This is a genomic window from Mesorhizobium sp. M0830, from assembly GCF_040319965.1.
Classification (GTDB): Bacteria; Pseudomonadota; Alphaproteobacteria; order Rhizobiales; family Rhizobiaceae; genus Mesorhizobium.
On sequence record NZ_JAMYOR010000021.1, the window covers coordinates 54,877 to 99,727 of the forward strand.

A 44,851-nucleotide genomic window follows, 5' to 3' on the forward strand; every position below is an offset into this window, starting at 1 on the left:
AGGCGAACTCTTGCGGATCTGGGGCAAGATCAAGACGACGGTGATCTTCGTCACGCACTCGATCGACGAGGCAATCTTCCTTGCCGACCGCGTCGTAGTGATGACGGCGCGGCCGGGCACAGTGAAAGAGATCATCGACATCGACCTGCCACGGCCGCGCGATGGCGACATCCGCGCCAGCGCTGAATTCAACACCTATCGCGCCCGCGTCTGGGATGTGCTGCGCGACGAGGTCAACAAGGCGCAGAAGGACTGGACCCTGTCGCCAGCCTTCAGTCACTGAGGAGCTGGACCCATGGCTTATCTGACCGAAAAGTTTGGCACCGCTGGAGCGCTTGATCTGTTTGCCGGAGCTGGCGAAACGGTAGCCGCCGCCAGAGTCCCCGCTATCAAGGCTCACAGCGCCAAAGTCCGGCGCAAGAAAGCGAGCCACGGCACCTTTGTCTACGGCCTGCCGCTGCTCGGCCTGTTCTTCCTGCTGTGGGAGATCGCGCCACGGCTCGGCTGGCTGAACCGCATCTTCTTTCCGCCGCTGAGCGAGGTGCTGGTCGCCTGGTGGGCCCTGCTCGCCTCGGGCGTGCTGGTCGAGCACATCGGCATCAGCCTGCAGCGCGCGGCGATCGGTTTCGCTCTCGGCGTGGTTGTCGCCATTCCGCTCGGCCTGTTGATGGGGCGCTATTCGCTGTTCGAGAAGGTCAGCGATCTCCTGGTGCAGACGCTGCGCAACACCTCGCAATTCGCGCTGCTGCCGGTGTTCATTCTTTTGCTCGGCATAGGCGAGGAATCGAAGGTCGCGATCACCTTCTATTCCTCGGTTTTCTTTCTCCTCGTCAACACGATCAGCGGCGTCAAGTCGGTCGATCCGCTGCTGATCAAGGCGGCGCGTTCGATGGGCACGTCCGATTTTGATCTGTTCCGGAAGGTCATCCTGCCGGCCAGCATACCCTCGATCGTCGCCGGCGCGCGGCTGGCGGTGAAATCCTCGCTGTTCGCCGTCATCGGCGCCGAGATGCTGGCGGCCAAATCCGGCCTCGGTTTCCTCATCCAGAACTCACAGCTGATGATGGAAACGGCCGACATGTACGCCGGCATCCTGACGCTCACCGTCATCGGGCTGACCGTCAACTACCTGCTCGTCTGGTTCGAACGTTGGGCGACCGCCTGGAAGAGCCAGTCCGAGACTTCGCTCATTTAAGCCCCTCATTCATCCAAATCAGGAAGGAATTTTCCATGTCCAGCATCTCGTTCGACGGATTTCGCCGGCTGCTCCTGAAGGGCGCCATTGCCGTCGTCATCGGCCTTGGCGGCATGCCCGCCTTTGCGCAGGACAAGCCAGATGTCATCCGCATCGGCAGCACGGCGCCCGGACACCTCAAATTCATTCTCGCCCAGCGGGACGGCTGGTGGGAGAAGGAATTCGGCAAGGACGGCATCAAGGTCGAGCTGGTGACCTTCAATGGCGGTTCAGAGGCGACGACGGCGCTGGCCACCGGCGCGATCGAGTTCACCTACACCGGCAACAATCCGGCGCTGCGCGTCGCGGCGTCCGGTGCCGACGTCAAGCTGATCGGCGTGTCGAGCTACGTGAAGGCAGGCGGCTCCTACATCATCGTCAAAGCCGACTCGCCGCTGAAGACGCTGCAGGATCTCAAGGGCAAGAAGGTCGCCTATCTCACCGGCACGGTGCGGCATTCGAATTTCAGCAAGGCGCTGAACAGTGTCGGCCTGAGCACGAATGATGTCGAAGGGTTGAACCTGCCTTTCGAGGCGTCCGGTCCGGCGCTGCTGCGCGGCGACATCGACGCCATCGTCGAGACGGATTCGACGGCGGCCAAGCTGGTCGACACCGGCGAGGCGCGCGTGCTGTTCGACACCGGCACGCATCCGGAATGGAGCGTGCCGAACGTCATCTCGGTCAACGGCGCCTTCGCGGCAAAGTACCCGGATCTGGTCAAGCGGCTGCTCAAGGTCGATATCCAGATTTCGCGCTGGGCCGACGCGCACCCCGACGCGACGATCAAGACCTTTGTCGATGCGACCAAGTCATCGGAAAAATCCGTGCGCAAGACCTATGCCGACGGCGTGTTCCACCAGGACCCGAAACTCACCGACGATGCGATCACCGCTTTGCAGGGCGAGGAAAAATTCATGGCGAGCGCCGGGTTGCTGAAGGGCTCGATCGACTACGGCAAGTGGGTCGACAAGAGCTTTGTCGATGGTGCGGCCGCGGAAGTCGCTGCCGTCCAGTAGACCGGAAAGACCGAGCGGGGCGGGCGCCTTTGGCGCGCCGCGTCGCTCGTTCGGTCCGTCAGATCTCCGGGATGTTCTCCTTGAAGATCACCTGCAGCCTCGGCTGATGCAGCTCGTAGGGCAGCCCCCTGACAGCATGGGTCAGGGTGTTGAGCGCTTCGCGGGCCTCGACGCGCGGATTCTGGTCGATGACGGCGTCGAGCGTTCCGTCGAGCAGAAGGTCCTTGGTGCCGTCCGTCACCTCATGGCCGAGGAAGACCATGGACCGGGCGCGGCCGCGCTCCTTGAGCGCGCGGGCGATGCCGGTGTTGCCAGCGCCGACATTGTAGATCGCGGCAAGGTCGGGATGCCGCTCCAGCAGGGCAGATGCCTCCGAATAGGCCTTTTCGCGGTCGTCGAGCATTTCGCGCATTTCGACGATCTGCAGATTGGGCGATTCCTCAGTCAGGATGTGGCGGAACCCCATCTCGCGTTCCTCATGGCCGCGATAGGACAGCGAGCCGGCGAACAGCGCCACCTTGCCCGGCCGTCCCGGTCCCATGAAACGGCTGAGCAGATAGCCGGCGAGCCGCCCGGCGGCGCGATTGTCGATGCCGATATACGCGACCCTGGGCACATGCAGGATGTCGGAGGCGATGGTCACCACCTTGATGTCGTTGGCCGAAAGCGAGCGGATCGCCTCGCGCACCGTCGGGTGGTCGAGCGCAATGACGCCAACGCCTTGCGTCTGTCCGCGTAAGTCCTGCAGCAGGCGGGCGAGGCCGTCCGGGTTGAACCCTTCGATGGTGGCGATGTGCACATCGAGGTCGGGCCGTAACTGCGCCTGCGCCTCGATCTGGCGGTGCAGCATCTTGATGAAGGAATTGGTGCCGGCGGGCAGCGCGAAATCGAGCCGGATGACATCGCCTTGCGAGTGCCGCGGCGGCGCCCCGTTCGGGCTTTCGGCGATATAGCCGAGGCGCTGCGCCATCTCGAGCACGATTTCTCGCGTGCGCGCCCGCACGCCGGGGCGGTTGTTGAGCACTCGGTCGACCGTGGCGGCCGAGACACCGGCTTCCCGGGCTATGTCAGTCAGGGTGGACCGCACCGTCGTTCATCTCCTGCATGCGTCAGGTCGGCTGGCGACGGCTTTCGCGCCGTCCGCGATTCTGATGGGAAATGATGTATCCGCCCTTAGCCGATGCGCAAGCCGCCGCGCTAAATCAACTCGTCCGGCAAGGCTGCGCAGAGCCGGGAGCAGGCGGTTCCCCTCAAATCGAGGCATCAAAAGAGACCTGTAGATCCCGGCTTTGCGCATTTCCTCGCCCTATTTGCAATGTTGTGATGTGTTTTGATTATTTATGATGTTGACAGGCTTCCTGTGCTGCCGTCAATATCCCTCATAGGGTCGTGGAGGAAACGTGGCCCTAAGGGAGGAGTTTCAATGTCCAATTTGATCCGCATCTCGCGGCGTCGCTTGCTGGCGTCCGGAGGAAAGGCGGCCGTGATCGTGGCCGCCACCGGCATTGCGCCGCAATTCATTCGTCCCGGCCGAGCCTATGCGGCCGACGCGCTGGCGCCGGGCATGATCGGCGGCCCGACGGGCTTCGATGGGGCCGAGCGCTATCAGTATGGCGCCGAAACGCCGGAAGGCCGCGCGATCGAGGCGGCCAAGGCGCTAAAGGGGGCCGGCAAGGCGCCGGCCAAGATCGTGCTTGGCCTGTCCGACGGCTCGATCGGCCAACTCACGCAGCCATTCCCGGCCGGCGCGCCCTCGATCAAGGACCTGTGGGAAAAGGAGACCGGCATTCCGATCGAAATCGTCGGTCTGCCGAACGGCCAGGAATTCACCAAGACGATGCAGGACATCTCCACCAAGGGTGGGGCCTACGACATCTATTCGACTGAATGGAACCGCCTCGGCGACCTCGCCGAAACCGGCGGCATCGCAAAGCTCGACGACTTCGTCGCGCAGCACAAGCCCGAGTGGGACGATCCCACGAACGGTTATGTCAACGGCGCCAAGGGCGTGTCGCTGCTCAACAAATACCGCGGCTCGAACTATGGCGTGTCGCTGGACGGCGACTTCCAGACCTGGGTCTACCGCGCCGACCTGTTCGGCGACGAAGCCGAGAAGAAGGCGTTCAAGGACAAATACGGCTACGATCTGGCCCCGCCGAAAACCTGGAAGCAGCATGGCGATATCGCCGCCTTCTTCCAGCGCCCGGACAAGGGCCTGTTCGGCTCGACCGATCTGCGCAACCAGGGCTGGGGTTACACCAATTGGTATCAGCGCTATGTCTCGATGGCCTCGCCCAACCAGTTCCTGTTTGGCGACGACGGCAAGCCGATGATCAATTCGGAACAAGGCATTGCGGCGACCAACGAATATGTCGCTTCGCTCGCGCATCATTCGCCGGATGCGATCTCCTGGGGTTGGCCCGAGCAATACGGCAACTTCGCCAAGGGCGGCGCGGCGATGACCTGCGCCTTCTCCAACCTGCCGAAATTCCTCGACAATGCCGGCAACAAGGATTCGGCTGTCACCGGCAAGATCGGCTCGATGCTGCCGCCCGGGCGCGAGATAGACGGCAAGCTGATCAGCCGTTCCGTGCTCTGGTTCTCGCTTACCGGCATGGTCTCGGCGCAGTCGAAAAACCAGGAGGCCGCCTACCTCCTGCTGCAGTGGCTGGGTTCCGCCCGAATCTACGCATGGATGAGCGCCAACCCCGGTGGTTACCTGGACCCGTTCCGGCTATCCGATTTCTCCGATCCGCTGGTGCGCCAGACCTATCATGCCTACCACATGGACGTGGTGCGCGAGACGGTGGCTCGCACCGTGCCGACCATCAACTATCCGGGCGCGACAGCCTTCCACAATGCGCTCGACGAGAACCTGATGGCGGCGCTGACCAAGGCCAAGACATCGGAGCAGGCGATGGCCGATACCGAGGCCGAGTGGAAGAAGATCGCCCGGCGCACCGGCGAGGACAAACTGCTCGAAGCCATCAAGACCAACAAGGAGGCCTGGCCGACTGTTCTCGATCCGATCGTCTGATCCGTCTCCCTTGATCACACCGAAGGAGGGGAGGAGGTTGCTTCTCCCCTCCGCCCACAACGCCACCAGCAAAGCCGCCAGATGAAGCGTTCCATTCCTTTCCTGATGTTCCGCTACGCCGCGATCTTCGCAGCCATGGCGGTGACGCTGGTGCCAATCCTGTGGATGGTATCGATGGCGTTCAAGCCGATCGCGGAATGGTCGGCGACCGGCGCCGACCTGACATGGTGGCCGAAGAACCCGACGCTCAGCAATTTCCGTTTCGTTTTCGGCGAATCGACCAACAATCTGATTGTCGCGCTCGACCACACGGCGCTGAAGCCGATCGTCTCATCGTTGCTGTCGGCGGTTTTCGGCACGGTGATCGCCATGTCGGCGGGCACTGCCGCGGCTTACGGCCTGTCGCGTTTCGGCTCCGGCCAGAACCTGCCGCTGGCCTTGATCCAGCTGCGGCTGTTTCCGCCGATGGCGGTCATGATCCCGGTGATGATCATGTGGGCCTTCCTCAACTTCACCGACAGCTGGTGGGGGTTGGCGCTGATCTACGGCATCGTCACCTTGCCCTTCGCCTTCTGGCTGATGAAGACTTTCTTCGACGACATGCCGCGCGAGATCGAGGAGGCGGCCCTTGTCGAAGGCTGTTCGCGGCTGCGCGTCTTCACCCGCATCACGCTGCCGATGATGCGCGCGCCGCTGGCGAGTGCCGCGCTCTTCGTCTTCATCCTCAACTGGTCGGACTATCTGATCGCGCTGCTTCTGACGACGCGCGAATGGGTGACCATCCCGGTCTACATGGCTTCGTTGTCGTCCTCGATGACCGGGCAGCTCTATGGCGCCAAGGCAGCGCTCGGCCTGATCGCTGCCGTGCCGCCGGTCATCATGGGCATCGCCATCCAGCGCCATCTGGTGCGCGGGCTGACATTCGGGGCGCTCAAACAATGAGCGCGGTGACTGCCATGATCTTGAAGGACGAAATGAAGACCGTCGGAGCAAGGCCGGTTTCGCACGACGAGGGCGCAAGGTTGGGTTTCCGCCTGACGCTGCCGGCGCAGATCCTGGTGCTGTTCATCTCGGCCTTCCCGCTGTTGATGCAACTGTACATCAGCGTGACCGACTGGTCGCCGTTGTCGGGCCTTGGCTGGTGGAATGCCTGGTCGCTGTGGAACAGCTTTGCCAACTACACTGACCTTGCCGCCGATGCGCGCTTCTGGAGCGCGTTGAAGCGCACGGCCATCGTCATGATCGTCTGCGTGCCGGCGGAGTTCCTGCTCGGGCTGGCGCTGGCGACGCTGTTTGCCGACGACTTTCCGGGCAAGCGCATCTTCTACTCGGTCCTGCTGATGCCGATGATGGTGGTGCCGGCGGTGGCCGGCTACATGTTCTTCATGCTGTTCCAGTCGGGCGGCCCGGTGAACGACATATTGTCGGCGCTCACCGGTTCTCCCGTCACCATCGCCTGGCTGTCGGACCCGACGCTGGCGCTGATGGCCGTCATGGTCGCCGACATCTGGCAGTGGACGCCGCTGATGTTCCTCATCCTGCTCGCCGGCCTGATCGGCGTGCCGGAGGATCAGATCAAGGCGGCGACGCTGCTCGGTGCCAATCCGTGGCAGCGCTTCGTCACCATCGTGCTGCCTAAGATGAAGACGATCATCATCATCGCACTGGCGATCAGGGTGATCGAGAACTTCAAGATTTTCGACACGCTCTACATCATGACTGGCGGTGGCCCCGGCGTCGCCACCGAGACCATCTCCGTCTACATTTACAAGCTCACCACCCAGGACCTGATCTGGGGCTATGTGGCGGCGATAGCACTCGCCATATTGATCGTGCTCTCGATCGTCGCGGTGTTCGCCATGAAGCGCATGGTGCGGGCACGCGAGGTGCCGGCATGAGCGCCATTCACCTGCAAAACCTGGTCAAGAAATTCGGCGACTTTACCGCGCTGAAGACGATGGACCTGGCAATATCAGACGGCGAGTTCATGGCGCTGCTCGGGCCGTCGGGCTGCGGCAAGTCGACGACGATGAATATGATCGCCGGCATGGAGGAACCGACCGGCGGCAAGATCCTGTTCGGCGAGCGCGACATGGCCGGCGTGCCGATGGGGCGGCGCGGCGTCGGCTTCGTGTTCCAGAATTACGCCATCTTCACCCATATGACGGTGCGCCAGAACCTCGCCTACGGGCCGAAGATGCACGGCACAGCGAAAGCCGAGATCGACCGCCGTGTTGGTGCGATCGCCGAGATGCTGCAACTGACGCCGCTGCTCGACCGCAAGGCCGACCGGCTGTCGGTAAACATCTTGCAACGGGTGGCGATCGGCCGTTCGGCGATCATGGAGCCGGCGATCTTCCTGCTCGACGAGCCGCTGTCCAATGTCGATGCTGCTTTCCGGGCGGTCATGCGCACCGAGCTGAAGCAGTTGCAGCGCCAGTTCCGCCAGACCATGGTCTACGTCACCCACGACCAGCTCGAGGCGATGACCATGGCCGACCGCATCGCGGTCATGGATCATGGCGTGCTGCAGCAGGTCGGCACGCCGCTCGAGGTCTACAACGATCCGGCCAATGTCTTCGTCGCCCGCTTCATCGGCGCGCCGGGCATGAACCTGCTCAAGGGAAGGCCGGCGGAGAGCGACCGCGGGCTGGTCGTCGATCTCGGACCGTTGGGCATCACCCCGCCGCTGCCGAGTGATCTCGCGGCGGCTATGCGCGGCGCGCGCGGCGAGGTGCTTTACGGATTCCGACCGGAACAGGCGACGCTGGTGGAGAATGGTCAGGGTCTCGCCATCCAGGTCACCTTCGTCGAGCGGATCGGGGCACGCACCATCGTTCACCTCGGGCAGGGCGAGGCTGCCGTAAAGACAGTGTTCGACAATGATGTCGGCCTGGCGATCGGCGACACCGCGATCGTCGCACCTACCGCGTCGTCGGTGCGTGTCTTCGACGCCGCCAGCGGCCTTGCGATCAAGGCAGGTTGAGATGGCCGATATCGTCTTTCGCAATGTGACCAAGCGCTACGGCGGCACACTCGCTGTCGACGACGCCTCGTTCACGGTCAACGACAACGAGTTTTTCTGCTTCTTCGGTCCACCGCTGTCGGGCAAGTCGACCATCCTGCGTCTGGTGCTCGGGCTGGAGACGCCAGACTCGGGAGAAATCCTGATCGGCGGCAAACCGGTCAACACTGTGTCGCCGGCCGAGCGAAACGTGGCGATGGTGTTCCAAAACCTGGCGCTGTTCCCGCATATGAGTGCGCTCGACAATGTCCGCTTCCCCCTGGTCGAACGCCGGGTCGCCGAGGTCGACATCAAAAGGCGGGTCGCCGACGTCGCGGCGAAGCTGCATATCGGCCATATCTTGCACAAGCCGCCGGGACAGCTTTCGGGCGGCGAACGGCAACGCGTCGCGATTGCGCGTGCGCTGGTGCGCGATCCCAACGCCTATCTGATGGACGATCCGATCTCGGCGCTCGACGCCAGGCTGCGCGAAGAGACGCGCGTCGAGCTGAAGCGCATCCAGCGCGAGCTCGGCAAGACGCTGATCTATGTCACGCACGACCAGGAAGAGGCGATGTCGGTCGCCGACCGCATCGCAATGCTGGAGGACGGCAGGATCAGGCAGATCGGTGCACCGGCCGAACTCTATGACCATCCGGCCAGCACCTATGTGGCGCGGCTGCTTGGCTCGCCGATGATGAACATCTTGAAATCGGCGCGCGGCGAGGGCGGTGTCGAAGCGGCTGAAGGCACGATCCGCATTGCCGACAAGACTGCTCCAGCCGATGCCGTCGAGATTGGGCTCAGGCCGGAAGATATCAAGGTTACAGCGTGGGCGGATGGGGGCTCGGGCCGCCCGGCGCGGGTGTTCGAGGTCGAGCCGCTTGGCGGCTACACCGTGGTGACGCTCGCTGCCGGGCAGGCGCGGCTGAAGGCATTGCTGCGCGGCCAGCCCGACATCCGGCCGGACGCGATGGTGGCGATATCCTGCGAGCCGGCCCGGGTGCATTATTTCGGACAGAGCGGGGGAGCGCTGGCACGATGACGGCGGCAGCCTGGAAAGAGTCTCGGGAGGATCAGATGGCACACAAGGGCTTCGAGCCGGACGTGAAGGTCCGCACCAAGGAATACCGGATCGGCTGCGTCGGCGCCGGCATGATCATGGCCGAGTGCCATCTCGCTGCCTACAAGGAAGCTGGTTTCCCCGTGATGGCGATCGCCTCGCGCACCCGGGCCAGTGCCGAGAAGGTGGCGACCCGCTGGGGCATCGGGACGGTGCACGATACACCGGAGCAGCTGATCGAGGATACGAGTGTCGAGATCATCGACCTTGCCTTTCCGCCCGACCAGCAGCCGGCGCTGATCCGGCACGCGCTGAAGCAGAAGCACATCAAGGCGATCCTGGCGCAGAAGCCATTGGCGTTGTCGGTTGACGAAGCGGTCAAGCTGCGCGACGAGGCGGCCAAGGCCGGCAAGATCCTCTCGGTCAACCAGAACATGCGCTACGACCAGTCGATGCGCGTCTTGAAGCAGATCATCGACAGCGGTGCGCTGGGCGACATCGTCTTCGCGCAGATCGACATGCACGCCATCCCGCATTGGCAGAGCTTCCTGGAGGACTACGACCGGCTGACGCTCGCCAATATGAGCGTGCACCATCTCGATGTGCTGCGCTTCCTGTTCGGCGACCCGGACGAAATCACCACGCTGACGCGCAAGGATCCGCGCACGAAATTCGACCATTCCGACGGCATCACCGTGTCGACGCTGCGCTTCCCTTCCGGCGTGCTCGCCGTGTCGCTGGAGGATGTCTGGTCCGGTCCGCGCCAGGATGGCTACAAGGACGACCAGCATATCAACTGGCGCGTCGACGGCACCAATGGCGTCGCCAAGGGCACCATCGGCTGGCCGACGGGAGCGGCCTCGACGCTGACCTACGCCTCGACCGAGACCACAGGCGGCGAGTGGGTCACCCCAAGCTGGGACACGATGTGGTTCCCGCATGCCTTTATCGGCGTGATGGAGCAGCTCCAGCACGCGGTGAAGACCGGCACGCCGCCGGCGCTGTCGGTCGCCGACAACGTCAAGACCATGGCGCTGGTCGAGGCGGGCTACCGCTCGATCGACGAGGGTCGCACGGTCAGGCTTTCCGAAATCTCGATAACTTCAATCAACTGAATCGCTTACAGGGAGGAATTCACACCATGATGCAGGCTGGTATTTTCACGGGCTATTTCCCGTACGGTCTCGAAGAGACGGCGAAGAAGATCCGCGGGCTCGGTTTCAACACGGTGCAGCTCGACCTTCATTTCAAGGATGTCGACCTGTCGGCCGGGCAGATCACCAGGGACAAGGCCAAGACGGTGCGCGACGTCTTCCGCGACCACAATCTGCCGGTCTGCTGCGTGTCGGGCTACACCAACATCATCCATCCCGACAAGGCCGAGCGCGACAGGCGCGTCGGCTACCTCAAGGAGATCATCCGCAATGCCCGCCATTTCGGCAGCCCCTACGTGATCTCGGAAACCGGCACCTACAACACCGAATCCGACTGGGTGCATCACCCCAAGAACAAGACCGAGGAAGGCTTCGAGGAATGCCGCAAGGTGGTCGCTGATCTTGCCCAGACAGCCTATGACCATGGCGCGGTCTTCCTGCTCGAGACCTATGTCAACAATGTCGTCGGCTCGGTCGAGGAGACGGTGAAGATGTTCGCGCAGGTCGACCATCCCGGCCTCGGCCTTCTGATGGATCCGACCAATTATTTCGAGACGCACAACATCGACAGGATGGACCAGATCCTGAACCAGGTGTTCGACACGCTGACCGACAAAATCAAGATTGCGCACGCCAAGGACGTCAAGCGTTCGGGCGGCGACAAGTCCGAAAAGCACGCCGATATCGGCGACGAGGACGCGCTGGAGAGCCACACGTTCCGTGGCGTCGGTGAGATCGAGTTGCCGGCACCCGGCCTCGGCTCGCTGAACTACGACCTCTACCTCCAGCGGCTGGCGCAAAAGCATCCGAACATCCCGGTCATCATCGAGCACCTCTCGGAAGACGACGTGCCGCGCGCCAAGAAATTCCTCGACGGGAAGTTCCGCGCCAACGGTCTGTGAGAGGTGGTTAGCGCAGCCGATTGAGGGGACGACAGTGCAGTGAATGAAGCGGCCGTGACATGGTAGAACTTTACGGCAAGACGCTTTCGCGCCGGCAGGTCTCGGAACGCTCGGGCATGCTGTCGCAATTTGCCGGCGTGCGGCTGATGACGCTTGGCGACGGGGTGGAACGCGGCATCCGCATGCTGGAGTTCCGCACCGGCTCGGGCCTGCGTTTCACCGCGTTGGTCGACCGGGCGCTCGATATCGCCGACTGCGACTACAGGGGACAGGCGATCGGCTGGCATTCGCCGAGCGGCTTTCGTCATCCCGGCCTGCACGACTATGAAGGGGAAGGGGGGCTCGCCTGGGCGCGCTCTTTTTCCGGGCTGCTCGTCACCTGCGGCCTCGATCACATATTGGGCCGGGAGGAAGTGCCGGTCGATAGCTACAATTATCCGGGCAGGAAGACCGTGGTGCATTCGCTGCACGGCCGTGTCGGCACCATTCCGGCGCGGCTAACCGGTTATGGCGAGGCCTGGGACGGCGACCGCTGCGTGCTGTGGGCCGAAGGCATCGTCCAGCAATCGGCGGTGTTCGGCGAGGACCTGCATTTGTTGCGGCGCATTGAGGCCGATGTCGGCGGCAACGAGATCCGGCTGTCGGACCGCGTCGTCAATCACGGCTTCAACCGTACGCCACACATGTATTTCTACCATGTCAATGTCAGCCACCCCTTGCTCGATGAGGGCGCGCGCTATCTGGCGCCGATCCGCGACGTCGTCTGGGCCGGCCATGATGGCGAGCGCTACGAGGCGCAGAAGGTCGGCTACCGCACCGTGCCGGCGCCGCGACTGGGTTTCAGCGAACAGGTCTGGCAGCACGACATGGCGGCGGACGGCAATGGCGAGGTGCCAGTGGCTGTTGTCAACGACCGCCTCGGACTTGGCTTCGAGGTCGTGACCCGCAAGGAGCAGCTGCCTTGCGCCTATCAATGGCAGAATTTCCAGGCCGGGCAATATGCGCTGGGTATCGAACCCTCGACGCATCATGTGCTCGGCAATCTCGCGGCGCGCGAGCGTGGCGAGATGATCTGGCTGGAGCATGGCGAAGGCCGCTCTTATGATGCGGTATTCCGGGTGATCGACGGCGCCGGCGCGATCGCTGCTGCCGAACGGAGGATCGTCTCGATCGCCAGGCAACCGCAACAGGATTATCCTGCGCCGTCGCGCAACTTTCCGAGACTGGCGGGCAGGGCATGATGCGAAACGAATGCTCCGGCTGGCGGGTCGGAAATCGGAGGTCGATGTGATGGGAAAAAAGCGCGACTACAGCCTGGTCGGCGAAAGCACACGCATCGCGATCGAGACCGGGCTGGCCTCAGCGGAGTGGTACCACACCGACGTTCCTCGCAAGGCGATGAAGGAGCTGATGCAGCGCTCGGACGGGCCGGCGATCCGCGACACGATCATCTGGATATCAGCCATACTGGGCTCCGCCGCCGGTATCATCTGGTTCTGGGGCACGTGGTGGGTGGTGCCGTTCCTGCTCGTCTATGGCGTGCTCTACGGTTCTTCCAGCGACTCGCGTTGGCACGAATGCGGCCATGGCACCGCCTTCCGCACCCGCTGGATGAACGATGTCGTCTACCAGATCGCCAGCTTCATGCTGATGCGAAATCCGGTGACCTGGCGCTGGAGCCATGCACGCCACCACACCGACACGATCATCGTCGGCCGCGATGCCGAGATCGCGGTGATGCGTCCGCCGGACCTCTTGCGCGCCGCGCTTGCCTTCACCGGCATTCTCGATTTCCGTTATTCGCTGCCTACACTGGTGCGCAATGCGTTCGGCAGCATCTCGCCCGACGAGAAGAGTTTTATCCCCGAGATGGAGCTGCGCAAGGTCGTCACCGCCGCGCGCTGGCATATCGCCATCTATGCGGCGGCGATCGCGCTGGCGCTCTTTTTGTCGTCGTTCCTGCCGCTGGTGCTGATCGGCCTGCCGCGCCTCTACGGCAGCTGGCACATGGTGCTGACCGGCCTGCTGCAGCATATCGGGCTGGCCGACAATGTCACCGACCACCGGCTGAATACGCGCACCGTCTACATGAACCCGATTAGCCGCTTCATTTACTGGAACATGAATTACCATGTCGAACATCACATGTTCCCGATGGTGCCCTATCACGCGCTGCCGAAACTGCACGAACTGATCAAGCATGACCTGCCGGAGCCCAATCCATCGATGTGGCATGCCTATCGCGAGGTCTGGCCGGTGCTGATCAAGCAGCTCCAGTACGAGGACTACTTCCTCAAGCGCGAATTGCCGCCGACGGCGCGGCCGTACCGCGAGGAGTTCCACGCGCTGACCGTTCCGGCGGCGGCGGAATAGAGTTGCAGGAGACAGAGATGGCCGATTGGGTGGAAGCGTGTGGCGTCGACGATATCGAGGAAGAGGACGTCATCCGCTTCGATCATGGCGGACGCACTTTCGCCATCTATCGCAGCCCGGATGACGAGTACTTCGCCACCGACGGCTATTGCACGCATGAGAAGGCACATTTGGCCGACGGGCTGGTGATGGACGACATCATCGAATGCCCCAAGCACAATGGCCGCTTCAACTACAAGACAGGTGTCGCCAAGGGCGCGCCGGTGTGCGTCAATCTCAAGACCTATCCAGTGCGCATCGAAGCTGGCAAGGTCATGATCGAGATCGGCTGACCTGCCGCACCAAGTAACAGAGGGAACCCCTTTCGATGAGCCGAAAAAGACCGACCGTCGCCGACCTGCGCGCCATGAAGGGCAAGCGCCAGCTGACCATGCTACGCGTGCTGACGATGGACGAGGCCGAGGCCGCCGAGCGGGCAGGGGTCGACATCGTCTCGGTGCCGCCCGAACTGGTGCTCAACCCGCAATACCGCGATGCGGCGCCCAGCCTGTTCACCATGCCCGGCGAGAATTTCTACGAGATCGGCACGGCGGACGATTTCGTGCGCTGGGCCTTCCGGCTCTACAAGGCCAGCGCCGACGCGGTCTATTGCAGCGCCGGTTACGCCACGATCAAGCGGATGGCGGACGATGCCATTCCGGTGATCGGCCATGTCGGCCTTATTCCTTCCCGCGCGACCTGGACCGGCGGCTTCAAGGCGGTCGGCAAGACGGCCGACACCGCCATCCAGATACTCGAAGCGGTAAAGCAGCTGGAGGCCGCCGGCGCCATCGGCGCCGAGATCGAGGTCGTGCCTGTCGAGGTGGCCAAGGCTATCTCGGAACGAACATCGTTGATCATGCTGTCGATGGGGGCGGGCACCGGCTGCGATGCGCAATATCTGTTCGCCGACGATATTCTCGGACAGAACCGTGGCCACATGCCTCGTCACTCCAAGGTCTATCGCAATTTCGCCGCCGAATATGACCGCTTGCAGGCCGAGCGCATCGCCGCGTTCTCGGAATATGTCGCCGACGTCAACAGCCTGGCCTATCCCGAAGACAGGCATGTCGTGCACATGGACCCGGCCGAGCTACGCCTGTTCCTGGACAAGGTCGGCCGGAGCTAAGTCCGTCTGCCAACTTCCGCTGGCGAGCGCCGCGTAGAGCATCTCGGCGTCGCTGCCGAGCATTGGCTCGAGATGGACACGCGGCTCGATCACCGTCTGGCCTCGCCTTGCGCGGCGCGACACGAAAGTTTGTTGCGCTGTGCCTGGACGCGGCTAAGCAAATGCTGTTCAAACCGCTTCCGTCATGACTGCCATTCCCGAGACCGAGACCTTACCCGAGACGGCCACCAATGCGCGGCGCGTGGCGCTGATCGTCGCCATCGCCTTCTTCATGCAACTGCTGGATTCGACGATCATCTCGACCTCGCTGCCGCAGATGGGCGCGTCGTTCGGCGTGTCGGCGGTGGCGATGAGCATTGGCATCACCGCCTATATGCTGACCATGGCGGTGTTCGTGCCGCTGTCGGGCTGGCTCGCCGACCGGTTCGGCGCGCGCAACATCTTCCTGCTGGCGATCGTCCTCTTCACACTGGCTTCGCTCGCCTGCGGCTTCTCGCAGAACCTGACTCAGTTCGTCGCCGCGCGTGTCGTGCAAGGGCTGGGCAGCGCGCTGATGACGCCGGTCGGTCGCATTCTCGTCTTGCGCAATGCATCGAAGTCCGAGCTGCTCAACGCCACCGCGCTGATCACCTGGCCTGCGCTGTTTGCGCCCGTTGTCGGACCGGTGCTCGGCGGCTTCATCACCACCTATCTGTCCTGGCACTGGAATTTCTTCATCAACATCCCGCTCGGCGTGGTCGGGCTGGCACTGGTCGCCCGCTTCATTCCGGGCGACCGCGAAGCAGACCCCAAACCGCTGGATTGGCCGGGCTTCGTGTTGACATCGGCCGGGCTCGCTTTGCTGCTCTACGGCCTCGAGCGCATCGCGCATCCCGAGGACGGTGTCCTGCCGACCGTAGCGCTGATCGCCGCCGGCATCGTCATCGGCTGGCTGGCGGTGCGGCATCTCAGGCGCGCGCCGCATCCGCTGCTCGATCTCTCCTCGTTCAAGGTGCTGACCTTCGCCATCTCGACGCTGGCCGCCGGCACCATCTTCCGGGTGGCGATCAACGCCACGCCATTCCTGTTGCCGCTGCTGTTCCAGGTCGGCTTTGGCCTCAGCCCGGTCGACGCCGGCATGATGATCCTCGCCTATTTCCTCGGCAATCTCGGCATGAAGACGGTGACGACGCCGACGCTGCGCCGCTTTGGCTTTCGTTCGGTACTGGTCGTCAACGGCGTGATCGCCTCGGCGGCGATCATAGCCTGCGCAGCGATCTCGCCGCAGACGCCGCAGTCGCTGGTCATCGTGTTGATGCTGATCGCCGGCCTGTCGCGCTCGATGCAGTTCACCGCACTCAACACACTTGCCTTCGCCGATATCGATGCGGCGCAGCGTAGCTCGGCGGCGACACTGTCCTCGATGCTGCAGCAGGTGGCGATGCTGTTCGGCGTCGCGGTGGCGGCGGCGGTCCTCAATTTGTCGCAGATCGCCAGGGACAGGCCGGCGCTCGACCTTGTGGATTTTCGAATCGCGTTCCTGGTGATCGGCCCCATTGGGCTGGTGGCGGCGTTGCGTTTTCTCGCTCTGCCGGCGGGTGCGGGCGCCGAGGTCTCCGGCCACACGCCGGGAAATTGACATCGAGTTTTTCCACCTCATGCGGAGATAAATTCCGCCTTGCGCTTTCGTGTTGAAGCGGTTCTTTCACCGGCAGCGGTGATGGTGGAACCGATTGCCAAAAATGCAGGGTTTTCCATGGATTGCGCCAGCTTCGGCAATCGATGCGTCCACTCGGTGAATATCGCTGCCAGCCCAGCTTCTGAACGCAGATTCATTTGACGAGCAGGCGCTGAGCCGATTAGCTTTCTTCCCAGGGATGGCAGCACTGCCATCGGGGCAAACGCAGATATGAAAACGATCGGCTGGCCGAATTTCAGGAGCCTGAATCAGGAGGGGATTGTCTTTGCCATCGCGGTGGTGCTGTTCGTTGCCGCGGCGATAGGCCTGCCGGGCTTCGTCGACCCCAACAATCTTGTCGCCATAGTCCGCTCGGTGTCGGTGCTCGGCATCCTCGCGCTCGGCATGGCCGTCGTCATCATCGGGCGCGGCATCGATCTGTCGGCGGTGGCGATCATGGCGATGTCGGTCGCCTGGTATCTGCAACTGCTGAATTCGGGTACGCCGGATGGGCTGGCCTTCGCCTATATTCTGGCCGGCGTGCTGGCGATCGGACTGCTCAACGGCTTTCTCGTTGCCTATGCCGATGTGCCGGCGATTTTCGTGACGCTGGCGACCGGCTCCTTCGTCTTCGGCTATGTGCGCTCGCAACTGATCACGCAGGACGCCGTGCCGGTGCCGCAGGGCCACTGGGTCGAACTGCTCGGCGGCCTGCGCTTCCTCGATATTCCGATCGAGGTGTTCATCTTCGTCGGCCTCGCGTTCCTGTTCTTCCTGTTCCTGCGCTACACCAAATGGGGCCGTTACATCTATTTCGCCGGCGACAATCCGGTGGCGGCGCGCAACATCGGCATTCCCGTGCGGCCGATGCTGGTGCTGCGCTACGTCGTCTCCGCCTTCGTCGCGCTGATCGCCGGCCTGCTGACGGCGGCCAGCCTGCACTCGATCAACACCCGCATCGTCAATTCGACGCTGCTCTACGACATCGTGCTGGTGGCGGTGATCGGCGGCATTGGCCTGTCCGGCGGGCGTGGCGGGGTGCGCAACGTGCTGGTCGGTGCGGCGCTGATCGGCATCCTGCTCAACGCCATGACCATCATCGACATTCCGCTGCTCTACCAGAACCTGATCAAGGCGGCGATCCTGCTGGGGGCGATCATCGTCGACGGCATCATCAATCCACGTGACGAGCAGACCGCTCAACAGGGCGACATTTAGGGGTACCCGGTCCGATCCATCCCGATCGGCCGGCAATGAAAATCGAAACGAGAGGATCTGACATGAAATTCATCAGGACATTGATGGCCGCCGCCACGGCACTCGCCGTCACCGCCTTCGTGGCGCCAACCTTCGCCGCCGACGATCCCGGCCCAGCGGCTTACGCGCAGGCACTCAAGGGCAAGCGTGTCATGCTGGTGCCGTTGGCGATGGGCTTCGACCTGGCGCAGGGCTGGGCGCATTATCTGAAGACCGAAGTCGAGGCCTGGGGCGGCGTGTTCGAGACGCGCGACCCGAACTGGGTGGTCGATGCCGGCGCGCAGGCGATCACCGACGCCATCTCGTCGGACACCAGGCCGGACGTGCTGATCATCCATGCACCGGACCTGAACTCCTATTCCAAGCTGATGAAGAAGGCGCAGGCCGCCGGCACCTACGTGATCCTGGTCGACAATCCCGCCAACTTTCCAGCTGACGCCTTCGTCGGCAGCGATTGGGATCGGCTTGGCCAGCTCGAGGCCGAAGCGGCGATCAAGGGCTGCGGCGAGAACTCGTCGAAGAAGATCGGCCTCGTGCAGGGCGACCAGGCGAACTCCTCCAGCCTTTACCAATATGCCGGCATCATGAAGGTTCTGGACAAGCATCCCGATTTCAAGGTGGTGGCCAAGCCCGATTCCAACTGGGATGCGACGACGTCGCGCAACGTGACGACGACGATGCTGCAGCAGAACCCGGATATCTGCTCGATCATCGACTTCTGGGATGGTGACGCCACCGGCGCGTCCGCTGCGATCCGCGACGCCAAGCTCGACGGCAAGGTGTTCCTCGTCACCACCGGCGGCGGCGAGAAGGCGGCCGATTGCGACAAGCTGCAGGACGGCACCTATGGCGCCGTGGTGATGACCGAACTTGCCCGCCAGTCCGGCGACATGAACGCCATCATCAAGTTCCTGCTGCAGAGCGGCCAACCAGCCGGCACCTCGCACACCTACATCTACACGCTGGAGAAGGCGACGACCAAGGCCGACCTCAAGCCCGACAGCTGCTGGGACCTGAAGGCGCTGCAGGCGCAAGCGGCGGCGAAATAATCCGATACTCTCCAACACCGATCAACGGGGTGGCCGGATTGCCCGCGGCCACCTCCTTCTCTTGCTGCAGTGACCTTATGTCCTTTCGCGAACGCCTCCAGTCCTGGCGCTACAATCTCGTGCCCGACCATGTCGTCGGCGAGATCCTGACCAAACGCTGGACCGACAACGCCATTCCGTTCCTGGCGCTGGTGGCGACGCTGGCAACCTTCGGCTCGATCATTCCCGGCTTCTTCAAGCTGACGGCGCTGCAGGAATCGACCCGCCAGCTCGGTGAATTCTCGATGGTGGTCACCGGCATGACCGTGGTGATGCTGGGCGGCGGCATCGACCTGTCGGTCGGCTCGATCTTCGCGCTTTCCTGCTTCTCCGCCGTTTATGTCTTCTTCATCCTCGAACAGTCGATCTGGCTGGCGATGGCCGCGTCGGTCGCCACCGGACTCGTCTTCGGCGCCATCAACGGCTATCTCGTCGGCTACCTCAGGCTGCGCGCCTTTCTCACCACGCTGGTCACCTTCATCTTCGGCCGGGCGCTGTTCGACATCCTGGTCACCACCTATGCCGCCGATGTGCAGCTCTCGACCGCCACTTCGGATGTGCTCGACTTCATCGGCGACAGCACCTTCTGGGGGCTGTCGGTTTCGGTGTGGCTGGCGATCATCCTCGCCATCGTCACCCATATCGCGTTGACGCGTTCGCGGCCGGGCTGGCACGTGCTGGCGGTCGGCGGCTCCAGGCGCTCGGCGCACAATGCCGGCATTCGCGTGCGCCGCACGGTGTTCATGACCTATGTCTTCTCTGGCTTCTGCGCCTCGATCGGCGGTTTCCTCATCGCCTGCCGCCTGAGCGGGGCAGGGCCGGGCACCGGCCTCAACCTGGAGATCATGGCGCTGACGGCGGCGGTGGTCGGCGGCGTCAGCCTCGGCGGCGGGCGTGGCTCGGTGATCAAGGGGCTGATGGGCGCGATCATCGTCTTGACCATGACCAACGGATTGATCCGGCTGGGGTATGGCACCGGCACCAACCAGATGGTGCTTGGCATCATGCTGGCGGTGGCGGTGACGATCGACATCCGCTGGCTGAAGAACCGCCACAAGGTGCTGAACGAAGTCTATGTCGCGCCGGTCTATCTCAAGATGGGCGAAACACAGTCGGCGGCGCCCGGCTCCGGCACATCCTACGAACTCGACAACAGGCTGTCGGCTGCCGACCATATCGGGCTTGGCGAGCTGGAAGGGCCGGAAGATGTCATCCTCGACCGCGACGACAATCTCTATTGCGGCACACGCCATGGCGAAATCGTCCGCTTCTTCGCGCCGGACTATGTCAAATCGGAAGTATTCGCTCACATTGGCGGCTTCCCGCTGGGGCTTGCCTTCGACAAGACAGGCAATCTGATCAGCTGCGTTGGCGCCATGGGGCTCTATTCGGTGTCGCCGGATCGGGAGGTGAAACGCCTGTCGGCGGAGACGTCGCGCTCGTGGACCTCGATCGTCGACGATGCGCGGTTGCGCGATCCCAACGACTGCGACATCGCGCCGGACGGGCGGATCTATTTCACCGATTCGACCAAGCGCTACGATGCCCACGATTGGGCGCTGGACTCGATCGAGAACCGCGCCACCGGGCGTCTGCTGGTCTACGACCCGAAGGACGGATCGACCAGGACGCTGCTCGACGGCTACCGCTACACCAATGGTGTGTGCATGGCGCATGATGGCAAGTCGCTGTTCTTCGCCGAAAGCTGGGCCTGCCGGGTGCACCGCTACTGGCTGGAAGGGCCGAAGGCCGGCACCGCCGAATGCGTCATCCGCGACATGCCGGGCTACCCCGACAACATCAACCGCGCCTCCGACGGCAATTACTGGATGGCGTGGCTCGGCATGCGCACGCCGAGCTTCGACCTGTCGCTGCGCCACCCCGATATGCGCAAGCGCATGACGCGCCGCTTGCCGCAGGATGAGTGGCTGTTCCCCAACATCAACACCGGAGGCGTGGTGAAATTCAATGAGAAGGGCGGCATCGTCGAGGCGATGGGCGACCTCTCAGGCGGCGCGCACCCGATGGTCACCTCGATGCGCGAGCACAAGGGATATCTGTTCGTCGGCGGCATCCTCAACAACCGCGTCGGCCGCTACAAGATCGCTGGCGCCGACCCGAACTGGACCAGCCCCGCTTCTTATTGGGGGGCAAGGCCATGATCCTCGATCCGGTGCTCGACCTGTTTCGCGGCAAGGCGGTGACCATTCCGCCGCTCGACGGTGCTTTTCGGCCCAATACGCGGCTGGACGATGCGCTGGCTTTTGCCGAACTGACGGAGCCGGACAATCTGCTGGTTTCTGGTGAGAGGCTGCTGGCCTCCAGCGGCAACGCTGTCTATTCGCTTGCTGCCCGAACCGAGCCCAAGGTGATCGAAACCTTCCCGTCTGCCGTCACGGCGCTGGCGCTCTCGCCATCCGGCGAACTGACCGTGGGGCTGGAAAGTGGCAAGCTGCTGATATCAGGCAAGGAGGTTCCGCTGCCGGCTGATCTCAGCTGCATCACCGCACTTGCCTATGCGGATGACGGCACGCTGTGGCTGGCCAATGGCTCGGCCGAGCATGCGCCCTCGCAATGGGCCGCCGACCTGATGAGGAAGGGGGCGTCCGGTTCGCTTTGGAAGCGGGATGCAGCAGGTGGCGGCTTCCGCAAAGTGGCCGGCGACATCGCCTTCCCCTATGGGCTCTATCCCGTCGGCAGGGATGTTCTGGTCAGTGAAAGCTGGCGCCATCAAATTGTCCGCTTCGAGGGCGCGACGGGCAATCGTTCGACGGTGTTGACTCATCTGCCAGGCTATCCCTCCCGGCTGTCGCCATCCGCCGATGGCGGCGCCTGGCTGGCTCTGTTTGCGCCGCGCAACCGGTTGATCGAATTCGTGTTGCAGGAAACGCATTACCGCCATGACATGCTCGATCAGGTGCCGCCGGCCTACTGGATCGCGCCGGCACTGGCCTCCAGCCGCAGCTTTCTCGAGCCGCTGCAATGCGGCGGCATCCGCACCATGGGCATCCACAAGCCATGGTCGCCGAGCCGCTCCTACGGGTTGGTGGTGAGGCTCGACGCGAAGATGCAGCCGCAATTCAGCCTGCACAGCCGCGCCAACGGCACGCGCCATGGCATCTGCAGCGTGGCGGAAAAGGACGGCAGCTTGTTCATCGCCTCCAGAGGCGGTGACTGCGTGCTGGCGGTCGACCTCGCGTCGGGAGGCTTCTGATGGACCCGATCGTTCGGCTGGAGAACGTCACCAAGAACTATCGCGGCGTGCCGGCGGTGAAGAATGTCAGCTTCGAACTGCGCAAGGGCGAGATCCACGCGCTGCTTGGCGAGAACGGCGCGGGAAAATCGACGCTGACCAAGATCATTGCCGGTGTGGTCGACGCCACGTCAGGCAAGATGTTCCACCATGGCCAGGAGATCGCCTACGCCTCGCCGCATGCCGCCCTGGAGGCCGGCATCGCGATGGTGTTCCAGGAGACCAGCCTGGTGCCATCGATGACGGTGGCGCAGAACCTTTATCTCGGCACCGAAAAGTTCCTCAACCGGCTGCGCGGCACTTACATCTCGGCCCAACAATTCCTGCAGTCGCTGAATTTTCCAGTCGACCCGAACGCCATGGTGGCAACGCTGGGTGCGGCCAAGCGGCAGATGGTCGAGATCGCACGGGCGGTGCACCACAATGCCGAGATCATCATCTTCGACGAGCCGACGGCGACGCTGACGCCGGAAGAGAAGCGACACTTCTTCGCGCTGATCCGCAGGCTGAAAGCGAGCGGCGTGTCGATCGTTTTCATCAGCCACGCTCTGGAAGAGGCGCTGCTGATTGCCGACCGCATCACCATCCTGCGCGATGGCGAACTGGTGATCACCGACGACACATCGGCCTTCGACCGTGACAGGATCGTCGCCGCCATGGTCGGGCGCACGCTGTCGGGGCAGATCTACCGCCAGCGCGACGAAGCCAAGCTGCGCAAGGCTGGCAAGAAGATGCTGTCGGTGCAGGACATCTCGATGAGCAATGTCGTGCGCAACAATTCGTTCTCGATCTTCGAGGGCCAGATCACCGGCGTGTTCGGGCTGATCGGCTCCGGCCGCACCGAGACCTTCAAAATCGTCTCCGGCATCTACAAGCGCGATTTCCTGCGCGGCGGCGCCATCGAACTGGACGACAAGCCGGTGCGCTATCTCGTGCCGAGCGAAGCGGTGGCCGACGGCATCGTCTACGTCACCGAGGACCGAAAGAGCGAAGGCATCTTCGAGACGATGGGCATTGCCGAGAACCTGTTCGGCGGGCTTTTGGCGGCGGGCCGCGAAAAGGCGTGGGTGATCAACGCGCAGGAGATGCGTGTGCTCTCGGCGGAATGGACGAAGACGCTGAACATCAAGGCGATCAACGACAATGCGCGTGTGGTCGAACTCTCCGGCGGCAACCAGCAGAAGGTGGTGATCGGCAAGGGGCTGGTACAGCAGCCGCGCATCGTCATCTTCGACGAGCCGACGCGCGGCGTCGATGTCGGCGCCATCGCCGAGATCCACCAGATCATCAACCGCCTGGCCGATGAGGGCCTCGCCGTCGTCGTCATCTCGTCCTATCTGCCGGAGATCATGAACCTGTCCGACCGTATTCTTGTCTGTCGCCAGGGCCGCATCGTCGAGGAGTTTTCCCCGGCGGAGGCAACGGAGGAGAAGATCATGTACGCGGCGGTTCACTAGGGTTCTGGGCGGTGCGTACGTCGACAATTGGCCAAAACCTCCATCCCTTCGTCATCCACGGGCGAAGCAAGGAGCGCAGCGACGCGGCGCAGACCCGAGGATCCTGTGTGTTGTTGCCATGCTATGGTTGAGGTGGGAAGGAGACCGAGAGGATCCTGGTCGTCCTTTCGAGGACAGGCCGTGGCATGGCTCGATCCCTTCCCACCGGTGAACCATCAACCTGAACAGTTGCACGGGGCCATGCCGCGACCTCCGAGCGCTGCTTCGGTGCAGAATTCTGCTCCGCTGCACCCTTCGACCAACGTCCCGGCATGGCAACTGTGTTCATGCGAATGCTTTTTTGTCTCGGATCCTCGGGTCTACGCGTCCGCTTCGCTCCCGCTCCGCCCGTGGATGACGAAGTTTAGGCTATTGCGCGCCAAAAAACTGAGTCACAGAAGCTGGTTAGCTGCCTTTGCTCGGAACTTAATTTAACGTTCATCGATCGAAACGAAAGGATCACGCCATGGCCACCACAAGACTTCTCAGCGATGCCGAGGTGGAGAAAGTCCCGGCGGTGAAGGCCGTGTTCGACGATATCCGCGCGACGCGCAAATCCGATTTCGTCAACAATTTCTGGCGTGGGCTGGCCAATGATCCGCCGGCGTTGAAGCGGATCTGGGAACAGCTGAAGGTGGTGATGGTCGCCGACAGCGCCATCGATCCGCTGACCAAGGAAATGATCTACATCGCGGTGTCGACCGCCAATGGCTGCTCCTACTGCGTCCACTCGCACACGGCGGCAGCTCGCGCCAAGGGCATGACCGACGCGCAGCATGGCGAACTGGTGTCGATCATCGGGCTCGCCGGCCAGACCAACCATCTGGTGACGGCGATGCAGATCCCGGTCGATCCGCAGTTCGAGGTAAGGTAGGCGCGGCTTACCTCATCTTCTCACCTGTGGGGGGGGCGGGAAGCGCGGGCGTCTTACACCGGCCGGTAAACTTTCTCCGCCGTGTTCCAGAAAATATCCGCTTCCGCAGCCGCGCCATGCTTGGCGATCGCATTGCGATGCGCCTTGATCAGTTCGGCGTGGCTGGTCCACAGCTTCTCGATCGGGAAGTTCGAGCCGAACATCAGATGGTCAGCGCCCAGGATCTCGATCGCGTGGTCGACGATATAGGCGATCAGCGCCGGGTCGTTGCGGTTGACGAAGGTGCCGAGGCCGGAGAGCTTGGCGTAGAGATTGGGTGCGGCCGACAGCGTGCGCAGGCCGCTCTTCCAGGCTTCGATGGTTTCCGGCTCCATGCCGGTCAGCATGCCGGCATGGGTGAGGATGAAATTCGTTTCGGGGTTCTCGCCGACCAGCGTCAGGCCGTCCTTCATCTGGGCAGGGAAGAGCTGCAGGTCGAAGGACAAGCCATAATCCTTCAGCCGCGCGACATTCGCCCGCACCTTGCGATCGATGACCTGGTCCGCCGAAGCTGCAAAGCGGAACGCTGGCGTTTCGTGCCAGTGCAATTGCATGCGTACGCCGCGCAGCAGCGGATATTTTTTCAAGCGATCGATCTGGGGCCTGATGTCGTCGACAGTCATGTCGGTGTAGCCGACGATGGCATGCGGCCAGCCGGTCTCGTCAGCGGTCTTTTGCAGGAAGGCGACTTCCTTCTCGAAATCCTCCCTGGCCCAGTTGGTCTGGACATAGACGGCCTTTTCGACGCCGGATCCCTTCTGGTCGGCCAGAAACTCCTCGATCGAATAGTCGCGGCGGATCGGCTCGTAGGGGCCGAAGATGCGCGGCACCATCGGGCCGACCAGCCAGGGCTGATCCTTTTGGCGCCAGATGTGGAAATGCGCGTCGATTGCTTTCTGCATCACGAAACCCTCTTCCAGATTGTCGCCGCAGCCGGGGCAGGGCGGGCGAGCGACAGGATGAAATCGGTGAGGCCGGCAAGCGACGAGCCGTCGACGAGATCGTCGATCACCGGCAGGATCGCGCGCAATGCCGCCGTTGCCGGCCGGAAGCGCGGATCGCCGGCCAGCGGCGTCGCCAGCGACAGCCGGAAGGCGCGAACGCTCAACCGGCGCATTGCCGTCTCCAACTCGCCATGGTCGCCGCGTTCCAGCGCGTCGGACAGGATGACGACCGCGGCACCGCGCGCAAAGGCTGAAAAGCGCGGCACCGAGAGGAAGGCGAGCAGCGTTGGTCCCATGCGGGTGCCGCCGTCCCAATCGTCGACCTGGGCGGCCGCGCGGGCCAAAGCCTGGCCGCGGTCGCGGATGCGTAATGCCGTGGTGATGCGGGTCAGCCGCGTGCCGAAGGTGAAGATTTCGGCGCGATCGGCGCCCTGCACCGCGGCATGGGCGAGCTTGAGATAGTCCGCTGTGTGCAGTTTCATCGAGCCGGACACATCGATGAGGATCAGCAGCTTGCGCGGCACGGTCTGACGGCGGCGCAGCAGCGGCGAGGGGACGTCGCCATCGGCGCTGACGATTTCGCGCAGCGACCGGCGCAGGTCGAGCTTGCCGCGCGAGTGGGTGCGCACGGTGCGGAAGGAGCGGCGGGCGGGCAGGGCCGAAGCGAGCTTGCGGCGGAAAGCGGCAAGGCCGTCATTGTCGCGCTGGAAATCGCGGCGGCTCAGTTGCTCCAGGGCCGAGGACAGCTCGCCGCCCTCTTGCTGCCGGTCGGCTTCGATCTGTTGTTCGTCGGCGCCGCCATCGTCCTTGATGCGGGTTTCCTCGTCGGCGTCGCCTTCGACCATCGCCGATGTATTGCCACAGAAATGGCTCCGGAAATGCGCCTCGAATTCGTCGCGGCGGTCGGGCGGCGGCGCCAGCGTGGCGAGCGCCGCCTCGCGGATGTCGCTTATCGAGCGCGGCCCCAGCAATGTCACCGCTTGCATGAAGCCGGAGACCTGCTCGGGCGCGACGGCAAAGCCGTAGCGGCGCAGAAGGCGGGCAAAGCCGAGCAAGGGGGTGGCCGCGCGGGGTAAGCTTTTCTCCCGCATCATTGCGTGGCGCCCCCCTCTGTCCTGCCGGACATCTCCCCCTCAAGGGGGGAGATTGGCAGCTTTGACGCGTCGCCTGGTACTGCGACGTGGGGGATTGGCGAAAGCCGAGATGACAGCTGATCTCCCCCCTTGAGGGGGAGATGGCCGGCAGGCCAGAGGGGGGCGCTGTCCCGCCAGCGTTCCGGAAGGAACGGGGTGAAGGGGTCGTTGAGGTCTCGACTCACGCCAGCGCCTCCTCGACAATCCGGCCAAGCTCGGGCGCGATATAGGAGAGATCCTCCTCGTCCTTGATCAGCACGCCGATGGCGCGGCGGAAGGCTTCCGGCCATGGGCTGCCGCCTTCTTCCAGGATGGTGGCGGCGTTGGCCCATTCGACCGCTTCGGCGATGCCGGGTGGCTTGGCGAGCGGCCGGGTGCGGATGGTCTGCACGGCTGCGGCCACCGCGCGCGCCGTTGCCTCGGCCACATCGCCGGCGCGCAGCATGATGATGGCGGCCTCGCGCTCGGCATTGGGATAGCCGATCCAGTGATAGACGCAGCGCCGGCGCAGCGCCTCGGCGAGTTCACGGGTGCGGTTCGAGGTCAGGATGACGATCGGCTGCGCGGTGGCGCGGATGGTGCCGCGCTCGGGAATGCTGATTTGGAAATCGGAGAGGAATTCCAAAAGCAGTGCTTCAAATTCGTGGTCGGAACGGTCGATCTCATCGACCAGCAGTATGCGCTGCTCCGGCGCCTTCAGCACCTGCAGCAGCGGCCGCGCGATCAGGAAACGGTCGTCATAGATATCGATCTCATGCTCGCCGGCATGGCGGATGGCGAGCAGCTGGCGTTGATAATTCCATTCATAGAGCGCATGCGCGGCGTCGATGCCTTCATAGCATTGCAGCCGCACCAGATCGCGGCCGAGCAGCGCGGCGATCGCCTTGGCCGCTTCCGTTTTGCCGACGCCGGGCGCGCCTTCGAGCAGCAGCGGCTTGCCCAGCCGGATCGCCAGGAAGATGGCTGTGGAAAGGCTCTCATCCGCCAGATAGCGTGAGGCGGCCAGATGCTGTGCCACCGCCTCCGGCGAGGTCGCGACAGTCTCGGCGCTTGTCCCGTTCATTGCGGCCCTCAGTTCGCCGCTTGCGCCTTCAGCGCGCGCAGAATGCGCTCGGGCGTGATCGGCAGCGTGTCGATGCGCACGCCGACAGCGTCGAAGACGGCATTGGCGACGGCCGGGATCTGCGGGTTGGCGCACATTTCGCCCGGCCCCTTGGCACCGTATGGCCCGTCGGCCGAGGGCCGCTCCAGCACGATGATCTCGGTTTGCGCGAGATCGCCCGGCCCCGGCATCAGATACTGGTTGAAGTCGGTACCGCCATGGTCACGGTTGGGATAATAGGGCTCGGTGGTTTCGTAGAGCGCGTGACTGATGCCCATCCAGGAGCCGCCGACCAATTGCTGCTCGACCATTTTCGGGTTTAGCGCGCGGCCGATCTCGAAGACGTTCTTGACCGTCAGCACGGTCACCTCGCCGGTCTCGTCATCGACCTCGACCTCGGCCACGGTGCAGGCATGCGCGTAGCAGGTCGACGGCTTCATCGCGCCGGTCTCTTTCTCCGGATAGGAGCGCGGGATGAGGAACATGCCGCGGCCGGAGATCGAGCGGCCGCGCTTGAAATGCGCCGACAGCGCGACGTCGAAGATCGAGATCGATTTCTGCGGCGCGCCCTTGACCAGGATGTTGCCCTGGCCGTCGGTCTCGAGGTCGGAGGCATTCACCTCCAGCTCCTCGGCCGCCACCTCCAGCATCACCTGGCGCGCCTCCCTAGCCGCCTGGATGACGGCATTGCCGGCGCGATGCGTGCCGCGCGAGGCGAAGGTGCCCATGCAGTGCGGGCCGGTGTCGGTGTCGGCGGTGTCGACGACGACGCGGTCGGTCGGCACGCCGATCGTTTCGGCGCAGATCTGCGCCATGATCTGCTTCATGCCCTGGCCGAGATCGACCGAGGACAGGGTCACCATGAAATTGCCGGTTGGCGTCGAATGCACCAGCGCCTGCGTCGGGTCGCCGCCGAGGTTCATACCTGTGGGATAATTGATCGCGGCGACGCCGCGTCCGCGCCTGATCGCCATCTCAAACTCCCTTCACGTAGGAGGACATCGCCATGAATTTCTCCGCCACCGGCCAGTTGGCAGCGCGCGAGGCTTCCTGCATGCACTCGATCAGGGCGGCCCCTTCGGTCGGCTGGCGGTGCGCCTTCATGTCGCCGTCGCGATAGGCGTTGATGAAGCGGAATTCGAGCGGATCCATGCCGATCAGCCGCGCCAGCTTGTCCATCTGCACCTCCAGCGCGAAGTCGCCGATGGTGACGCCGAAGCCGCGCATGGCGGAGGAAGGCGTGCGGTTGGTATAGACGCAGTAGGTGTCGATCCAGACATTGGGGATGGTGTAAGGACCGGGATAGTGCCCGGCACCCTTCTGCGCACCATAGGGCGAGTGGCGCGAATAGGCGCCGGCGTCGGTGTAGCCGATGACCTTGCGGGCGACGATGCGGCCGTCCTTCATGACGCCGTCCTTGATGACGATTTTTTCGGCGGCGCGAGGTGACGATATCTGCATCTCCTCTTCGCGGCTGTAAATAAAACAGACTGGTCGTCCTGTTAGCTTGGCGCCGAGGATGGCGATCGGCTCGACGATGACGTCGACCTTGCCGCCAAAGCCGCCGCCGACGGTGCCGCCGACGAAATGCAATTTGCTGCCCGGCATCTGCAGGATGATCGATGTGTTGTCGAGGGTGAAGAACATCGCCTGCGTGTTGGTGTAGCAGGTGAAGCGGTCATTGCCCTCGGGTACCACCACGCAGCCCGTCGTTTCGGTGGGCGCGTGTTCGATCGGCGAGGACTGATAGCTCTGCTCTAGGATGTGATCTGCGCCGGCGAAGCCCGCCTCGACGTCGCCGAAGCGCACTTTGCGACACTCGCCGCTGTCATAGAGGTAGTAGTTCTGGCCGTGGTACTCATTGACCAGCGGCGCGCCGGGCTTCAGCGCCTCCTCCATGTCGAAGACAGCCGGCAGAACCTCATAGTCGACCTTGACCTTGGCGACAGCCTCTTGTGCGGCGCGCTCGGTCTCGGCCAGCACGGCGACCACGGCCTCGCCCTTCCAGCGCACCTTGCCATCGGCCAGCACGGTCTCGTCCTCAGGTCCGATCTGGATCAGGATCAGGATGGTGTAGACATTGTGCGGCACGTCCTTGGCGGTCAGCACTCTGACGACGCCCGGATGCTTCTCGGCTTCCGACGTGTCGATCGAGCGGATGCGGGCATGGTGATGCGGGCTGCGCACCATCTTCAGATGCAGCATGCCGGGGAAATTGCGGTCGGCGAAAAAGGCGGTCTTGCCGGTGACATGGCCGGGCGAATCCGAGCGCGGCCTTGGCTGGCCGATCTCATGCAGATCGTCCTTGCGGACATCGGCGAAGTAGTTCTTGCGCAGTTCCATTCTTTTGTTCCCTCAGAGCATGATGCCGAAAAGTGTGAAGCGGTTTTCGGACGACATCATGCTCTATCTCTTTGATTTAGAGGCGGATTCAGATTTCAGGTCGAATCGACCTGAAATCATCCGGCTCTAGGCCGCGTTCTGAGAGTTGGACCACGCGGCGGTCAGCACCGCCTGGATGATCGGCTCGTAGCCGGTGCAGCGGCAGATGTTGCCCGACAGCGCCTCGACCACCTCGTCGCGGCTGGGATTGGGCGTGTGGTCGAGCAGCACCTTGGCGGCCATGATCATGCCGGGCGTGCAGAAGCCGCATTGCGTGGCGAAGGCCTCGAGAAAGGCGCGCTGCAGCGGGTGCAGCACGCCGCTTTCCGAAAGCCCCGCCGTGGTGGTGATGACGGTGCCATTGCAGGTCTCGGCCAGCGTCAGGCAGGACAGCCGGAGTTCGCCGTCGATGATGACCGAGCAGGCGCCGCAGGTGCCTTGATGGCAACCGCCTTTCGGCGAGGTGTCGCCGATCTTGTCGCGCAAGGCGTGCAGCAGCGTCGTGCCGCTGTCGACGAATTCGGCCTTCTCCGAGCCGTTGAGCGTGAACTGAACCGGAACCTTCGCCATGTTTTTCCTCCCAGCGCGCCTGCCCCGCAGGGCAAGCGCGCGCCCCCGACAGGTTATTAGCCGAGCAGCAGCCGGCCGAGATGGACCGGCAGCACTTCAGCGCGATACCAGGCGCTGGCAATCGGATCGGTTGCCGGCGAGGTGCCGTGGTTGACTGCCGCCAAGGCCGGCGCGATGCCGTCCTTGGTCAGGCTTCGGCCGATCAGAGCGTTTTCGGCTGCTTTGGCACGCATTGGCCGGTCGGCCATGCAGCCCAGCGCAATCCGCGCCGAAGACACGGTGCCATCCGGCGCCAGTTGCAGAACGGCGGCGATGCTGAGCACCGAGACGCCCTTGGGCTTGACCCGCGACACTTTCAGGAAACGGAAACTGTCGGCTTTCGGCAGCGCGAAGCTCACGGAGGCGACGATGGCGCTGCCGCCCCGATTGGCCAGGAAGATCTCTATTGGCGCTTCGTCGTCATCGGTGCCGACAATGGCGTCGAGCGCCAGCAGGGCAACAGCGAAATCGCCATAGGGAGCCGGCGCAAACAGATTGCCGCCGACGGTCGCCATGTTGCGGACTGCCGGGCCACCAACGGCGCGGGCGGCCTTGGCAAGGGCGCCGAGGTCCGGATGGCGGGCTATCGCCGCCATGGTCACCGAAGCGCCGATGCGGACCTTGCCGCCGGCAACCGCGATGGTGGACAAAGATGGCTCTGTCGACCTGACAAAGCCGGAGACCGAAACATCGCCCTCGTTAGCCGCGCGGACCACGAGCGTTCCGCCACCGAGATAGCGCGTGCCAGCGGCTTTCAGCGCCGCGTTGGCGTCCTTCACCGTTACAAAGGTCTGCAGTGCTAGCGCCATGGTTTGGCTCCTGTCAGCTCTGGCCGGCGAAGTGGCTCTTCAGGGCATTGAAGCCGCCCTGGAAGACATTCGCCCCCATGCCCTCGGCCAGCTTGTCGGCTTCTTCTGGCGCGGCGTCGAAGCTGGCGGTCCATTCGGCATAGGTGCGGTCGCCATCGGTAACGCGCCGCAATTGCAGCGTCGCCTTGTGGTTGGTCAGCGGCTGCGGCGTCTCGAGGATCGAATAGCTGACGTGGAAATCCTGGTCGGAGAAGTCGAGCAGCTTTTCGCGCAGGCGCGCGCCACTGATGAGCTGAAGATTGCGCACGCAGCCTATCGTCGAAGCGTCCTTGCCGTCCTCGATATGGCTTTCGACCATGCGCGGATGCCAGCTTGGCAATTCGTTGAAATCGCGTATGCGAGCCCAGACTTTTTCGACCGGCGCGTCGATGACGCTGGAGATGGTGACTTTGGCCATATCGATATTCCCTTGCAAATGCGGCAGCTGGGCAAGGGTAAGGCGGCCATCCCGGGGATGCTTATCAATGCGTCTTGAACGCCTATCAAGGAGTCTGAAAAAGGGTGGCGGCGCCGTTGGTTCAGGCGATGGCTCGCGCGGCCTCACGATAGACCGTCGGCGGCACGCCGACATGGTCGCGGAAGAAGCGCGAGAAATTGCCCTGCGTGGTGAAGCCGAGATTGCACGCGACCGAGATCAGCGGCTCCTGCGACCACTGCAACTGCCGCACCGCTTCCTCCATGCGCAGCGTGTTCCAGTAGACGTTGGGCGTCAGATTGGTCTGTTCCTTGAACAGAGCGAAGAAATGCGGCCGCGACAGGCCGACGCTGCGCGCCACTTCGTCGAAGCAGATGCGCTCGCAGACATTGGCTTTCATCAGCTGGATCGCCTTGCGGACCCGGAAGTCCTGCATGGTGTTGATGCGGACACGCACCTCCTGCGGCGCCGAGGCGTCGGCGGCATCGAGCACCGAGTCGATGAAACGCTCGATCTCGTAGTTGGCGATGTCGTCGATGCTCTCATTATCGCTGAGATGGTCGAGCAGATTGGCGGCGGCCTGATGCAGCCAAGGTTCGAGCGTGATCGCGGCTTGTGAAAACAGTGGCGCGGACGAGGGCAGGTCGCGGCGGCGCCGCGCCCAATCCGGATCGATGTAGAAGGCGAGAAACAGACCGGGCGTCCTGTTTTGCGACAGAACATGGCTGTGCGGCTGGAAGGAGTTGATGCCGGCGGCGGTGCAGGGGCCAAGCCGTACGGTCTCTCGGCCGATGGTCATCTCCCCGGCCGTGCCTTCCAGCCAGATGATCAGATGCGCCTCGACATGGGCATGGGTGACGAAGTCGCTTGCGACATTGAGGACAGAAACATGTCCGAACCGGCCCCAGTAGAGCCTGATCGCTTCCGTCATGGTATATCCTCCCGCAGACGAATGGCCTCCCTTCGCCTGCATCGGGATAGTGCGGCTGAGTTCGGGGCCGCGTCAAGACGCGGGGCTGCGACGAAGGTGGATGGCGGTCGATGCCGGCGGATTTTCAGACTGAGCGATAGGTTTCCCCTTCTCCCACAAGGGAAGAAGGGAAGAACGCCCTCTCAAACCGAAGCCGTCAGCGCAAGCCGCCCATCGAGGCTGAACAGGGCGTTTGCCACAGACTGTTTTGTCGTTTGACCATGATCTCTGGGCAAACAGTTCCGTTTGTCCGAGAAAACCGGTTTCCACTTTTCGGGATCATGGTCTTAATCGCTGCGGCGGAAATTGCGGATGCGGTCGAACAGCACCGCCAGCAGGATGGCGCCGCCGATGAACACGCCTTGCCAGAAGGCATTGATGCCGAGGAGGCCAAGACTGTTGCGGATGACTTCGATCAGGGCCGCGCCGACGATGGCGCCGAAGGCGGTGCCGACGCCACCAGCCAGATTGGCGCCGCCGATGACAGTGGCGGCGATCACCTGCAGTTCCATGCCGGTGCCGAGATTGGTGGTGACGGCGCCCAGCCAGCCCGTCTGGATGATGCCGGCAATGCCTGCCGACAGCGCCGAGATCATGTAGACGGCAACCTTGATCTTGCGCACCGGCACGCCGGTCAGTGTCGCCGCATGCTCATTGCCGCCAATGGCGAAGATGTGGCGGCCGAACTTGGTCCAGCGCAGGATGAAGCCGGTGATCAGCGCCAGAAGGATCATGTAGAGAACCGGATTGGCGATGCCGAACACCCAGGCGCCGCCGCCCAATGCCAGCAGTTTGGCGTGGTCTGGCCCGAACTGGAAGACGACTGTGTTGTTGGAGGCGACCATCGCCAGGCTGCGGGCGATCGACAGCACACCGAGCGTTACCACGAATGGTGGAAAGCCAAGATAGGCGATCAGGATGCCGTTGAAGGCGCCGATGGCGAGCGCGGTTGCGATAGAGGCCAGAATGCCGACCTCGATCGAGTAGCCGGCATGCATAGTGACGGCCAAAATCATCGACGACAGGCAAAGCACCGAGCCGACCGACAGGTCGATGCCGCCGGTGATGATGACGAAGGTCATGCCGAGCGCGATGATGGCGACGAAGGTGATGTTGCGGGTGATGTTGTAGAGGTTCTTCGACGTGGCGAAGGCGTCGGTGGCAAACGATAGGAACACGCACGCAAGGATGACGGAGATCACCACCCAGAAAGTCTGGCTGGCAAGCAACCTTGCCGGCAAGGATTGCTGCTTGTGCTCGATCGGCTGGTCAATTGTCAGTGCCATCATCGACCTTCATTTGCTGTCATAGTGAAAAGCTTGAAATCAAACCTGTTCGATGGCGCCGGTGATCAGCCCGGTGACTTCCTCGGGCGAACTCGACGCAATCGTCTTGTCGGCGACCTTGCGGCCGCGCCGCATGACGATAACGCGGTCGGCGACTGTGAAGACATCGGGCATGCGGTGACTGATCAGCACCACGGCGATGCCCTGGTCGCGCAAATGGCGGATCAGGTTCAGCACCTCGGCGACCTGGCGCACCGAAATTGCGGCCGTCGGTTCGTCCATCAGCACGATCTTGGCCTGCGACAGCATGGTGCGGGCAATCGCCACCGCCTGGCGCTGGCCACCCGACATCTGCTTGACGAGGTCGCGCGGACGGGTCTCGGACTTCAATTCGGCGAAGAGCTGGCCTGCGCGCTTGTACATCGTCGCATAATCGAGGATGCGGAGCGGCCCTAGGCCGCGGCGCAATTCGCGGCCGAGATAGACATTCGCCGCCGCGGTCAGATTGTTGCAGAGCGCCAGATCCTGGTGGACGATCTCGATGCCGTGCTGGCGGGCTTCCGCCGGCTTGTGCAGGATCAACTCCTTGCCGTCCATTCGCATGGTGCCATGGCTCGGGCGGAAATTGCCGGCGATCATCTTGACCAGCGTCGACTTGCCGGCGCCGTTGTCGCCCATCAGGCCGACCACCTGTCCGGGCTCGATCGACAACGACACGTCATTGACCGCCTGGATGGCGCCGAAATGCCTTGAGATGTTGGTGAGTTCGAGAACCGCCACCAGCCTTAACCTCCCCGTGCCTTGCCTGCTTTTCCGGTGGACCGGGCGCAGCTTTCGCCACGCTTTTCCAGCTCCTCCCGGAAACAGCGCTGACCTGCATCTACGCGAATGCCTGCGCAGGCGTCAATTGTCAGACGAATAAGAATTGGCGATAGTCATGGAAATGCGGCCGGAGGCTGTTGCGGGACGGGGTTGAATCTTTCGAAAAATCAGTTTTGTAGGACAAATGGCATTGACGTTGGCCGCGAGCCGAGATTAGCTGAGCATCGGAGGACTAAATTAATATACCGATCCCATGCCGGCCTGCCGCGCGGGATCATCGGGAGGATTGTCGGTCGTTGCCAGTCAGTTTTCGATCTGGCCGACCGAAATGAAAATACTTATCGGCCTGGCGTATGACATGAGCGCTCGCACAACGACCCTCTGTCATCACGCATCCGGTCGATCTGTGTGGCGGGCACGCCGTGTCCGTCTGTTTCCAAGGGAGGACTGACATGAGGAAAACACTTTTGCTCGCCGCCGTCGCCGCCATGGCGCTTGGCGCCGGGCCGGCTTTGGCCAAGAAACAGCTCGTCATTGTCGTGAAAGGTCTCGACAATCCGTTCTTCGAAGCCATTCACCAGGGCTGCGAGAAATGGAACAAGGAAAACGCCAGCTCGGAATATGAGTGCTTCTACACCGGTCCGGCGTCGACTTCCGATGAAGCCGGCGAGGCGCAGATCGTCCAGGACATGCTGAGCAAGGCCGACACGGTGGCGATGGCAATTTCGCCGTCCAACGCGCCACTGATCGCGCAGACGATCAAGACCGCCAACCCGACGATCCCGATCATGACCGTCGATGCGGATCTCAGCAAGGAAGATGCAGCACTTCGCAAGACCTATCTCGGCACCGACAACTATCTGATGGGCAAGAAGATCGGCGAGTACATCAAGAAGGGCAAGCCGAATGGCGGCACGATCTGCACCATTGAAGGCAACCCGGCTGCCGACAACATCCTGCGTCGTGCGCAGGGCATGCGTGATGCGCTTTCGGGCAAGGACGGCCTCGCCGCACTTGCCGGTGAAGGTGGCTGGACCGAAGTTGCAGGCTGCCCGGTGTTCACCAATGACGACGGCGCCAAGGGCGTACAGGCGATGACCGACATCCTCGCCGCAAACCCCAAGCTCGACGCCTTCGGCATCATGGGCGGCTGGCCGCTGTTCGGCGCGCCGCAGCCCTATCGCGATCTGTTCGGACCGCTCAAGGACCGGATAGCCAGCAACGACTTCGTCATCGGTGCCGCCGACACGATCGGCGACGAGGTGGCGATCGCCCGTGACGGCCTCGTGACCGCGCTGGTCGGTCAGCGGCCGTTCGAAATGGGCTACAAGGCGCCGTCGGTGATGATCGACCTCATCGAAGGCAAGGCCGTCGCCGATCCGGTGTTCACCGGCCTCGACGAATGCACCAAGGATACTGTCGACACCTGCATCCAGAAGTAGGTTCTCGATTTCGGGGCGCTCGGCAACGGGCGCCCCGTCACTTCCTGAATTGGACGCAATGGTTGGGGCGACAGGCGCCGGCTTTGGCGCGTCCATAGTTTGGATTTTTCGGCAAGATCGGCGCACCGTGCAGGTTCGGGCCAGTCCGGACGTCAGACAGCCGACGCATTGGAACGTGGATGCCGGACGAGAAGTCAAAAGAGCGAGCCGATCGGACCAAGGCACAAGCCAGCCGCCGTACGGCCGTCATGCGAACGGGTGGTGCGGCGCACTTCGCAGGGGCGAGCGTGCATGTCTCGCTGGCCGGCGAGATTGGCTTGCGGATCGTGCGCGGCGACTATCCGCCCGGCACTATCCTGCCCAATGAGGCCAAATGGGCCGAGATATTCAATGTCAGCCGTTCGGCGGTGCGCGAAGCCATCAAGATGCTGATGGCGAAAAGCCTTTTGGCATCGCGCCCCAAGATCGGCAGTTGGGTCGAGCCGAAGGAGCGCTGGAACCTGCTCGACCGTGACGTGCTGGCCTGGTACGCGACCGCGCCTGACCGCGAGGCTTTTCTGCGCACCGTACAGGAGTTCCGCCACATCATCGAGCCCGAGGCGTCGGCCTTTGCCGCCGTGCGGCGCAGCGACCAGCAGATGGAGGAGATCAGTCAGGCCTGCCGCGACATGAACGAGGCCCTGAGCCTGCAGGACCGTATCCGCGCCGACACGCGCTTTCATCTCGCTATCCTGCGCGCCTCCGGCAACGACCTTTTGGTGCCGCTCGGCGTTCTGATCGAGTCAGCGCTCGACCATCTCTTCGCGTTCACAACGCAGCAGGTCGGTGATCAGCGGCAGGCACAGAAACTGCATGAGGCGATCGAGAAGAACATCCGCCTGCGGCGTCCGGTAGCCGCGCGCAGTGCCGTGCACAAGCTGCTTGAAAACACCGACGACGGGATCGGGCGATCAAGGCGGTGACTGGCGCCTTTGGACGGCTCAGATCGTCTGCTTCTTGCCGTCCTTGGTCGGCATCAGGTCGACGCCGTTGATCTTGCCGATATGCGTCGCCAGCATCGGCACGAATTGCTCGGCAGGGCTGGTGGCATGGGCGCCGGCGAAGGAGTTCTTGGTGGCGTTGCCGAGCGGATTGGCGATGCCGGCCGCCCCCGCCATCGATTCCAGATAGGTCAGGTCCTTGAAGGCGTTGGCGATCGAGAATTTGTGGGCGTCGCGGTCGCCCTCCAGCGTCCAGCGCATGAAGGTCTGGTAAAAGCCGCAATCCATGCGGCCATTGCGGATGACGCTGTCGAAGCGCGGCGGCGAGATGCCGACCTTCTCAGCCAGCGCCAATGCCTCGGAATAGATCGCGGCGTAGCCGAGCGAGATGAAATTATTGAGCAGTTTCATGCGGTGGCCGTCGCCGGTGTCGCCGATATGGACGATGCGGCCGGCCCAGGTTTCGATCACCGGTTTCACCCTGGCAAAGAGGGCGTCCGGCGCGCCGACCATGGCGTCGAGCGTGCCTTCCCAGGCTTCCTTCGGCGTGCGGCTCAGCGGCGCGTCGACAAAATCGATGCCGAGCGCCTTCAGTTCCGCTGCCAGTGCCACCGTCGAGACAGGATCTGAGGTCGAGCAATCGATCACGACCGAGCCTTCCTTCAAGCCCTCCTTGAGGCCGCCGGGGCCGCGAATGATGGCTTCGACCTCGCGTGAGCCGGTGACGCAGATGAAGACGATTGTCGATGCCGCCGCCACATCGCGCGGTGTCGATGCTTCCTTCGCACCTCGACCGAGCAGGTCTTCCGCCGGCTTGCGGTTCTTGCGGCCGAGAAAGGTCAGGGCGTAGCCCTTGTCGACGATGTTCTTGGCGATGCCGTGTCCCATCAGGCCAAGGCCGATGAAGCCGATCTTTTCGCTCGCGGCGGTCGTATTCATGTCTTCAAGTCCTGTTGCAATGATTGATGATCGGCGCTGCCGTTTTGCGGGCGAGGGCGGTTGCGGATCGCGGTATTGTCTGACAATACACATAAATTCCAGAGGATGTGGAGAGCAAAATGGCGAAGCGGATCATGTTCACCGGCGGCAGCGGCAAGGCCGGACGCCATGTCGTGCAGTATCTGGTGGAGCAGGGCTGTCAGGTGCTCAACATCGACACCAAGCCGCTCGACAACCCCAAGGTGCGTACGCTGATCACCGACATCACCGACAGCGGGCAGGTGTTCAATGCGCTGTCGAGCTACATGGGCCTGCATGAATTCGACCCATCGCTGCGCCCCCAGCCGGTCGATGCCGTGGTCCATTTCGCCGCCATTCCGCGCATCATGATCACCACCGACAATGAGGTGTTCCGTATCAATGCGCTCGGCACCTACAACGTCATCGAGGCGGCGGTGAAGCTCGGCATCCCCAAGGTGGTGATCGCCTCCAGCGAAACGACCTATGGCCTGGTTTTCGCCAACGAGCCGCGCGATCCCAAATATTTCCCGCTCGACGAGGAGTACGACGTCGATCCGATGGACAGCTATGCGCTGTCCAAGGTGGTCAACGAGAAGACGGCACGCGCGTTCGCACAGCGCAACGGCACCGATATCTACGCCTTGCGCATTGGCAACGTCATCGAGCCGCATGAATATTCGCTGTTTCCGAAATGGTTCGCCGATCCCGGTTTCCGCAAGCGCATCGCCTGGAGTTATGTCGATGCGCGCGACCTCGGCCAGATAACGTTGCGCGCCATCGAGAAGGACGGCCTCGGCTACCAGGTGTTCAACGCCGCCAACGATGACACCTCGTCCGATCTGCCGACCGCCGAACTCTTGAAGCGTTTCTACCCCGGCGTGCCGGTCAAAACCGAACTCGGCGAATACGAAACGCTGCTCTCCAACCGCAAGGCGCGCGAGATGCTGGGTTTCCGCCCGGAGCATAGCTGGCGCAAATACGTCACGACGGCCTGAACCACGAGAGCAACTGGGCTGATCTGTGCACAGCGCCCGGCTTTGCGGCCCAAGCCGCTTGCCGCGCTTGACAGCACCCCTCAATCCGGACTTTCTGGAATCCATGCGGGATGCGAAGCCGAACAAGGAAAAATCGCCAGCGAAAGCGGCTTCCACCGAGCGTTCCGCCGGCATTCGCCGACCCGACGCGGCGCGCATTCCAGGCTCGAGCGTTCATGCCTCGCTGGCCAGCGAGATTGGCCTCAGGATCGTGCGTGGCGACTATCCGCCCGGTACGATCCTGCCGAATGAAGCGAAATGGTCCGAGACCTTCAGCGTCAGCCGCTCGGCGGTGCGTGAAGCGATCAAGATGCTGATGGCCAAGGGCCTGCTGGCCTCACGCCCCAAGATCGGCAGCTGGGTCGAGCCGAAGGAACGCTGGAACCTGCTCGATCGCGATGTGCTGGCCTGGTACGCGACGTCGCCGGATCGCGAAGTGTTCCTGAAGACCGTGCAGGAGTTCCGCCATATCATCGAGCCGGAAGCGACCGCCTTTGCCGCGATGCGGCGGACCGACGAACAGATGGCCGAGATCAGCCAGGCATGCCGGGAGATGGGCGAGGCGGCCAGTCTGCAGGATCGCACCCGCGCCGACACCCGCTTTCACCTCGCCATCCTGCGTGCCTCGGGCAACGACCTTCTGGTGCCGCTCGGCGTGCTGATCGAATCCGCCTTCGATCATCTCTTTGCCTATACGACGCGGGAGATCGACGATCTCAATCATGCGCAGAAGCTGCATGAGGCAATCGAGAAGAACATTCGGCTGCAACGCCCGGATGCGGCGCGCAACGCGGTGCGCAAATTGTTGGCGAACACCGACGGTGTCATCCGCGCCCGATAGGGCCTTTCGGCCGCCGCTAATCGTCTTTCTCACGCCCAAAGGCGGCGCGCAGCTCGTCCTTGGCGTCCTCAAGTACCTTCTTGCGCTCGGCGGGCAGGTTCTTGCCGGCGCGGTTGATGTAGAAGTTCAGCATCGACATGGCTGACTGGAACGGTCCGGCCTTGCGCCGGTGGCTGTGTTCGGCGGATCGCTTGAGCGAGGCGGCGATCTTCTTGGCGTCGTCGGATTCGAAGACGTGGTCCTCGAGATCCAACGCATCGCTGTGCTCGGTCACGTCGGCCGACCATTTTTTCTTCGCGGTCACGGCAGGACTCCTTGTCCAGGGTGCTGGCCGGGAAACTCCGCACATTGGCATCGGTTCCCACTTCCCCTGGCTCTGGAGCCACGGATTTGCCCGCTGTGGCGCTGCTGCGGCTTGAGAATGGGTCGATACTGGGCGCAAAACGGCGGCCGAGCGGAGATCGCCGACAGGAAACGCATTGGCCCGAACCGACAGCACTCAGCCGAGCCCCGGCATCGACAGCTCCTATGCCTGGATGCGGCTCGCCATCTCGATGCTGCTGGCGACGATCGGTGCCGTCGGCATGTGGGCGGTTGTCGTGGTGCTGCCCGCCGTGCAGGCCGAGTTCGGCGTCGACCGCGCCGCGGCGTCCATGCCCTACACCGCGACCATGGTCGGCTTTGCCGCCGGCAACGTGCTGATCGGCCGCGCCATCGACCGTATGGGCTACTGGGTCCCGGCGCTGCTCTCTTCGATTGCGCTCTCCGCCGGCCTCCTGCTCGCGGCGCTGTCGACCTCGATCCTGCAGTTCACCCTTGCCCAAGGGCTGCTGATCGGCGTCGGTACATCGGTGATCTTCGGGCCGCTGATCGCCGATATCTCGCACTGGTTCAACCGCCGGCGCGGTGTCGCGGTGACCGCGGCGGCCGCCGGCAACTACCTTGCCGGGGCGTTCTGGCCGACCATCATGCCGACACTCATGAAAGCGGAGGGCTGGCGTTTCACCTATGCGGCCATCGGCATCTTCTGCCTGGTGACCATGGTGCCGCTGGTGCTGATGCTGCGGCGCGGTGCCCCGGCGGCGGCAGCCGCAGGTTCGCCCGGGAGCCGGCCGGTGCAGCCGATCTCGCTGTCGCCGGCGGCGTTGCAGGTGCTGCTGGTCGTCGCCGGCCTCGGCTGCTGCGTGGCGATGTCGATGCCGCAGGTGCATATCGTCGCCTATTGCATGGATCTCGGCTACGGCGTGGCACACGGCGCCGACATGCTGTCGATCATGATGGCAGGCGGCGTCGTCAGCCGGTTGGCATCGGGCTTTATTGCCGATCGCATCGGCGGCATGAAAACGCTCATGATCGGTTCGGTGTTGCAATGCCTGTCGCTGCTGTTCTACATCCCGTTCGACGGGCTTGCCTCGCTCTATGTGGTGTCGCTGGTATTCGGCCTGTCGCAAGGCGGCATCGTGCCTTGCTACGCCATCATCGTGCGCGACTACATGCCCGCCAAAGAGGCCGGGCAGCGCATCGGCATCGTCATGATGGCGACGATCTTCGGCATGGCGATCGGTGGCTGGATGTCGGGCTGGATCTACGACCTCACCGGTTCTTATGCCGCGGCGTTCCTGAACGGCATCGCCTGGAATTTGCTGAACATAGTGGCGATCGGCCTGTTGTTCTGGAAAGCACGGCGCAGCGCCGCCGTGATGGCCTGAAGGCTGGCAGGATTGTTGCCGTTGCTTGACAAGGACAACAGGCTGCGCGACGCCAGAAGGCGAGTGGGTGCGGCAAAGCGGGCCGGCGGGATGGTGACAGCAAAAACGATCGTATCGCGACCGCGCACTGCCAGGTGCATTCCCGAGCGAGCGCGTCCGTGATCAAGCCGCGCTCTCGCCGTGGCGGCGGCCGCCCGACAATATCGGATGTCGCACGCAAGGCCGGAGTCGGCGCCATCACCGTGTCGCGCGCCTTGCGCGAGCCGGAGCGTGTCTCGGAAGAGCTGCGTCGCCAGATCCAGGCCGCCGTCGACGAACTCGGCTATGTGCCGGACCCGAATGCGCGGGCGCTGGCTTCGGCGCGCGCCGAGGTGTTCGGTGTTCTGGTGCCGTCGCTCACCAACAACGTCTTTGCCGAGGTGGTGCGCGGCATCTATGACAGCCTGTCGGACAGCCCGTTCCGCATCCAACTCGGCAACACCCATTATTCCGGCCTCGAGGAAGAACGGCTGCTGCAGGTGTTCGGCTCGCAGCGGCCGGCAGCGCTGATCGTCGCCGGCATCGACCAGACACCAGTCTCGCGAAAGCTGCTGGAGAACGCCGGCTGCCCGGTGGTGCAGGTCATGGAAACCGGGCTAGATCCAGTCGACATGATGGTCGGCTTCTCGCATCTGGACGGCGGCAGGACGGCGACCGAACATCTGATCGAGGCCGGCTATCGCCGCATCGGCTTCATCGGAGCGCGCATGGATCCGCGCTCGCAGCGGCGCCTTGCCGGGTACCGCGCGGCGATGGAGGCGGCCGGGCTATTCGACCCGCGCCTCGTCACCACCACGCCGGTTCCGTCAAGCGTATCGCTCGGCCGCGAGATGTTCCGCGACGCACTGGCCAAGGTGTCGACACTCGACGCCGTCTTCTGCAACAATGACGACATCGCGCTCGGCGTGTTGTTCGAGTGTCATCGCGCCTCGATCTTGGTGCCGAAGACGATCGGTATCGTCGGTTTCAACGACCTCGACATGATGCAGGTGGCGTTTCCGTCGATCACCAGCATCCGCACCCATCGCTACGAGATCGGCCGGCGTGCGGTCGCCATGGCGCTGGCGGCGATCGCCGGCAACAGGCCAGAGCAACGGATCGTCGATCTCGGTTTCGAGCTCAAGCGCCGCGAAAGCACCGCCCGTTGAAACACACAAAGGCGACTGTGCGAATGCCGGTTTACAGGACAATTTGGTAGCGCTACCATTTTCCGCTGAACAGATGGGCGCGCAGCGGGTTGCGGCTGTTTATTATACATAAGCGACAACTAATTCTTGTTTATTATGGATAATATGATAGTTTCCGCCCGGCTGGCGGTGACAAGGGGAGGAACTGGGTCCGCCGTCACCGGCGACTAAAACGCGTATGCCAAGGCAAGGAGGTGCCGGCCCGATCGCGTCAATAATTTCGCATAGCGAAAACCACAATCAGAACTGCAACTGGGAGGAATATCGATGATCAAGTCACTTGTTGGTGGCATCGTTGCCGCCACTGCATTCGTCATGCTGAGCTCGTCGGCGATTGCCGCGGGCCCTGAAATCGTCAAGGGCCCGGCAGCGGAGCCGGATTGCTTCGCGCCCTGGGCCGCGGATACGCAGTTTTTCAAGTTTCCCAAAAAGGACGGCCCATACCGGATCGCGCTCGCCAATGGCTACATCGCCAACACCTGGCGCATCCAGATGATCCAGACCGCCAAGGCTTACGCAGCGCAAAAGGACGTCGCCGCCAAGTTGAAGGAATTCAAGGTGGTGTCGACCGGCGAGGATGTGCCGGCGCAGATTTCGGCGATCAACAACTTCATCGATTCCGGCTATGACGCCATTGTCGTCAACGCGCAGAACCCGACCGCTTTCGCGCCGGTCATCAAGCGCGCCAAGGAGGCCGGTGTCGTGCTGGTTGCTTTCGACAACATTCTCGACACCAAGGACGCCATCAACGTCAATGTCGATCAGAAGGGCCTCGGCGAACTTTGGGGCAAATGGCTGGTCGACCATATACCCGATGGCGGCAAGATACTTGAGGTGCGCGGTGTTGCTGGCACGTCGGTCGATACCGACCGCCACAATGGCATCCATGAGGTCTTCGATGCTTCGGGCAAGAAATGGGACGTCACCGAAGTCGCCGGCAAGTGGGATGATCCGACAGCGCAGAAGGTCACGGCTGACGCGATCGCCACCAATGGTCCGTTCGTCGGCATTACCGGCCAGGGGGGTGACACCGGCATCGTACAGGCGATGATCGACGCCAAGCATCCGTTTGTACCGTTCGGCGGCGAAACAGAGAACGGCTTCCGCAAATTCTGCTCCGCCCATGCAGCTGACGGGCTGAAATGCTCATCGGCCGGCACCGGCCCGGCCCAGGTGGCGGTCGCCATCAAGACGGCGATTGCCGCGCTTGAAGGCAATGTCGTGCCGCAATCGGTCAAACTGCCATTGGCGATCGTCGAGGATCCGAACTTCAAGGCCGGGCAGGATTTCTTCCCCGACCAGTCCGACAATTTCTTCGTCGGCAATTCCTTCCCGACCTGCGGCATCAATTTCACGGCGCAGGAAATCATGGGTCAGACCAAGGCTGACCAATAGGCTGCACAGCCGGGGGGCGGGGACCCCCCGGGCGGGGCCCCGGGGATGTTGGGGGGGGAAGTGGCGGGGGGGGGGGGGGGGGGCGGGCGGGTGGGGGGGGGGTTTACAAGAGAACAT

Annotated in this window: 43 protein-coding genes (1 of these 43 cut by a window edge); 28 read left to right on the plus strand and 15 right to left on the minus strand. The window is 63.2% G+C overall.

Features of this window, described 5'->3' with window-relative positions; translation table 11 throughout:
* The 3 genes in view from NKI20_RS15070 to NKI20_RS15080 are tightly spaced (at most 35 nt apart) and all read left to right on the plus strand, a layout consistent with a single transcriptional unit that may run on beyond the window.
* A protein-coding gene (locus tag NKI20_RS15070; protein ID WP_352831678.1) for an ABC transporter ATP-binding protein crosses the window boundary here: on the plus strand, window positions 1-283 show its 3' end. 554 nt of this gene lie to the left of the window's left edge; the window shows 283 of its 837 coding nt (coding positions 555-837); its start codon lies off the left edge, out of view; the stop codon is at window positions 281-283.
* A 12-nt stretch (window positions 284-295) separates the two neighbouring features.
* On the plus strand, window positions 296-1,195 hold the full coding sequence (locus NKI20_RS15075) for an ABC transporter permease (RefSeq protein ID WP_352831616.1): 900 nt from the start codon (window positions 296-298) through the stop codon (window positions 1,193-1,195).
* A 35-nt stretch (window positions 1,196-1,230) separates the two neighbouring features.
* Complete coding sequence (locus NKI20_RS15080) at window positions 1,231-2,250, plus strand: aliphatic sulfonate ABC transporter substrate-binding protein (protein ID WP_352831618.1); 1,020 nt, start codon at window positions 1,231-1,233, stop codon at window positions 2,248-2,250.
* Window positions 2,251-2,308: 58 nt separating this feature from the next.
* On the opposite strand, the gene NKI20_RS15085 is transcribed toward NKI20_RS15080, so the two are convergent.
* Window positions 2,309-3,337 (minus strand): LacI family DNA-binding transcriptional regulator, encoded by a 1,029-nt coding sequence (locus NKI20_RS15085; protein WP_352831619.1) that lies wholly within the window; start codon window positions 3,335-3,337, stop codon window positions 2,309-2,311.
* A 336-nt stretch (window positions 3,338-3,673) separates the two neighbouring features.
* Here NKI20_RS15085 and NKI20_RS15090 point away from each other — a divergent pair, with 336 nt between their 5' ends.
* The 12 genes from NKI20_RS15090 (at window position 3,674) to NKI20_RS15145 (ending at window position 16,569) form a co-directional block, all read left to right on the plus strand.
* Window positions 3,674-5,287, plus strand: a complete 1,614-nt coding sequence (locus NKI20_RS15090; protein ID WP_352831621.1) for an extracellular solute-binding protein — start codon at window positions 3,674-3,676, stop codon at window positions 5,285-5,287.
* An 81-nt stretch (window positions 5,288-5,368) separates the two neighbouring features.
* Complete coding sequence (locus NKI20_RS15095) at window positions 5,369-6,229, plus strand: carbohydrate ABC transporter permease (RefSeq protein ID WP_352831623.1); 861 nt, start codon at window positions 5,369-5,371, stop codon at window positions 6,227-6,229.
* Window positions 6,226-7,185: a carbohydrate ABC transporter permease gene (locus NKI20_RS15100; protein ID WP_023760989.1), complete on the plus strand. Its 960-nt coding sequence runs from the start codon at window positions 6,226-6,228 to the stop codon at window positions 7,183-7,185. The genes NKI20_RS15095 and NKI20_RS15100 overlap by 4 nt, the downstream gene beginning before the upstream one ends.
* A complete protein-coding gene (locus tag NKI20_RS15105; RefSeq protein ID WP_352831625.1) occupies window positions 7,182-8,273 on the plus strand; it encodes an ABC transporter ATP-binding protein in 1,092 nt (363 codons plus the stop codon). The genes NKI20_RS15100 and NKI20_RS15105 overlap by 4 nt, the downstream gene beginning before the upstream one ends.
* Window position 8,274: 1 nt before the next feature.
* Window positions 8,275-9,336 carry an ABC transporter ATP-binding protein gene (locus tag NKI20_RS15110; protein WP_352831626.1) on the plus strand — a complete coding sequence of 354 codons (1,062 nt, stop codon included), beginning with the start codon at window positions 8,275-8,277 and terminating at the stop codon, window positions 9,334-9,336.
* Between the two features lie 35 nt (window positions 9,337-9,371).
* Window positions 9,372-10,469, plus strand: coding sequence for a Gfo/Idh/MocA family protein (locus tag NKI20_RS15115; protein ID WP_352831628.1), 1,098 nt, complete (start codon window positions 9,372-9,374; stop codon window positions 10,467-10,469).
* A gap of 26 nt (window positions 10,470-10,495) precedes the next feature.
* Window positions 10,496-11,410: a sugar phosphate isomerase/epimerase family protein gene (locus tag NKI20_RS15120; protein WP_352831630.1), complete on the plus strand. Its 915-nt coding sequence runs from the start codon at window positions 10,496-10,498 to the stop codon at window positions 11,408-11,410.
* 59 nt (window positions 11,411-11,469) lie between these two features.
* Entirely contained in the window at window positions 11,470-12,651 is a 1,182-nt protein-coding gene (locus tag NKI20_RS15125; RefSeq protein WP_352831632.1) for an aldose 1-epimerase family protein, read from the plus strand.
* Between the two features lie 49 nt (window positions 12,652-12,700).
* Window positions 12,701-13,783: a fatty acid desaturase family protein gene (locus NKI20_RS15130; RefSeq protein ID WP_352831634.1), complete on the plus strand. Its 1,083-nt coding sequence runs from the start codon at window positions 12,701-12,703 to the stop codon at window positions 13,781-13,783.
* A gap of 17 nt (window positions 13,784-13,800) precedes the next feature.
* Window positions 13,801-14,115, plus strand: a complete 315-nt coding sequence (locus NKI20_RS15135; protein WP_352831636.1) for a MocE family 2Fe-2S type ferredoxin — start codon at window positions 13,801-13,803, stop codon at window positions 14,113-14,115.
* Window positions 14,116-14,150: 35 nt separating this feature from the next.
* Window positions 14,151-14,951: a 3-methyl-2-oxobutanoate hydroxymethyltransferase gene (locus NKI20_RS15140; protein ID WP_352831638.1), complete on the plus strand. Its 801-nt coding sequence runs from the start codon at window positions 14,151-14,153 to the stop codon at window positions 14,949-14,951.
* Between the two features lie 184 nt (window positions 14,952-15,135).
* Entirely contained in the window at window positions 15,136-16,569 is a 1,434-nt protein-coding gene (locus NKI20_RS15145; RefSeq protein ID WP_352831640.1) for a DHA2 family efflux MFS transporter permease subunit, read from the plus strand.
* A gap of 17 nt (window positions 16,570-16,586) precedes the next feature.
* Here the strand turns inward: NKI20_RS15145 and NKI20_RS15150 are convergent, their stop codons facing one another.
* Window positions 16,587-16,823, minus strand: a complete 237-nt coding sequence (locus tag NKI20_RS15150; protein WP_352831642.1) for a hypothetical protein — start codon at window positions 16,821-16,823, stop codon at window positions 16,587-16,589.
* 16 nt (window positions 16,824-16,839) lie between these two features.
* On the opposite strand from NKI20_RS15150, the gene NKI20_RS15155 reads away from it, so the two are divergent.
* The 6 genes from NKI20_RS15155 to NKI20_RS15180 all read left to right on the plus strand — a co-directional run bounded on the left by NKI20_RS15155 (window position 16,840) and on the right by NKI20_RS15180 (window position 24,576).
* On the plus strand, window positions 16,840-17,826 hold the full coding sequence (locus NKI20_RS15155) for an ABC transporter permease (RefSeq protein WP_352831643.1): 987 nt from the start codon (window positions 16,840-16,842) through the stop codon (window positions 17,824-17,826).
* Between the two features lie 62 nt (window positions 17,827-17,888).
* Entirely contained in the window at window positions 17,889-18,914 is a 1,026-nt protein-coding gene (locus NKI20_RS15160; RefSeq protein WP_023760979.1) for a sugar ABC transporter substrate-binding protein, read from the plus strand.
* A gap of 77 nt (window positions 18,915-18,991) precedes the next feature.
* Entirely contained in the window at window positions 18,992-21,115 is a 2,124-nt protein-coding gene (locus NKI20_RS15165; protein ID WP_352831645.1) for an ABC transporter permease, read from the plus strand.
* Window positions 21,112-22,167 carry an SMP-30/gluconolactonase/LRE family protein gene (locus tag NKI20_RS15170; protein WP_352729033.1) on the plus strand — a complete coding sequence of 352 codons (1,056 nt, stop codon included), beginning with the start codon at window positions 21,112-21,114 and terminating at the stop codon, window positions 22,165-22,167. Before NKI20_RS15165 ends, NKI20_RS15170 begins: the two co-directional genes overlap by 4 nt.
* Window positions 22,167-23,663, plus strand: a complete 1,497-nt coding sequence (locus NKI20_RS15175; RefSeq protein ID WP_352831647.1) for a sugar ABC transporter ATP-binding protein — start codon at window positions 22,167-22,169, stop codon at window positions 23,661-23,663. Before NKI20_RS15170 ends, NKI20_RS15175 begins: the two co-directional genes overlap by 1 nt.
* A 505-nt stretch (window positions 23,664-24,168) precedes the next feature.
* Window positions 24,169-24,576, plus strand: coding sequence for a carboxymuconolactone decarboxylase family protein (locus tag NKI20_RS15180; RefSeq protein WP_352831649.1), 408 nt, complete (start codon window positions 24,169-24,171; stop codon window positions 24,574-24,576).
* Window positions 24,577-24,629: 53 nt separating this feature from the next.
* On the opposite strand, the gene NKI20_RS15185 is transcribed toward NKI20_RS15180, so the two are convergent.
* From NKI20_RS15185 to NKI20_RS15235, 11 genes are all read right to left on the minus strand, one after another.
* Window positions 24,630-25,517, minus strand: a complete 888-nt coding sequence (locus tag NKI20_RS15185) for an amidohydrolase family protein (RefSeq protein WP_352831680.1) — start codon at window positions 25,515-25,517, stop codon at window positions 24,630-24,632.
* Window positions 25,517-26,653 (minus strand): vWA domain-containing protein, encoded by a 1,137-nt coding sequence (locus NKI20_RS15190; RefSeq protein ID WP_352831651.1) that lies wholly within the window; start codon window positions 26,651-26,653, stop codon window positions 25,517-25,519. Before NKI20_RS15190 ends, NKI20_RS15185 begins: the two co-directional genes overlap by 1 nt.
* Window positions 26,654-26,873: 220 nt before the next feature.
* Window positions 26,874-27,755, minus strand: coding sequence for an AAA family ATPase (locus NKI20_RS15195; protein ID WP_352831653.1), 882 nt, complete (start codon window positions 27,753-27,755; stop codon window positions 26,874-26,876).
* Window positions 27,756-27,763: 8 nt separating this feature from the next.
* The gene (locus NKI20_RS15200; protein ID WP_010910368.1) at window positions 27,764-28,768 is read right to left on the minus strand and encodes a xanthine dehydrogenase family protein molybdopterin-binding subunit; all 1,005 of its coding nucleotides are present in this window, start codon (window positions 28,766-28,768) and stop codon (window positions 27,764-27,766) included.
* 1 nt (window position 28,769) lies between these two features.
* The gene (locus NKI20_RS15205) at window positions 28,770-30,137 is read right to left on the minus strand and encodes a xanthine dehydrogenase family protein molybdopterin-binding subunit (RefSeq protein ID WP_352831655.1); all 1,368 of its coding nucleotides are present in this window, start codon (window positions 30,135-30,137) and stop codon (window positions 28,770-28,772) included.
* A 126-nt stretch (window positions 30,138-30,263) separates the two neighbouring features.
* On the minus strand, window positions 30,264-30,746 hold the full coding sequence (locus NKI20_RS15210) for a (2Fe-2S)-binding protein (RefSeq protein WP_352831657.1): 483 nt from the start codon (window positions 30,744-30,746) through the stop codon (window positions 30,264-30,266).
* Between the two features lie 56 nt (window positions 30,747-30,802).
* Entirely contained in the window at window positions 30,803-31,594 is a 792-nt protein-coding gene (locus NKI20_RS15215) for an FAD binding domain-containing protein (protein WP_352831659.1), read from the minus strand.
* 13 nt (window positions 31,595-31,607) lie between these two features.
* Window positions 31,608-32,051 carry an SRPBCC family protein gene (locus tag NKI20_RS15220; RefSeq protein ID WP_352831661.1) on the minus strand — a complete coding sequence of 148 codons (444 nt, stop codon included), beginning with the start codon at window positions 32,049-32,051 and terminating at the stop codon, window positions 31,608-31,610.
* A gap of 121 nt (window positions 32,052-32,172) precedes the next feature.
* Window positions 32,173-33,000, minus strand: coding sequence for a helix-turn-helix domain-containing protein (locus NKI20_RS15225; protein ID WP_352729053.1), 828 nt, complete (start codon window positions 32,998-33,000; stop codon window positions 32,173-32,175).
* Between the two features lie 326 nt (window positions 33,001-33,326).
* Window positions 33,327-34,325, minus strand: coding sequence for an ABC transporter permease (locus tag NKI20_RS15230; protein WP_352831682.1), 999 nt, complete (start codon window positions 34,323-34,325; stop codon window positions 33,327-33,329).
* A 39-nt stretch (window positions 34,326-34,364) separates the two neighbouring features.
* Entirely contained in the window at window positions 34,365-35,105 is a 741-nt protein-coding gene (locus tag NKI20_RS15235; protein WP_352486338.1) for an ATP-binding cassette domain-containing protein, read from the minus strand.
* Between the two features lie 494 nt (window positions 35,106-35,599).
* Between NKI20_RS15235 and NKI20_RS15240 the strand changes: the two genes are divergently transcribed.
* Both NKI20_RS15240 and NKI20_RS15245 read left to right on the plus strand, forming a co-directional pair.
* The gene (locus NKI20_RS15240) at window positions 35,600-36,589 is read left to right on the plus strand and encodes a sugar-binding protein (protein ID WP_023756907.1); all 990 of its coding nucleotides are present in this window, start codon (window positions 35,600-35,602) and stop codon (window positions 36,587-36,589) included.
* 179 nt (window positions 36,590-36,768) lie between these two features.
* Window positions 36,769-37,551, plus strand: coding sequence for a FadR/GntR family transcriptional regulator (locus NKI20_RS15245; protein ID WP_023756908.1), 783 nt, complete (start codon window positions 36,769-36,771; stop codon window positions 37,549-37,551).
* Window positions 37,552-37,569: 18 nt separating this feature from the next.
* Here the strand turns inward: NKI20_RS15245 and NKI20_RS15250 are convergent, their stop codons facing one another.
* A complete protein-coding gene (locus NKI20_RS15250; RefSeq protein WP_352831664.1) occupies window positions 37,570-38,508 on the minus strand; it encodes an NAD(P)-dependent oxidoreductase in 939 nt (312 codons plus the stop codon).
* Between the two features lie 119 nt (window positions 38,509-38,627).
* Here NKI20_RS15250 and NKI20_RS15255 point away from each other — a divergent pair, with 119 nt between their 5' ends.
* Both NKI20_RS15255 and NKI20_RS15260 read left to right on the plus strand, forming a co-directional pair.
* Window positions 38,628-39,524, plus strand: a complete 897-nt coding sequence (locus tag NKI20_RS15255) for an NAD-dependent epimerase/dehydratase family protein (protein WP_352831666.1) — start codon at window positions 38,628-38,630, stop codon at window positions 39,522-39,524.
* A gap of 103 nt (window positions 39,525-39,627) precedes the next feature.
* Window positions 39,628-40,404, plus strand: coding sequence for a FadR/GntR family transcriptional regulator (locus NKI20_RS15260; protein WP_352831668.1), 777 nt, complete (start codon window positions 39,628-39,630; stop codon window positions 40,402-40,404).
* A gap of 16 nt (window positions 40,405-40,420) precedes the next feature.
* Here NKI20_RS15260 and NKI20_RS15265 read toward each other — a convergent pair whose 3' ends face one another.
* Window positions 40,421-40,759, minus strand: coding sequence for a DUF3175 domain-containing protein (locus tag NKI20_RS15265; RefSeq protein ID WP_502898113.1), 339 nt, complete (start codon window positions 40,757-40,759; stop codon window positions 40,421-40,423).
* Between the two features lie 124 nt (window positions 40,760-40,883).
* Between NKI20_RS15265 and NKI20_RS15270 the strand changes: the two genes are divergently transcribed.
* The 3 genes from NKI20_RS15270 to NKI20_RS15280 all read left to right on the plus strand — a co-directional run bounded on the left by NKI20_RS15270 (window position 40,884) and on the right by NKI20_RS15280 (window position 44,734).
* Window positions 40,884-42,113, plus strand: a complete 1,230-nt coding sequence (locus tag NKI20_RS15270) for an MFS transporter (RefSeq protein ID WP_352831672.1) — start codon at window positions 40,884-40,886, stop codon at window positions 42,111-42,113.
* Between the two features lie 158 nt (window positions 42,114-42,271).
* Complete coding sequence (gene gntR, locus NKI20_RS15275) at window positions 42,272-43,300, plus strand: HTH-type transcriptional regulator GntR (RefSeq protein WP_352831674.1); 1,029 nt, start codon at window positions 42,272-42,274, stop codon at window positions 43,298-43,300.
* Between the two features lie 306 nt (window positions 43,301-43,606).
* A complete protein-coding gene (locus tag NKI20_RS15280) occupies window positions 43,607-44,734 on the plus strand; it encodes a sugar ABC transporter substrate-binding protein (protein ID WP_352831676.1) in 1,128 nt (375 codons plus the stop codon).
* The last annotated feature ends 117 nt before the right edge of the window (window positions 44,735-44,851 follow it).

What these genes read in the sequence shown, in the direction of transcription:
- NKI20_RS15075 (WP_352831616.1), top strand. Translation starts at nt 296, where the DNA reads ATGGCTTATCTGACCGAAAAGTTTGGCACCGCTGGAGCGCTTGATCTG.
- NKI20_RS15080 (WP_352831618.1), top strand. Translation starts at nt 1,231, where the DNA reads ATGTCCAGCATCTCGTTCGACGGATTTCGCCGGCTGCTCCTGAAGGGC.
- NKI20_RS15090 (WP_352831621.1), top strand. Translation starts at nt 3,674, where the DNA reads ATGTCCAATTTGATCCGCATCTCGCGGCGTCGCTTGCTGGCGTCCGGA.
- NKI20_RS15095 (WP_352831623.1), top strand. Translation starts at nt 5,369, where the DNA reads ATGAAGCGTTCCATTCCTTTCCTGATGTTCCGCTACGCCGCGATCTTC.
- NKI20_RS15100 (WP_023760989.1), top strand. Translation starts at nt 6,226, where the DNA reads ATGAGCGCGGTGACTGCCATGATCTTGAAGGACGAAATGAAGACCGTC.
- NKI20_RS15105 (WP_352831625.1), top strand. Translation starts at nt 7,182, where the DNA reads ATGAGCGCCATTCACCTGCAAAACCTGGTCAAGAAATTCGGCGACTTT.
- NKI20_RS15110 (WP_352831626.1), top strand. Translation starts at nt 8,275, where the DNA reads ATGGCCGATATCGTCTTTCGCAATGTGACCAAGCGCTACGGCGGCACA.
- NKI20_RS15115 (WP_352831628.1), top strand. Translation starts at nt 9,372, where the DNA reads ATGGCACACAAGGGCTTCGAGCCGGACGTGAAGGTCCGCACCAAGGAA.
- NKI20_RS15120 (WP_352831630.1), top strand. Translation starts at nt 10,496, where the DNA reads ATGATGCAGGCTGGTATTTTCACGGGCTATTTCCCGTACGGTCTCGAA.
- NKI20_RS15125 (WP_352831632.1), top strand. Translation starts at nt 11,470, where the DNA reads ATGGTAGAACTTTACGGCAAGACGCTTTCGCGCCGGCAGGTCTCGGAA.
- NKI20_RS15130 (WP_352831634.1), top strand. Translation starts at nt 12,701, where the DNA reads ATGGGAAAAAAGCGCGACTACAGCCTGGTCGGCGAAAGCACACGCATC.
- NKI20_RS15135 (WP_352831636.1), top strand. Translation starts at nt 13,801, where the DNA reads ATGGCCGATTGGGTGGAAGCGTGTGGCGTCGACGATATCGAGGAAGAG.
- NKI20_RS15140 (WP_352831638.1), top strand. Translation starts at nt 14,151, where the DNA reads ATGAGCCGAAAAAGACCGACCGTCGCCGACCTGCGCGCCATGAAGGGC.
- NKI20_RS15145 (WP_352831640.1), top strand. Translation starts at nt 15,136, where the DNA reads ATGACTGCCATTCCCGAGACCGAGACCTTACCCGAGACGGCCACCAAT.
- NKI20_RS15150 (WP_352831642.1), bottom strand. Translation starts at nt 16,823, where the DNA reads ATGGCAGTGCTGCCATCCCTGGGAAGAAAGCTAATCGGCTCAGCGCCT.
- NKI20_RS15155 (WP_352831643.1), top strand. Translation starts at nt 16,840, where the DNA reads ATGAAAACGATCGGCTGGCCGAATTTCAGGAGCCTGAATCAGGAGGGG.
- NKI20_RS15160 (WP_023760979.1), top strand. Translation starts at nt 17,889, where the DNA reads ATGAAATTCATCAGGACATTGATGGCCGCCGCCACGGCACTCGCCGTC.
- NKI20_RS15165 (WP_352831645.1), top strand. Translation starts at nt 18,992, where the DNA reads ATGTCCTTTCGCGAACGCCTCCAGTCCTGGCGCTACAATCTCGTGCCC.
- NKI20_RS15170 (WP_352729033.1), top strand. Translation starts at nt 21,112, where the DNA reads ATGATCCTCGATCCGGTGCTCGACCTGTTTCGCGGCAAGGCGGTGACC.
- NKI20_RS15175 (WP_352831647.1), top strand. Translation starts at nt 22,167, where the DNA reads ATGGACCCGATCGTTCGGCTGGAGAACGTCACCAAGAACTATCGCGGC.
- NKI20_RS15180 (WP_352831649.1), top strand. Translation starts at nt 24,169, where the DNA reads ATGGCCACCACAAGACTTCTCAGCGATGCCGAGGTGGAGAAAGTCCCG.
- NKI20_RS15185 (WP_352831680.1), bottom strand. Translation starts at nt 25,517, where the DNA reads ATGCAGAAAGCAATCGACGCGCATTTCCACATCTGGCGCCAAAAGGAT.
- NKI20_RS15190 (WP_352831651.1), bottom strand. Translation starts at nt 26,653, where the DNA reads ATGATGCGGGAGAAAAGCTTACCCCGCGCGGCCACCCCCTTGCTCGGC.
- NKI20_RS15195 (WP_352831653.1), bottom strand. Translation starts at nt 27,755, where the DNA reads ATGAACGGGACAAGCGCCGAGACTGTCGCGACCTCGCCGGAGGCGGTG.
- NKI20_RS15200 (WP_010910368.1), bottom strand. Translation starts at nt 28,768, where the DNA reads ATGGCGATCAGGCGCGGACGCGGCGTCGCCGCGATCAATTATCCCACA.
- NKI20_RS15205 (WP_352831655.1), bottom strand. Translation starts at nt 30,137, where the DNA reads ATGGAACTGCGCAAGAACTACTTCGCCGATGTCCGCAAGGACGATCTG.
- NKI20_RS15210 (WP_352831657.1), bottom strand. Translation starts at nt 30,746, where the DNA reads ATGGCGAAGGTTCCGGTTCAGTTCACGCTCAACGGCTCGGAGAAGGCC.
- NKI20_RS15215 (WP_352831659.1), bottom strand. Translation starts at nt 31,594, where the DNA reads ATGGCGCTAGCACTGCAGACCTTTGTAACGGTGAAGGACGCCAACGCG.
- NKI20_RS15220 (WP_352831661.1), bottom strand. Translation starts at nt 32,051, where the DNA reads ATGGCCAAAGTCACCATCTCCAGCGTCATCGACGCGCCGGTCGAAAAA.
- NKI20_RS15225 (WP_352729053.1), bottom strand. Translation starts at nt 33,000, where the DNA reads ATGACGGAAGCGATCAGGCTCTACTGGGGCCGGTTCGGACATGTTTCT.
- NKI20_RS15230 (WP_352831682.1), bottom strand. Translation starts at nt 34,325, where the DNA reads ATGGCACTGACAATTGACCAGCCGATCGAGCACAAGCAGCAATCCTTG.
- NKI20_RS15240 (WP_023756907.1), top strand. Translation starts at nt 35,600, where the DNA reads ATGAGGAAAACACTTTTGCTCGCCGCCGTCGCCGCCATGGCGCTTGGC.
- NKI20_RS15245 (WP_023756908.1), top strand. Translation starts at nt 36,769, where the DNA reads ATGCCGGACGAGAAGTCAAAAGAGCGAGCCGATCGGACCAAGGCACAA.
- NKI20_RS15250 (WP_352831664.1), bottom strand. Translation starts at nt 38,508, where the DNA reads ATGAATACGACCGCCGCGAGCGAAAAGATCGGCTTCATCGGCCTTGGC.
- NKI20_RS15255 (WP_352831666.1), top strand. Translation starts at nt 38,628, where the DNA reads ATGGCGAAGCGGATCATGTTCACCGGCGGCAGCGGCAAGGCCGGACGC.
- NKI20_RS15260 (WP_352831668.1), top strand. Translation starts at nt 39,628, where the DNA reads ATGCGGGATGCGAAGCCGAACAAGGAAAAATCGCCAGCGAAAGCGGCT.
- NKI20_RS15265 (WP_502898113.1), bottom strand. Translation starts at nt 40,759, where the DNA reads ATGCCAATGTGCGGAGTTTCCCGGCCAGCACCCTGGACAAGGAGTCCT.
- NKI20_RS15280 (WP_352831676.1), top strand. Translation starts at nt 43,607, where the DNA reads ATGATCAAGTCACTTGTTGGTGGCATCGTTGCCGCCACTGCATTCGTC.